This window comes from Ruegeria intermedia, from assembly GCF_900129345.1.
Lineage (GTDB): Bacteria > Pseudomonadota > Alphaproteobacteria > Rhodobacterales > Rhodobacteraceae > Ruegeria > Ruegeria intermedia.
This window is the reverse complement of the sequence record NZ_FQVK01000024.1, coordinates 1-56,445: the sequence shown is the minus strand read 5'-3', so window position 1 is coordinate 56,445 and position 56,445 is coordinate 1. Positions and strand designations below refer to the sequence as shown.

The following is a 56,445-nucleotide window of genomic DNA, read 5'->3' as shown; positions in this document are numbered from 1 at the left end:
GCGCACGACCTGGGCGATCAACGCCTTCAGTTCTTCGACTTCCATCGTCGCGGTGGCCTGTGCATCGGTCGCGACGGGCTCGTCCGCTCCGCGATCCCGCACGAATTGCGCGGCTCCCTGCGGCTGCTGCACTTGCAAAGACTCGTCACGTCCGGCCTCGGCCGCCGTTGTGGCGCCTCCGCCGGCTTCGACATCCCAGTGGATGCGCCGCGTGCGGGTTCCCGCATATTCGTCGCCGCTGTCTCCGTCGGGTTCCCATTGATCTTCTGTCCGAGCGATCGCCGCCTCGAGGGCTTCGATCTTGGCACTCAGACTGCCGGCCAGATCCCGCGGACGGGCCTGGTTTTCTTTGGGTAGAGGGCCACCCGTTTCGGTCGTCGTATCGGAGGAATTCGGATAGACCCGGTCGGACGACCTGAGAACCATCGGCTCGGGCTTCCGGTTTGCGGGTTGAATGCTTGGGAATTCGGCGTCCTTCATCAGAAAAGCGTCAACCGAGAAGTCCCGAGCGAGGCTCGACAACCCGGACCCACTCGGCGCGGGCGGTTCGGTCGCGTCCGAGACCCGCAACGACTGGGACAAAACCAGCCGCCCCGGTTTCGGCCGGGAACCGGCGCCTGGCTCGGCCTTGCGCCCCTGATCGCCGACAAGTCGCTTGATCGACGCCAAAACGTCCTCGACACCTGTTGTGACACTGCTATCCGACATGGCTCTCTACCGATCTGGCCGTTTGAGCGAGTGTAACCAATCAATCGGCGCGGAACAACAGATAGTGCGCGCGATCACTCGCGACGCAACGCCTTGAGCACCCGATCCAGATCGCGGCTTTGCTTGCTGATCTGCGCCGGCGCCTTCTTGACCAGGTTGTAATACAGCGTCGGATCATAGATCTGGACGGCCAGACCCAGACGTTCGGCAGTCAACAGCCCCTGCGCCTGAAGCAACTGGTAGGCCGCCAGCGACCGTTCGGTCCGCGAAGCGATCTCGGCCAGTTGCGCATCCAGCAGGTCTTGCTGTGCGGTCAGAACGTCCAGCGTGGTGCGTGCGCCCAATGTGGCTTCTTCGCGGATGCCGTCAAAGGCGACCTGCGAGGCCCGGACGCGCTCTTCGGACGCGCGCAGGCTGGTCGTCGCGGTCTGGAAGCGGACATAGGCGTTGGTCACGCCCTGCGTGACGTCTTTCTGCACGTTGAGCAGATTGGCCCGCGCGGCATCCCGCTGCGCCATGGCGCGGCGAACGTTTGCGGCCAGCCGGCCGCCCGCATAGATGGGCTGGTTCAGGCTCAGCGAGATCGACGCGTCGTTGGTATAGTCGTCGTTGTCGTAGCTCTCGGTAATCCCGACATCGGCATTTAGGCTGACATTCGGTCCGAGACCCGCGCGTTGCTGCTGCACCACCAGATCGCGGGCGCGCACCTGATGCTGGGCGGACAGGATGGCCGGGTGATTCCGCATGGCCAAGCTGATCGCCTCTTCGACGGATCGCGGCAGAGCGGGCAGACTGGGCTGCCCCGCTGTGCGCCCCGGAGTCTTGCCCACCGCGTTGACATATTCAGCCTGCGCCGTGCTGAGGTTGCCGCGCGCATCGGCAAGATCGGCCTGCGCGCTGGCCAGTTGCGATTCGGACAGGGCCACGTCCGTGCGGGTCACTTCGCCCACCTCGAAACGGTCCTGGGTCGCGCGAAGCTCCTCGCCCGACAGGTTCACGTTGTTTTCGCGAATCCGGACCCGCTCCTCCTCCAGCAAAACACCCAGATAGGCCGTCGCGGCCCGGAACAGCACCTGCTGCTCGACATCGATCAGCGCCTGCCGGGTCGCCAGAACGGTTTCCTGCGCCGACTGCTTGCCCAGCAGGGATGCGCCGCCGTCGTACAACAGTTGGCTGAGCGTTATCCCCGAAAAGAACCGCGAGGGTTCGACCGATGTCACGGTCGTTCCGCTCCGGTTCTTGGTGAAGTCCTGACTGACCCGAACGGTCCAGTTGATGATCGGGCGCAGGGCCGAAAGCGCGATCGCAACGTCTTCATCAGCGGCCCGCAACAGCGCGCGGTTCTGTTCCAGCAGGCCGCTGGAGTTGTAGGCCCCGATGAACGCATCCGTCAGGTTGTCGGCCCAGGCCGTCCGCTCGGACACTACATTCAGTGCAAGGCAGGCTGAAAACACCAACCCCTTGATCAGTTTCGCTCCTGCTGTCCTACGCATGTACCAACCCCGTGAACCAAGATTTGTTCTGATTTCCGAACAGTTTGCGGCCAGATTCTCAACTAATCAAGAGGGAACGGAAAACTGTTTCCGGACTATAGCGAAAATGCCCGTTGTTTCGCGAATCCCGGCAAGACCGGCGCCGCGGCATTGAACGCGTGGCGCCAAGTCACGCGCCCGCCGGCCTTGCGACCGATCCGGACAGTACCAAGATTGCCGTCGACGAACAGGCAGGCAATGCGGCCATGTTCCTTGAGCTGGTCCAGCAACGCGTCCGGAACCCGTTCAACCCCGCCCTGAACCATGATCACGTCATAGGGGCCATGCTCGGCGGCCCCGTGCGCCAACGGGCCAACATGGATGATCGCATTGTCGATATCGGCCCGGCTGAGATTGGCCTGCGCCTCGGCGGCCATTGCCTCGTCTTCCTCGACCCCAACCACCAGCTGCGCCATGCGCGCGGCGACGGCTGTCGAATAGCCATAGGCCGGACCGATATCCAGCACGACCTCGTCATTGGAAATATTCAGCGCGTCCAACATCTTGGCCAAGGTCCGCGGCTCCAACAGGCACCGGCCGCCGCCCAGATCGATCAGATCGCCGATATAGGCCACTTCACGCTGGGAATCCGGTACGAAATTTTCCCGTCGAACCTTCAGCATGGCATCGATAATCGGAAACTTGGTGACATCGGACGGTCGAATCTGGGTATCAACCATCGTTTGGCGTCGGGCTGCGAAATCCGTCATGTGACCGCTCGTTCATTTCCCTGGTTCGGTTGGCTTTTGCCACAACGCGCGCGCCCCGGCAACGGCCCTTGCGCGCAAATTCCGCCCCGCGACAATTGGCGTTGCATATCAGTGACCGGCAACGGCCTTTTCCCGTGCAGATTCTTCGCGCGCCCTCTGGACGCCGCGCGGGAAAGCTGCTAGAACCGCTTCCGCACCACGGCAAGTAATTGATATTGCTTGAAAAGGCGAGTTGGCGGAGTGGTGACGCAGCGGATTGCAAATCCGTGTACACCGGTTCGATTCCGGTACTCGCCTCCAATCTTCCGATTTGGCGCCGCGTCGCTGCCTTCCGATTGGTCGAAATGCGACTCGAACCGTTCCTGGCCGGGCGAGGGAACACCGCCATCTTGGGTTTCACGCAAGGCGCCCCGGAAAGGGCGCCTTTTCCTGACCGTCGGTTCAGACCTTGCTTCGGCCTTGAGGAATCACCTCATACCCCGGCTCTTCCGGTTCAGCGTCCTGCATCTCGGCCGGAAATCCGGGCGCGGTGACACTCAGCCCGGTTGCATCCTCGAGCCGTCGAATGACGTTGGGCGACAGCTCGCGCGCGCCATAGCGGGCGATGGCGTCGTCGAAGATCTTGATCATCAACGGGTTCATCTCCAACGGCACGCCGGCGCGGTCGGCGACCTCCTGGAACAGGCCGATATCCTTTTTCACCAGGTCCATGGTGAAGGAAATGTCGCGCGAGCCGTTCAGGATCACCTGGCTTTCGGTCTCATGCACGAAGGATGTGCCGGACGAGATCTTGATCGCCTCGTAGGTGGTGTTCAGGTCCATCCCGGCGGCCTTGGCGGTCACCAGCGCCTCGGCGCAGGTGATCAGGTTGGCGGTGGCCAGATAGTTGGTCAGCACCTTCAAAACCGAGGCAGTGCCCAGATCGCCGGTATGCAGGATGCGCCGGCCCATCGTCGTCAGGAACGGAAGGATCCGCTCGAACGTGGCCCGGTCGCAACCCGCGAAGATCGAGATATTGCCCGTGGCCGCCCGGTGGCACCCGCCCGAAACCGGGCAGTCCACCGCCGCCCCGCCGCGTTCGATCACCATGGCCCCCAGGCGTTTGACCTCGGCCTCGTCGGTGGTGGACATCTCCATCCAGATCTTGCCTTGGGTCACCTCGGGCAGCATCTGCTGCATCACCGCGTCCGAGGCGGCGGGCGATGGCAGGCAGGTGATGACCGCATCGCAGTCGCGCATCATCTGGGCCGGGCTTTCGCCGGCCTTGGCCCCCTTGGCGGCGAACTCCGCCACAAGATCGGGGTTCAGATCGTATACCGTCAGGTCGATACCGTTGCGCAGCAGCGACCCCGACAGCTTGCCCCCCACATTGCCCAAACCGATGAACCCGACCTTCATGTTCTGCCCTCCTGCAGGCGCGTTTTCGTTGGCCCGAGTATTTCCGTTGCCCACCGACAAAAGAAACGAATAAAAAGTCGATCTAAATGCAAAATATTTTGGTGATGAATGGACCACCTGCCCAATCCGGCCTGGCTGCGCAGCTTCGAGGCCGCCGCGCGCCACCTGAATTTCACAACCGCCGCGCAGGAATTGGGCCTGACCCAGACGGCGGTGTCGCTGCATATCCGCTCGCTCGAGGCGGATCTCGGGCAGCCGCTTTTCGCCCGCAACGCCCGGCACCTGTCGCTGACCGAGCCGGGCCAGTCCTATGCACTGACCGTGCGCCGGGCGCTATCGGATATCGCGCTGTCCACCAACAGCCTGTTCGGCCCCGCCTCTCGGCAGGCGCTGACCATCCGGGCGGCGATATCGACGATGACCTACTGGATCGCGGCCGAGCTGCCCGCGTTCAGCGCGCAGCACCCCGAAATTCCGGTGCGACTGGTGTCGCATATCTGGAACGACTCGGCCGCGCCCGCGGATGTGGACGTGGAAATCCGGCTGGGCCATGGCGACTGGCCCGGTGTCGCGGCCGAGCGGCTGTGCTCGGAGCGGCTGGTGCCCGTATGCCGGGCGCAGGACCCGGCGCCAGACCTGCGCAACGGCCCGTTGATCCACATTCTGGGGTACGAGGACAACTGGGCGCGGTACTTCGAGGCCACGGGCACCGACCTGCCCGACCGCCCCGCGCGCCATTCGGCCGATACCACCGTCACGGCGCTGCAACTGGTGATGGCCGGCGCGGGCTATGCCACCGTTCTGGAGCGGTTCGCGCGCAACGCCATCGCCCAAGGCGCGCCGATCCGGGTTGCCGGGCCGGCGATTCCCTTTGCCCAGTCGCACTACCTGATCCGTAGCGTCAGCGCGGCGCCTCCCTCCATCCCCGCCCAGTTGTTCCTGGCCTGGCTGCGCGACCGGTTGGCCGGTGATGCCGCGGACTGACCCCGGCAAGTCGCTTTTTCGATCCGACGCAAGGCACGTGACCCCGCGCGCTTGACAACCCCCCTGCCCGTGCCGCATGTCGCTTGCGTTGGTGTCTGTGCAAGCAGATGAAAAGGGAATGCGTCAGCGGTTTTCCGTCAAACGCAGCCGCCCCCGCGACCGTGACCGGAGAGGGTGCCCAAATGCCACTGGCCGCAGGCCGGGAAGGCGGGACATCCGACAGAGCGCCGCTCTGACATCCGCAAGCCGGGAGACCTGCCAACGCCCGAAGACGAACCGGACGGGGTGTTCCGGTGTCGGGCCCATGTCCGCAACGTGGCCCGCGCATACCCCGTCCCCCGACAACCGAGTGAGGGGGGATGAGAGACGTGACCGAGACCACACCAGTCGAGCTGCTGGTCTGCACCACCTGCCGCCGCGGGCTGCCCATCGAGGATGACGCCCAGCGCCCCGGCACGCTGCTGCACAAGGCGCTTGAGCAGGCCGACCTGCCCGACGGCATCACCCTGAAGCCGGTCGAATGCCTGTCGAACTGCGATCAGGGCTGCTCGATCGTTCTGCGCGGTGGGCCGTCGCGCTGGACCTTCGTCTATGAAAACCTGAACGAAACGGACGATGTCGAGATCATCGTCGAAGGCGCCACCAAGTACTTGGCCACCGACGATGGCCTTGTGAAATGGCGCGACCGCCCCGAACATTTCCGCAAGAACTGCGCCGCCCGCATTCCCCCGATTGGAGCCTGAGCATGAGCACCCTCGAAAAACTTCCCGTCACCGTCATCACCGGCTTTCTCGGCTCGGGCAAGACCACGCTGATCCGCCACCTGATGTCCGAGCCGCAGGGCAAGCGGCTGGCCGTGGTGGTCAACGAATTCGGCGATGTGGGCGTCGATGGCGAAATCCTGAAAAGCTGCGCCATCCCCGACTGCCCGGCAGAAAACATCATGGAGCTGGCCAATGGCTGCATCTGCTGCACAGTGGCCGATGACTTCATCCCCACGATCGAGGCGCTGATGGCACTGGACCCGCGCCCCGATCACATCCTGATCGAAACCAGCGGGCTGGCCCTGCCGAAACCGCTGCTCAAGGCGTTCGACTGGCCCGACATCCGTTCCAAGATCACCGTGGACGGCGTGATCGCCCTGGCCGATGCCGAGGCCGTGGCCGCAGGCCGCTTCGCCCCCAACGTCGCCGCCGTGGACGCGCAGCGCATGGCCGATGACTCGATCGACCACGAAACGCCCCTGTCCGAGGTGTTCGAGGATCAGATCTCGTGCGCCGACATCATCCTGCTGACCAAGCCCGACCTGGCCGGCCCCGAAGGTGTGGCCAAGGCGCGCGAGATCATCGCCGCCGAGGCGCCGCGCCCCCTGCCCGTGGTAGAAGTGGCCGAAGGTGCAGTTGACGTGCGCGTGGTGCTGGGGCTCGAGGCTGCGGCCGAGGACGACATGGACGCCCGCCCCTCGCATCACGACGGCCATGACGACCATGAACATGACGACTTCGAAAGCATCGTGGTCGAGCTGCCCGAACAGACCAACCCGGCGCAGCTGGTCGCCAATATCGAACGTCTCGCGAACGAGCTGAACATCCTGCGGGTCAAGGGCTATGCCGCCGTTCAGGGCAAGCCGATGCGCCTGCTGGTCCAGGCGGTCGGCGCGCGGGTGCGGCACCAGTATGACCGCCCGTGGAAACCGGAGGAAGAGCGCCGCTCGCGCCTTGTGGTCATCGCCGAGCATGACGACATCGACGCGGCCGCGATCCGTGGCATCCTGACGGGCGTCACCGAGGCCGCCGAGTAAGCACCGATGCATGTCGTCTTCCGCGAAAGCCACGGGCTCGAAGAAACCGAGACCCCGACCGACCTGGGCCAGAGCCCGGCGGATCTGGTGGTGCTGTCCTTCTCGGACAGCGACCTGGGTGCCTTCGCGGCCGGCTGGCATCGCGGCGGCGGGCCCGAGGGGCGGATGCCCTCGTTGCGGCTGGCCAACCTGGCGGCGCTGAAACACCCGCTCTCGGTCGATACCTATGTCGAACGGACGCTGGAGGGCGCCAAGGGCATCCTGATCCGGCTGATCGGCGGGGTGCCCTACTGGTCTTACGGGTTGCAGCAGGTTCTGGCGCTGGCGCAGGCCAAGGGCATCGCGCTGGCGGTGCTGCCCGCCGACGGGCGCGAGGATACGCGGCTGGACGATTATTCGACCCTGCCGGTCTCGACCCTGCGGCGGCTGGCGCATCTGTGCGACACCGGCGGCGAAGTGGCAGCCCAGGCCGCACTGGCGCAGATGGCGCTGGCGGCGGGGCTGTATGCCGGGCCGGTGATGGGGGCCAAGACTCTGCCCGATTGCGGCGCATGGTGCCCGGATCGCGGCGTGATTGCGCCCGAGGAAGCATTCGCGGGCGAAGGCCGACGCATCATCGTGACCTTCTACCGCGCCTACCTGACCTCGGCCGATACCGCACCGGTCGCGGCCCTGATCCGGGAAATCCGCGCGCGGGGTCATCAGGCGGTGGGGCTGTTTGCGCCCTCGCTCAAGGCGCCTGCGGCGGCTGAGTGGCTGGCCGAGAACATCCCAGCGATGGCGCCCTCGGCGATCATTAACGCCACCTCGTTTTCGGGCAAAGGCGCGTCGGGCACATCGCCCTTGGACGTGGCGGGCGTGCCGGTGTTCCAGGTCGCGCTGGCGACCTCGCGCCGCAAGGCCTGGGCCGAGGCCGAACGCGGCCTGTCGCCTGCCGATCTGGCCATGCATGTGGTTCTGCCCGAAGTGGACGGGCGCATCTCGGCCGGTGTCGCCTCGTTCAAGGAACCGGGCAAGCGCGACCCGCATCTGGAATATTCCCGCTTTGCCCACCGCCCCGAGCCCGACCGGATCGCCGCCATCATCGACCGGGCGATGGCCTGGGTGGACCTGGCCGAAAAACCAAAGGCACAACAGGTGCCCGCGTTGGTTTTGTCCACCTATCCCGGCAAGGACTGGCAGATGGCCCATGCGGTGGGGCTGGACGCGCTTGCCTCGGCCGAGGCGATCCTGCCCGACCTGCAGGGCGCGGGGTATGACACCGCCCCCGCCGAGCCGATTGCCGACACGCTGCCGGACGCCCGGATTTCGTGGCCGGTCGATGCTTACCGCGCGGCGCTGGCGCACCTGCCCGAGACGTTGCGCGCCGATCTGGAAACCGTCTGGGGCACGCCCGAGGATGACCCGGCCTGCGCCGATGGGGCATTTCATTTCACCGCCCTGCGGCGCGGCAAGGCGCTGGTGGCGCTGCAGCCCGAACGCGGCACGCCCGAGTTGCGGGACGACGAGTATCACGACCTGTCGCGCACGCCCCGGCACGGCTATGTGGCCTTCTACCTATGGCTGAGGCACGGGTTAGGTGCGGATGCGCTGATCCATATCGGCGCCCACGGAACGCTGGAATGGCTGCCGGGCAAATCGGTGGCGCTCTCGGCGGAATGCTGGCCCGAGGCGCTGATCGGCGATCTGCCGGTGATCTATCCGTTCATCGTGAACGACCCGGGCGAGGCCGCGCAGGCCAAGCGCCGGATCGGGGCGGTGACGCTGGGCCACATTCCTCCGCCGATGAAACAGAGCAGCACACCCGACCGTATGGTGCGGCTGGAATCGCTGCTGGACGAGTTCTCGAACGCCGACGGGCTGGACCCCAAGCGGCGCGACCGGCTGCAGGCCGATATCCGCGACGAGGCGCAGGCCATCGGGCTCGAGGCCGATCTGGGGCTGGATCAGGCCACCAGCACCGCCGAGGCGATCACCCGCATCGACCGCTTCGTCTGCGACATCAAGGAAAGCCAGTTCGGCGACGGGCTGCACATCTTCGGCCGCGCGCCGCAGGTCGCGGGCAATTTCGACGCCGCCGCGTCGGCACAGGCCGAACGGCAGGCCCTGCTGGATGCGCTGGCCGGCAAACGGATCGAGGCCGGGCCTTCCGGCTCGCCCTATCGCGGGCGCACCGACGTGCTGCCCACGGGGCGCAACCTGTTCACCACAGATCCGCGCTCGGTCCCCACCCGCGCGGCCTATGCGCAGGGCGTGAAACTGGCCGAGGAACTGGTGCGCCGCCACCTGCAGGAGGAAGGCGACTACCCCAGGGGCCTGATCGTCGATCTGTGGGGCTCGGCCACGATGCGCACGGCGGGCGAGGAATTCGCCATGGCGCTGCACCTGCTGGGCGTCAAACCGGTCTGGGATCCGGGCTCCGAGCGCGTATCGGGCATCGAGGTTCTGCCGATCACCGACCTGGAGCGCCCGCGGCTGGACGTGACCCTGCGCGTCTCGGGCTTGTTCCGCGACGTGTTCCCGACCCTGTCGGCCCTGTTCGGACAGGCGGTCCGGGCGCTGTCGGAACGCGACGAGGCGCCCGACTGGAACCCCTATGCCGGCCAGGCGCCCGCCGCCCGTGTCTATGGCCCGGCGCCGGGCAGCTATGGTCTGAACATGACCCACCTGTCGGAAACCTATACCGACGAGGCCCGCGCGCAGGCCGGTCAGGCCTGGCTGGACGCCAGCGCCTTCGCCTTCGAGGGCGAGCACATTGCCCACGACCCCGACGGGATCACCCAGCGCGTGGCGCAGGCCGACAGTTTCGTGCACCTGCAGGACCTGACCGAGACCGACCTGCTGCTGGCCAATGACTATGCCACGCACGAGGCCGGCTTTGCCGCCGCCAAGAAGACGACCGGCGGGCAGGCGCAGCTGTATCACCTCGACAACACCAACCCGGGCACCCCGCGCGCCCGCACCCTGCCCGAGGAAATCAGCCGCGTGGTCCACGCCCGCGCCGCCAATCCCGACTGGATCGCCGGGATGCAGCGCCACGGCTTCCGCGGTGCGGCCGAGATCGCGGCGACTCTGGAACACATGGCGTCCTTCGCACATCTGTCAGGAACGGTCGGCCCGCACCTGTTCGACCTGTTCCATGACGCGACCCTTGGGGACCCAGAGGTGGACGCGTTTTTGCAGGATGCCAACCCGCTGGCCCATCAGGCCATGCAGGACCGGTTCCGCGCGCTGTACGAGGCCGGGCTGTGGAACACCCGCCGCAACTCGATCCGCGCCGATCTGGAGGGGTTGGGATGAGCGCCCCGGTCGTTCAGGGCTGGTGCCCCGGCGCGCATCGCCCGATGATGTCCGGCGACGGGCTGGTGGTACGGGTGCGCCCGCGTCTGGCCCGGCTGAGCGCCGCGCAGACGTTGGGGCTGTGCGATCTGGCCCTGCGCTTCGGCAATGGCACCATCGACCTGACCAACCGCGCCAACCTGCAACTGCGCGGCGTGGCCGAGGCCGACCACCAGGCGCTGCTGGTCGAGTTGTCGGCGCTGAACCTGCTGGACGCCGAGCCGGGCATCGAGACCCGGCGCAACATTCTGGTTAGCCCTCTCTACGAAGAAGGTGACCTGACCGCGCGGCTGACTCGTGCATTGATCGACCGGCTGGGTGATCTGCCCGCCCTGCCCGCCAAGTTCGGCTTTGCGGTGGATACCGGCGCGGCGCGGCTGCTGGCCGGGGACTCGGCCGACATCCGACTGGAACGGGGAGCTTCGGGCCTGATCCTGCGCGCCGACGGGGCCGAGACCGGCCGCTTGGTGACCGAAGATGAGGCGATCGACCGCGTGATCGATCTGGCCCGGTGGTTCGCCGAGCGCTTCACTTCCGACACCCGCCGCATGGCCCGCCTGATCGCGGCGCATGACCTACCCGACGAATGGCAGGGCCACGCCCTCGGCCCCACGGCACCGGCGCTGCAACCCGGCAACTGCGAAATCGGCCCAATCCACGGCGCGGCCTTCGGGCAACTGCCCGCCGCCGAGCTGCGCGCGCTGGTCAAGGCCTCGGGCGCCGCCGCCCTGCGCGTCACGCCCTGGCGGCTGTTCCTGCTGGAAGGCGGGGCGGCGATCCCCGCCCCGGCCTTCGTGACGGACGGCGCCGACCCGCTGCTATCCACCGACGCCTGCCCCGGCGCGCCATTCTGCCCGCAGGCACAAGCCGAGACCCGCGCCATCGCCCGCGCGCTGGCCCCGCGCGTGTCCGGCAGCCTGCATGTCTCGGGCTGCGCCAAGGGCTGCGCGCGCATGGGCGCGGCCGATCTGACGCTGGTGGGCCGCGACGGGCGATTTGATCTTGTAAAACACGGCCGCGCGGGGGATGAGCCCCTTCAGCGCGGGCTGGACCCCGAAACACTGAAGACCATGGACCTGACCTGATGCCCTATGAATACGAAACCGACGGCGCGGCGATCTACAAGCAATCCTTCGCCACGATCCGGTCCGAGGCCGATCTGGCCCGCTTTGATCCGGATGAAGAGCAGGTCGCCGTCCGCATGATCCATGCCGCCGGAATGGTCGGGCTGGAAGAATTCATCCACTTCTCGCCCGGCTTCGTGCGCACCGCCCGCACCGCGCTGGAAAACGGCGCGCCGATCCTGTGCGACGCGCGGATGGTGTCCGAAGGCGTCACCCGCTTTCGCCTGCCCGCCGACAATCAGGTCATCTGCACCCTGCACGACGAGCGCGTGCGCCCGCTGGCCGAGAAGATGGGCAACACCCGATCCGCCGCCGCGCTGGAACTGTGGCGCACCCATCTGGAGGGCGCGCTGGTGGCCATCGGCAACGCGCCCACGGCGCTGTTTCACCTGCTGAACATGCTCGAGGACCCCGACTGCCCCCGCCCTGCCGCAATCATCGGCTGCCCCGTGGGCTTTGTCGGCGCGGTCGAATCCAAGGACGCCCTGTGGGAGGCCCAGCCCGTCCCCAGCTGTATCGTCAAGGGCCGCCTGGGCGGCAGCGCCATCACCGTTGCCGCGATCAACGCCATCGCAAGCCGGGCGGAATGACCATGGGCACGATCTATGGCGTGGGCCTCGGCCCCGGCGATCCCGATTTGATGAGCGTCCGGGCCGACCGCCTGTTGCGCGGCGCGAAACACGTGGCCTATTTCCGCAAACCCGGCCGCACCGGGCAGGCGCGCAAGATCGTGAACGGGATGATCCGCGACGATGCGGTCGAGTTTCCCATGGAATACCCGGTCACGACCGAAATCCCGGTCTCTGATCCGCGCTACAACGCACTGCTGGCCGAGTTCTACGAAGGCTGCACCGCGCGCTTGAAAGAGCTGGCCGATCAGGGCGAAGACGTGGTGGTGCTGTGCGAGGGAGACCCGTTCTTCTATGGCTCGTTCATGCATCTCTACAGCCGCCTGCGCGACGCAGTGCCCATCGAGGTGGTGCCGGCGATCACCGGCATGTCGGGGGCATGGACGGCCTCGGGCGATCCGATCACCTGGGGCGACGACATCCTCACGGTGCTGATGGGCACCCTGCCCGAAGAGGTTCTGGCCGACCGCATGGCGCGCACCGACGCGCTGGTGGTGATGAAGATCGGCCGCAACATCGACAAGGTGAAACGCGCGCTGAAAACGGCGGGCCTGTTCGACCGGGCCTGGATCGTGGAATACGCGCAGATGCCCAACCAGACCGTCCGCAAGCTGAGCGACGCCTGCACCGAGGTCACGCCCTATTTCTCGATCATCATCGTGCATGGACAGGGGCGGCGGCCATGAGCGGCTGGGTCAAGATCGCCGGGCTTGGCCCCGGAAACGAGGCGCTGGTGACCCCCGAGGTGACCGCCGCCCTGGCCGAGGCGACCGATGTGGTGGGCTATATTCCCTACGTCGCGCGGGTGGCCGAACGGCCGGGCCTGACCCTTCACGCCAGCGACAACCGGGTCGAGATCGACCGGTCGCAGCACGCGCTTCAGATGGCGGCCGAAGGCAAGCGGGTGGTCGTGGTCTCGTCGGGCGATCCGGGCGTGTTCGCCATGGCTGCCGCCGTGTTCGAGGCGCTGGAGAACGGCCCCGACGCCTGGCGCGAGATCCCTGTCGAGGTTCTGCCCGGCATCACCGCCATGCTGGCCGCCGGGGCCCGGGCGGGCGCACCGCTGGGCCATGATTTCTGCGCCATCAACCTCAGCGACAACCTCAAGCCCTGGGCGGTGATCGAGAAACGCCTGCGGCTGGCCGCGCAGGCCGATTTCGCGATGGCCTTCTACAATCCGCGCTCGAAGTCTCGGCCCGAAGGTTTTGTAAAGACACTGGAAATCCTGCGACAGGAATGCGAACCCGAGCGCCTGATCCTGTTCGCCCGCGCCGTATCGCGCCCAGACGAGTCGATCCGCATCGCGACCCTGGCCGAGGCAACGCCCGACATGGCCGACATGCAGACGGTGGTGATCGTCGGCTCATCGCTGACCCGCGTCATCGACCGGCCCATCGGCCCCATCGTCTATACGCCAAGGTCCACGCCGGAATGAGCCAACCAGTCCAGAACCTGCGGCACGCTTGTCAACTCGACCCGGCGGGGCAGCCTGGGCCGGTCGATCATCAGCACGGGGATGCCCAACGCTCGCGCGGCATCCAGCTTGGCGCGCGCGCCGGTGCCGCCGGCGTTCTTGGACACCACCAGTTCGGTCCGGTGCCGGCGCATCAGTGCCGTGTCGTCTTCAACCGAAAACGGCCCGCGCGACACGACCAACTCGCAATCGGCGAAGGGCAGCGGGCCGGGTTCATCGACCAGCCGCAGAAGATAGTGGTGCTGGGGCTGTGCCGCGAAATCCTCAAGATGCATGCGCCCCACCGCAAGGAACACCCGACGCGGCGGCCCAGCCAGCGCGGCGACGGTGCCGGCGATGTCGGGCACGTGTTGCCACCGGTCGCCGGGCCCGGCCGTCCATTCCCGGCGGGTCAACGCGGCCAGCGGCGTCTGCGTCTGCTGACAGGCGGCGATGGCATTGCGGCTCATCTGCGCGGCAAAGGGGTGGGTGGCGTCGATCACATGGGTCACGCCGGCATCGCGGATGTGACGCGCCAGACCCTCGGGCCCGCCAAAGCCACCCACGCGCGTGGGCAGCGGTTGCGGCCGCGGGTTGTCGACCCGGCCCGCATAGGAATAAGTTGCCGCGACACCCAAATCCGCCACGGCGCGGGCCAATGCGTTGGCCTCGGTCGTGCCGCCAAGGATCAGGAGGTTGGGCATGTCTGAAACTCCGTGGCTGACCATTCTGGGCCTGGGCGAGGATGGACTGGATGGCCTGTCGGCCGCAAGCCGTCAAGAGCTGGAGCGCGCCGAGGTCATCATGGGCCCGCCGCGGCACCTGTCGCTGGTTCCCGAAACCGGAGCCGAACGCATCGAATGGCCGGTGCCGTTCGCCGATGGGCTGCCCATCCTGCAGGGGTTGAAGGGCCGGCGCACGGTGGTTCTGGCCTCGGGTGATCCGTTCTGGTTTGGCGCCGGGTCGGTGATCGCGCGCAATTTCGCCCCTGAAGACTGGGTGGCACGGCCGGGGCAGTCGACCTTCTCGCTGGCGGCCGCGCGATTGGGCTGGCCGTTGGAAGGCACTGCCACCTACGGCCTGCACGCCGCCCCCCTGACCCGCCTGCGTCCGCATCTGTCGCGCGGCCTGCGCGCCATCGTCCTGCTGCGCGACGGAGCCGCTGTGGTCGAGCTGGCCCGCTATCTGACCGAGACCGGGTTCGGCGATACGACCCTGCACGTGATGGAGGCCCTCGGCGGCCCTCGGGAACGCGCGCGCAGCATGTCCCTGACCGAAGCCCTGCTGGGCGCTTTCGAGCATCCGGTCTGCGTGGCGCTCGAGGTTGCGGGCGACGGGCCTGCGCTGCCGTTGGCCTCGGGCAAACCCGACGAGATTTTCGAAACCGATGGGCAGATCACCAAACGGCCGGTGCGTGCGCTGACCCTTTCGGCGCTGGCGCCCGCGCGGGGCGAGCATCTGTGGGACGTCGGCGGCGGCAGCGGCTCGATCGGCATCGAGTGGCTGATGTGCGACCCGACCCTGACCGCCACCGCGATCGAGCCGCGCGCCGACCGCGCCGCGCGCATCCGCGCCAATGCCGACGCGCTGGGACAGGATCGGTTGCAGGTCATCCATGGCCGGGCGCCCGACGCTCTGGACGGCCTGCCCCTGCCCGACGTGGTGTTCATCGGCGGCGGGCTGAGCGACGCGCTGCTGGACTGGCTTGCGGCCAACCTGCCCACGGGCACCCGGCTGGTGGCCAACGCCGTGACGCTGGAAAGCGAAGCGATGCTAAGCCAATGGCACGCCAAGCTGGGCGGCGACCTGCTGCGGATCGAGCTGGCGCAGGCCGGCGACCTCGGCCCCCGGCGCGGCTGGAAATCGGCCTATCCGGTCGTGCAGTGGAGCGTGACATTATGATCGTGGCCGGGCTTGGGTTTTCGTCCACCGCGACCTGCGCCAGCCTGCGGGCCGCGTTTGATCGCGCCACTGCCGGGCAGGCGGTGGACGCGCTGGCCACCGCCGCCGACAAGGCCGGCCACCCGGCGCTGGCCGAATTTGCCGCCGCCTGCGCCCTGCCCCTGCATTTCGCGGACCCCGCCGATCTGGCCGGGCAACGCACCCTCACCTGCTCGGCCCGCAGCCGCGCCAGTCATGGCACCGGCAGCGTGGCCGAAGCTTCCGCCCTTGCCGCCGCCGGACCTGGCGCGCGGCTGATTTCACCCCGACAGATTTCGGACGACCGGCTTGCCACCTGCGCGGTCGCCATCGGAGGACAGACATGACCGTTCATTTCATCGGCGCCGGACCGGGCGCCGCCGACCTTCTGACCCTGCGCGGACGCGACATCATCGCCGCTTGCCCGGTGTGCCTGTATGCCGGATCGCTGGTGCCCGAGGAGATCCTGGCCCACTGCCCCGAAGGCGCGCGCATCGTGAACACCGCGCCAATGGATCTGGATCAGATCATGGCCGAAATCAAAACCGCCCATGACGCTGGGCAGGACGTGGCCCGCCTGCATTCGGGCGACCTGTCGGTCTGGTCGGCGATGGGCGAACAGATCCGGCGCCTGAAACAGATGGGCATTCCCGTCAGCGTGACCCCCGGCGTTCCGTCCTTTGCTGCCGCCGCGGCCGCTTTGGGCACCGAACTGACCCTGCCCGGGCTGGCGCAATCGGTGGTGCTGACGCGGACTCCGGGGCGCGCCTCGTCCATGCCCGAGGGCGAAACGCTCGAAAACTTCGCCCGCACCGGCGCCACACTGGCCATCCACCTGTCGATCGGCAATCTGGACAAGGTGGTGGCCGACCTGACCCCCGCCTATGGCGCCGACTGCCCCGTGGCCGTGGTGTACCGCGCAAGCTGGCCGGACGAGCGGATCATCCGCGCCACGCTGGGCACGTTGAAGGACTCGCTGGACGAGAGCATCTCGCGCACCGCGCTGATCCTGGTCGGGCCGGCGCTGGCCGGTGAAGGCTTCGATGAAAGCTGTCTGTATTCAAAGACCTATGACCGTCGCTATCGCCCGCAAAGCGCCGACAGCCCGTGGTCAAGCTGGAGTCACGGCGATGACTAACCCGCCCGGACTGCTGATCTCGGCCCCGTCCTCAGGCACGGGCAAGACCACGGTGATGCTGGGCTTGCTGCGCGCGCTGGCCGAGGACGGGCTGACGGTGCAGCCCTTCAAGAGCGGTCCCGACTACATCGACCCGGCCTTTCACCGGGCGGCGGCGGGGCGGGCCTCGTTCAACCTGGACAGCTGGGCGATGGGCGCGCCGTTGCTGGGCGCGATTGCGGCGCAGGCCAAAGGGGCCGACATCGTGGTGGCCGAAGGGTCGATGGGCCTGTTCGACGGTGTCGCCAAGCCGGGCGAGCAGGGCCATGGGTCCAGCGCCGAGACCGCGCTGCGCATGGGTTGGCCGGTGGTTCTGGTGCTGGACGTGGGCGGGCAGGCGCAATCGGCTGCGGCCACGGCGCTGGGGTTCCGGATGTACAACCCCGACCTGCCCTTTGCCGGCGTGATTCTGAACCGCTGCGCCAGCCCGCGCCACGAACGCCTGACCCGTCTGGGGATGGAGCGCGCGGGCCTGCCGGTTCTGGGCGTCCTGCCCCGGCGCGGCGACCTGACCCTGCCGGAACGGCATCTGGGTCTGATCCAGGCGGTCGAGCACCCCGATCTGGAAAGCGCAATTGCCGGCTACGCGGCCTTTCTGCGCGCGCATGTCGATCTGGAAGCGATCAAGCGGGCGGCCTCCTCGGGCCCTGCAGGGCCGTCGTCGGCCGCGCTGCCGCGCCCTCCGGCGCACCGGATCGCGCTCGCCCGGGACGCGGCGTTTTCCTTTACCTATCCGCATCTTCTGGAAGGCTGGCGGGCGGCCGGCGCCGAGATCCTGCCGTTTTCTCCGCTGGCGGACGAGGCGCCGGCCCCGGATGCCGATCTGGTCTGGTTGCCCGGCGGGTACCCCGAACTGCACGCCGGAACCCTGGCTGCGGCAGAGCGGTTCCTGACCGGCTTGCGCAGACATGCCGAAACGCGGCCCGTGCATGGTGAATGCGGCGGCTACATGGCCCTGGGCGAAGGGCTGATCGACAAGGACGGCAACCGCCACCGGATGGCCGGGCTGCTGGGTCTGGTCACTTCGTACGAGAAGCGCAAGTTCAACCTGGGCTATCGCCGGGCCGAGTTGCTGGCCGACATGCCCGGGTTCTCGGCCGGAACCGCGCTGCGGGGGCACGAGTTCCACTATTCCTCGATCGTCGAGCAGCCCGACGCGCCCCTGGCGCGGGTTTTTGACGCCGAAGGCGCCGAAGGCCCACAAACCGGATCGCGGCGCGGGCATGTCACCGGTACGTTCTTCCATCTGATCGCAGAGGCCAGCGCATGAGCGGTTTCGTTTCCTTCATTGGGTCCGGCCCCGGCGACCCGGAATTGTTGACCCTCAAGGCCGTGGACCGGCTGCAAAAGGCTGACGCGGTTCTGTTCGACGATCTGAGCAGCGGGCCGATCCTGAGCCATGCGCGCAAGGAGGCCGACCTTGTGGGTGTGGGCAAGCGCGCCGGCCGGCCCTCGCCCAAGCAGGGCCATGTCAGCCGCCTGCTGGTCGAGTACGCCCAGACCGGCCAACGGATCGTGCGGTTGAAATCGGGCGATGGCGGCCTGTTCGGGCGGCTCGAAGAGGAACTGGTGGCCCTGCGCGCTGCCGGGATCGCGTACGAGATCATTCCGGGTATCCCCTCTGCCATTGCGGCGGCTGCGGCGGCGGGCATCCCGCTGACCCGGCGCCTGACCGCGCGGCGGGTGCAATTCGTCACCGGCCACGATGTCAGCGGCAAGCTGCCCGAGGACCTGAACCTGCCCGCGCTGGCCGACCCGGGTGCGACGACCGTGGTGTTCATGGGCAAGCGCACCTTTCCCCTACTTGCGGACGCGCTGCACGCGCATGGGCTGCCGCTGGACACGCCAGCGCTGATGGCCGAGTCGGTTTCGACGCCTGAGCAATCGCTGCACCGGTCCACCGTCGGTGCCCTGGCCGAGCGTCTGGGCTCCGAGATCGGCACCGCGCCGGCTCTGATCCTCTATGGTCCGCTGGCGGAGTTCGACGATGACTGATCTGGTCTTGATCGGGATCGGCACCGGCAACCCGGACCACGTGACCTTTCAGGGCGCGCAGGCGATCCGCGCGGCCGATCTGATCCTGATCCCGCGCAAGGGCGCCAACAAGGCCGATCTGGCCGGCGTGCGCGAGGAAATCATCCGCAACGTCACCGACACGCTGCCCCAAATCGCCTATTTCGACATCCCCGAGCGCCGATCGCAGGACGGCTACCTGCGCGGCGTGGATGAATGGCACGACGCAATCGCCCTGCGCTGGCAGGAGGCGATGGCCCGGCACCCTGAGGCGCGCACCGTCGCCTTGCTGATCTGGGGCGACCCGTCGCTCTATGACAGCTCGCTGCGAATCGCCGCGCGGCTGAACCCGCAGCCGAACACCACGGTGATCCCCGGTATCACGGCGCTGCAGGCGCTGACGGCGGCCCATGCCATGCCGATCAACGACATCGGCGCGCCCTATCTGGTCACCACCGGCCGGCGCATCCGCGACGAGGGCTGGCCCAGCGACGCCGACACGGTTGCGGTGATGCTGGATGGCGAATGTTCGTTCCAGACGCTGGACATGGCCGATTTTGACATCTGGTGGGGGGCTTACGTGGGTATGCCCGAGCAGATCCTGATCAAGGGTCCACTGGCCGATGTGGCCCCCGAGATTCTGCGCATCCGCGCCGAGGCCCGCGCCCGGCACGGGTGGATCATGGATATCTATGTTCTGAAAAAGCGCGGGAATTGACGCGAAAGGTCGCAAATGGCGATTGCGCCAACGCGGCATTCGCGGCTAAATGGGAGTGTCTGGTCCTGCCGGAGACATCCGGATGCTAAGAGGGAATTTGGTGCGACCTGCGCGCAGGTCAAATCCAAAGCCGCCCCCGCGACTGTAAGCGGTGAGCCCTGTTCAACCAGCCACTCCCGACCCGTTCGGGGGGAAGGCGAACAGAGGCGCTGACCCGCAAGCCAGGAGACCTGCCAGGCGAACAATGAAACACCGGCCGTCGGGTGCGGCGGCACAGGAGGACAGAAAATGACGACACAAACGCAAACCGCATCAACGGCGCGCGCTGGCATTCTTTCGGCAGTGTTCGCGGCAGCCCTGGGCCTGGGGATCATTACCCTGGCCGGTCACGTTCAGGCATCGGCGCTGCATGACGCCGCGCATGACGTGCGCCACGCAACCGGCTTCCCCTGCCACTAAACCAATGTTCAGTCGCATTCTGACCAGCGCGTTGTTCGCTGGTGCTGCAGCCGGGTTGATCGTCGCCCTGCTGCAGTTGGTATTCGTGCAGCCCGTGTTGCTGCATGCTGAACTCTATGAATCCGGAGAGCTGGTGCATTTCGGAGCCGAAGCCGTCTCGGCGCATCCCGAACTGCCGGGCATGTTCTCGGACCTGACCCGCGACGGGCTGAGCGTGGTGTTTACCATGCTGACCTATACCGGCTATGCGCTGGTTCTGGTGGCCCTGATGTCGCTGGCCGAAGCGCAGGGCCACCCGGTTGACGGGCGCACGGGCGTGCTGTGGGGCCTGGCCGGTTTCATCGCCTTTCACCTGGCGCCGGGCTTCACCCTGGCCCCCGAGGTTCCGGGCGTTGCCGCAGCCGATGTGTTTGCGCGGCAGATCTGGTGGTGGGCCACCGTCGCGGCTGCCGGTGTGGCCATGTGGCTGATCGCTTTCGGTGGCAACATCGTCAGCTATCTGGTTGCAGCTGTGCTGTTGATGGCCCCGCACCTGATCGGCGCGCCGGAACCCGACGTGTTCACCGGGCCGGTTCCGACCGAGATCGGGGCCCTGTTCGCCGCACGCGCCTTTGGCGTGGGCCTGGTGGCTTGGGTGCTGCTGGGTTCGTTTGCCGGGTATTTCTGGCAAAGCGAGGGCAAGCGCGTCGAAGTCGCGGCCTGATCCCCGAAATCCCACGACCCGCCGGCGCCCAACCGGCGGGTCATTTGCTTTTCAAGGAAACAATATGACACGCTCGCTTGCTCTTTTCGCGATCGGTCTGGTCTTTGGCGGGGGCGCCGGGTTCGTGCTGGCCGCGGCCAACGGCGTCACCTTCGACGGCCACGACCATGCCGACCCCGCCCAACATGGCGGCCATCACGCCGAGGCCATGGCCCATGACCATAGCGCCGCCATCAACCTGCCCGCCGGACCGGACGCGCCGGGGCTGGAGATCGCCGTCACCCCCGACCCGATGGCGGGTTGGAACCTGCATGTGATGCCAAAAAACTTCCGCTTCTCGCCGGAGAACGCCTCGCTGGACGACAAGCCCGGCGAAGGCCATGCGCATGTCTACGTGAACGGCGTGAAGCTGGCGCGGCTTTATGGCAACTGGATGCACATCCCGGACCTGCCCAAGGGCAAAGCCACCATCGAGGTCTCGCTGAACGCCAACAGCCACAGCCCGCTGGCCGTGGATGGGGTGCCGGTCAGCGCCTCGGTCACGGTTCAGGTGGACTGAAACGCGGGGATCCGCGCCCGCAGACACAAGCGAAGCCGCCCGCACGGCCGGGCGTCTTCGATCCAGCCATTCGGGCTGTTCAGAATGGTCCGGCAGGTCGCCGCAATATCATCGGCGTCGGCGACCGGATCGATCCCCGAAAACACGTAGGACGCAAGGCTCTTCCCCTGCATCGCCACCACGGTCGGCTCGTCGCAGCCGCTGAAACAGGCGTGCTCGGCGATCTCGACGTGCCCGTCCAGTCCCGCGGCGCGCAGGGCGCCCGATACGGCCTGGCGCTCGGCCGGCAAGTCGCGCTCGCGCGCGCAACTACTGCAGATCAAAACACGCATGCCCCTTGCCTGCCTTTTCCGTTTCACACTGTCGCTTGTGCGGGTTTCGCACCCCCGGCGCAAGCCCGCCACCCACGATATTGTGACTGTACGCAGCCGGGATTCCGAGAAGACTCGGGTCACCCACGACTTGGAGAGCCCGTGATGAAACGTCTTATGTTTTTCCTCGGCCTGCTGGCGCTGCCCGCGCTGGCGGCCGATATCGAACCCCGGCCGGGCTGGGCCGTCTACCCGACGGCCAAGACCCATGATGCGCTGGTGGCCGACACGATCGCAGCGGTCAAGGCCAACGGTCTGATCGTGGTCACGCAGGCCGGGCCGACCAAGGCCGCCGCCGCGCGCGGCATCACCATTCCGGGCAACCGGGTGATCGGCGTCTTCAACAACGACTATGCGGTGCGGGTTCTGGAACAATCGGTGCCCGCGATGATCGAGGCGCCGATCCGCCTGTACGTCACGGAAAACGGCGACGGGACCGCGACGCTGTCCTACAAGACGCCCAGCCTGGTCTTTGCCCCCTACACCGATGGCTCCGACGCCTTGCCCGTGATCGCCGCAGAGTTGGACGCCAAATTCGCCGCCATCGCCGAGATGGCTGTCAAATAGTCACACTGACGTGATGCGGCTTGCGCCGACCCGGAACCTCCGCAATCTGCTGCGCAACGGAACTTACGGAGCTTGTTCGATGCAGGACCTGTCCCCCCGCGCTGCGGACCTTCTGGCGCAACGGCTGTACGAGGCCGGGTGCCGCCACGCCTTCGGCATGCCCGGGGGCGAGGTGTTGACATTGGTCGACGCGCTGGAACAGGCCGGGATCACCTTTCACCTGACCAAGCACGAAAACTCGGCCGGTTTCATGGCCGAGGCGGTGCACCACCGCGATGGCGCGCCGGCGATTCTGGTGGCGACCCTGGGTCCGGGGGCCATGAACGGCATCAATGTCGTGGCCAACGCGCTGCAGGACCGGGTGCCGATGATCGTGCTGACCGGCTGCGTCGATGCCGACGAGGCGCTGACCTATACCCATCAGGTCATGGATCACGCGCAGATTTATCGCTCGATCACCAAGGGCACGTTCACCCTGACGGCCATGGGCGCCGACATCATCGCCGACAAGGCCGTGTCGCTGGCCACGCAGCCGCGCCCCGGGCCGGTGCATATCGACGTGCCGATTTCCGTCGCCGATACCCGGGTGTCGGTCGCCAAGCGCCGCCGGCTGACCCGGGCCGCCCGGGTCGCGCCCGAGGGCACATGCCTGGAGAAAGCCCGCCGCTGGGTGGCCGAGGCCGAGCGTCCGCTGGCGATCATCGGGCTGGACGTTCTGTATGACGACTCGCGCAGCGTGGTGCGGGCGTTTCTGGAACATTTTGGCATCCCGTTCGTCACGACCTACAAGGCCAAGGGCGTGGTGCCCGAGGATCACCCGCTGTGCCTGGGGGGCGCGGGCCTGTCGCCCCTGGCCGACACGCAGCTTGTGCCGCTGGTTGAACAGGCCGACCTGATCCTGTGCCTGGGATACGACCCGATCGAAATGCGCCCCGGCTGGCGCGAGATCTGGGACCCGGACGAAAAACGCGTGATCGACATCTCGGCCGTGGTGAATGACCACTACATGCACCAGGCGGGGCTGAACCTGGTGGCCGATACCGGCGCCACGCTCGAGGCGATCGCCAAGGGCAACCCCGCGCGACCAACCTGGCCCCAAGGCCAACCGGCGCAGGTCAAGGCCGCCTTGGCCGCGGCCTTTCCGACCGATGACGACTGGGGCCCCGCCGCCGTGATCGCCGAGGCCCGCGACACCCTGCCCCCCGAAACACTGGCCACCGCCGACAGCGGCGCGCACCGCATCCTTCTCAGCCAGATGTGGCAGTGCCCTGAGCCGCGCGGCCTGATCCAGTCTTCGGCGCTGTGCACGATGGGTTGCGCCGTTCCGATGGCGATCGGCCTGAAACTGGCCGAACCCGACCGCCCGGTCATCAGCTTTTCCGGCGATGCCGGTTTCCTGATGGTGGCCGGTGAGCTTTCGACCGCCGCAGAAATGGGCGGAAACCCGATCTTTCTGGTCTTTGTCGATGCCAGCCTGGCCCTGATCGAGCTGAAACAGCGTCAGCGCCAGATGGGCAACCGGGGCGTCGATTTCGACCGGCATGATTTTGCCGCGATGGGCCGGGCGTTCGGCGGCAACGGCCACACCGTGCGCAACCGCGCCGAACTGCGTGCGGCGCTGAAGGCCGCGATGGCCGCCGACACGTTCACCGTAATCGCCGCCGAGATCGACCGCGGAGGCTATGATGGCCGCATCTGAAGGGCCGCTGAAGGGCGTCAAGGTTCTGGATCTGTCACGCATTCTGGCCGGGCCGACCTGCACGCAGCTGCTGGGCGATCTGGGCGCCAGCGTGATCAAGGTGGAAAACCCGGCCACCGGGGGCGATGACACCCGCCAGTGGGGGCCGCCCCATGTCACCGGTGCGGATGGCAACCCGACCGATCTGAGCGCCTATTTCATGGCCGCGAACCGCAACAAGAAATCCGTCGCCATCGACATCGCAACGCCTCAGGGGCAGGAACAGATCCGCCGGCTGGCTTCCCACGCCGACATCCTCATCGAGAATTTCAAACCCGGCGGGCTGGCCAAATACGGGCTGGACCATGAAACCCTCTCGCGGGACTTTCCGGGGCTGATCTACTGCTCGATCTCGGGCTACGGCCAGACCGGCCCGAACGCGGCCAAGCCGGGCTATGACCTGATGGCGCAGGGCTATGGCGGGATTATGTCGCTGACGGGCGAACCGGACGGAGCCCCGATGAAAGTGGGCGTGGGCATCGCCGACGTGATGTGCGGCATGTACGCGACCGTCGGCATACTGGCCGCGCTGCGCCACCGGGATCAGACCGGCGAAGGCCAGCAAATCGACATCGCACTGGTCGACAGCCAGATCGCATGGCTGATCAACGAGGGCGTGAACTATCTGACCTCGGGCCAGGTTCCACAGCGGCGCGGCAATGGGCACCCCAACATCGTGCCCTACGATGTTTATGAAACCGCCGATGGGCACGTCATTCTGGCCGTGGGAAATGACAGCCAGTTCCGGCGCTTCTGCGGCTTTCTGAAGCTGGGTCACCTGCCCGACGATGCACGGTTCGCCACCAACCCGTCCCGGCTGGAACACCGCGACGCCCTGAATGCCGTTCTGCGGCCCGCGCTGCAGCGGCTGGAGACCAAGGCCGTCATCGATGGCCTCGAGGCTCTGAAAGTGCCGGTCGGCCCGGTTCAGACGCTGGATCAGGTCTTTGCCTCGGATCAGGTGGCCGCGCGGGGGATGCAGATCGACATGCAAGCCGGCCCCGCCCCCGTCAAACTGATCGGAAACCCGCTGAAGCTGTCCCGCACGCCCGTGACCTATCGCGTGGCACCTCCGACCTTCGGGGCGGATACCCAGGCCGTTCTGAACGCGGACGACCCGTTCGAGGCGTGACCGCGCAATGCCTTGAACGGGCACAAAGTAGGGACAACGTAAGATTGGCGCGGCTCTGTACGGCCCTCCTTGGACCAGAGCGTGCCGGCTTCAGCCAAAGTCCGCCAACACGATTTCCACGCCTGCAGCATCGAGCTCCGCGCGCAACGGCCCCGTCGGCGCGGTATCGACCACGACGCTGTCCAAATCGGCCAGCGCGCCGGCGCGGACCAAACCCTTGCAGCCGAATTTCTGCGCATCGATCAGCAGGTGCCTGTTGGCCGCGCGCTGCAGCATCATCCTCTTGATCGCCGCAAAGCCGCTGATCGCCTCCGATACCCCCTCGTCGGTCAGGCCCGTCGCGCCGATCAGGCAGCGATCGACATTGAACCGCGAAAGATACTCGAGCGTATCGGCGCCGACCACGGCCGATTCAGCCGGCAGGAATTCACCCGGACACAGGATCACGTCGGCCGCGCTGTCCCCCAGCGCCGCGGCGACGGGAATCGAGTTCGTGATCACCGTACAAGACCGCCCCTGCAACGCCAGAGCGCGGGCCAGTTGAATCGTCGTCGACCCTGAATCGATCATGACCGTGTCGCCCTCCTGCACCAGCGCGGCCGCCGTCTCTCCGATGCGCGCACGCTCGGCGGCACGGGCGGCCGTACGCTCGTCGAGGCTGGGGTAATGGCCCTGCGAGGCGGTCGAGGCGCCGCCATGCGCGCGCGCCAGAAGGCCATCCTTGGCAAGCGCGTCAAAGTCCCGCCGGACGGTCTCGGTCGAGACGTTGAAGCTGCGGGCCAGATCGCTGATGCGGACATGCGGCCGCAATTTCAGCTCGAGCAGGATCTGGCGCCGCCGGTCCGATTTCTTCAGCCGGTCCCGTCCTTTTCTGGCGTCTTTCTGTTTTGCCTTGGTCTTTGACATCTTGAACTCCGGCCCGGTCAACATGGCAAACCTGTGGGGTTTCCGGCATTTTTGCAAATATTTTGTTGCAAACCCCTCGACTTGGTGGTGACACTTGCCGAACTTCGAGAAAACAAATGCGGGTTGGTCAACAATGCGCCATCCAAGACTCAGACGGGCGGCTTCCACATGATCGTACTTGCCACACATCTGGCGGCGGCGGTCGCGCTGTTGTTGTGGTCAGTCCGGCTGATCCGAACGGGCATCGAACGCGCCTTTCTGCCCGAGCTGAAACGCGGACTGAAAACCCTGTCCGAACGCAAGCTGTCGGCTGCACTAGGCGGCAGCCTGACGGCCATGCTGATGCAAAGCGCGACCGCGGTGGCCCTGATCGGCGCGGGATTCGCCGTATCGGGGATGTTGGCGGCACAATCGGCGCTGGCGCTGATTCTGGGGGCCGAGTTGGGCTCGGCCGTGATGACCCAGGTTCTGTTCCTGCCGGTCGAGGCGGTGATACCCTTTGCCTTGCTTGCGGGCGTGGTCACCTTTTTGAAGGCGCAGCGCCGCAAGACCAAACAGGTCGGCCGCATCGTGATCGGATTTGCCCTGGTGCTGCTGTCGCTCGGCATGATCCGCGAGGCCACCGCGTCGATCGGGGCCAACGCGATCGTCCAGAGCATCGCCGCCTATTTCGAAAACGATCTGCTCAGCGCCTATGTGATCGGCGCATTGCTGGCCTGGGTGATGCATTCCAGCCTGGCCTCGGTACTGACATTCGCGACCTTCACCGCATCGGGGCTGATCGCCGCCCCGGTCGCGGCGGCACTGGTGATCGGGGCCAATCTGGGCGGCGCGGTGATTCCCGTGGCCCTGCTGTGGGGGCATGAGCGCCCGGCCAGGCTGGTGGTTCTGTCGAACCTCGTGGCACGTGCGGGTCTGACCCTTGTTGCGCTGACCCTGCTGCTGACCGGGGTATTGAACGTGGACATGTTGGCTGCGGCACCCGGCCAGCAGGTGGTTTTGCTGCATATCCTGCTGAACGCCGCACTTCTGGTGATCGCGCTGCCGCTGACCGGACCTCTGGTTGCCTTGGTCGACGGGTTCGTGCCGCGCCACACGGCGTCAACCACCGAGAGCGTTTCGGCGCTGGATCCCGCTGCCCTCGACCACCCGCCCCTGGCGTTGGCCTGCGCTCAGCGCGAACTGCTGCGGATGGCGGAAACGGTGCAGGCCATGCTGGTTCCGGTGGTTCAACTGTTTCGGAACTGGGATCCGGAACTGGCCCGGGTGATCCAGCTGCGCGAGGACGAGGTCGACCGGATGCACTTTGCCATCAAGATATACATCTCGCGCATGCGCGAGAATGACCTGACGCCGGAACAGGAAAAGAAGTCGCTGGGCATCGTGGCCATGGCCAACAATCTGGAAGAGGCCGCCGACCGGATCGCGGTCAACCTGGTGGCGCTGGCACGGAAGCTGGCCGACGAGGCGTTGACCTTTTCCAAGGAAGGGATGGCCGACATCGAACATTTCCACGATCAGGTCGTCACGAACGGCCAGTTGGCACTAAGCGTTCTGACAACCGGCGACGCCGAGGCCGCCCGGCAGTTGGTGGCCGAGAAAGACCGTATCCGCATCGAGGAACAGAACCTTCAGGAACGCCACCTGAAACGCCTGCAGAACGGCGCGGCGGCCAGCATCGAAACCACGAATATCCATCAGGAAACGCTGCGCCTGCTCAAGCAGGTGAACGCGGCGCTGGCCTTCGTGGCCTATCCGATCGCCGAGGAAACCGGCGATCTGCTGGGCAGCCGGCTGGCCCGCCCCCGCAAGATCGGAGGCGCATCCTGAAGGAAGCGGACTGAAACAAAGCGGCGCAAGACCGTGTGAGGACGAGTACGAGGCGGCCGACCCGGCCACCGACATGCAACTGGGAGGAAACACATGAAACGACTCACACTGACATTCGCAGGTTCACTCGTGGCCCTGACCGCCTCGGTCTCGGCCTCCTACGCGGACAAGCTGACCCTGTACTGCTCGGCGCAGGAGGACTGGTGCCAGCTGATGGCGCGCAGCTTCGAGGACGCCACCGGCATCGATGTCAACATGACCCGCAAATCCTCGGGCGAGACCTTTGCCCAGATCCGCGCCGAGGCGTCCAACCCCAAAGGCGACGTGTGGTGGGGCGGTACGGGTGATCCGCACTTGCAGGCGGCCGAGGAAGGCCTGACGATGGAATATCTCTCGCCCATGCGTAACCAGCTGCATGACTGGGCGATCGCACAGGCCTAAAGCGCCGGGAACCGGACGATCGGGATCTATTCGGGCGCGCTCGGCTATGGCTACAACACCGAGTTGCTGGCAGCCAACAACCTGCCCGAGCCGTCCTGCTGGAAGGATCTGCTGAAGCCCGAATACAAGGGCCATATCCAGATGGCGAACCCGAACTCGTCGGGGACCGCCTACACGACGCTGGCCTCGATGGTGCAGATCTTCGGCGAGGACGAAGGGTTCGAGTTCATGAAGGGCCTGCACAAGAACATCAACCAATACACCAAGTCGGGCTCGGCCCCGATCAAAGCGGCGGCCCGTGGCGAGACGACCATCGGCATCGTGTTCATGCATGACGCGGTGAAACAGGCCGTGGCGGGTTTTCCCATTCAAGTGGTCGCCCCGTGCGAGGGCACTGGATACGAGATCGGGTCGATGTCGATCATCGACGGTGCCCGCAATGTCGAAGAGGCCAAGAAATTCTATGACTGGGCCCTGAGCGCCGAGGCGCAGAACCTGGCGCTTGAGGTCAACGCCTTCCAGGTTCCGTCGAACAAGGCGGCCAAGACCTCGGACAGCGCGCCGGACATGAGCCAGATCAAGCTGATCGACTATGACTTCAAGAAATACGGCTCGTCCGACGAACGCAAACGCCTGCTGCAGAAATGGGACGAAGAGGTTTCGGTTCTGCCGCAGTAAATGAAACGTTCCACCACAAAAACGACCCATTCGGTGCTGATCTTCTGGATCGCCGCCGGGTGGGTCGGATATTGCCTGCTGCCCTGGTACATGGTCGAGGACGGCTTCTGGTCGCTCCACTGGCTGGTCGATGGCTATCCGTTTGACGACGACTATGCGCCCGCGGCCTTTCTGGTTGCGCAGGGCAAGAAGCTTTGGCTGGCGCCGATGCTCCTTGCGCTGGCCTTGCCGCTGCTGGCGCTGGGCCGGCCGAAATCCGACCCGCTGCACGCCCGCATTTTGATCCTGTCGGGAGCGTCCGGCTTTGCCTGGCTGATCGCGCAGGGGTTCGGCATCGGCATCCGCGGCTTCAACTTCGACTGGCTGACCGCCCTGTTCGGAGAGCTGGGCGACCGGCAGTTCGGCATGGGCTATGGCGCGATGATCTGCGCCTCGAGCTTTCTGTTTCTGCTGACCCAGGGGATCGCCGCGCGCGGTGCCGTGAACGGAGACGTGTTCGTCGTCAGCGCCATTGGCGGCGTCATCACCATCGTCACCGCCTTTGTCTTTTTCCCGATCGCCAGAATGCTGTTTGCCGCCTTCGTGACCGAGGACGGGGCCTATTCGGTGGCGGTTTTCTTTTCGAAATTCTTCGACGACCGGCTGTGGGGGCTGGGGTGCCTGTGGGGCGCGAAATGCGGTGCGGCCTGGAACTCGCTGGTGCTGGCGGTTCTGGTCGGGCTGCTCACAACCGCGTTGGGCCTGTGTTTCGCGCTGGTCGTCACCCGATCGGGCTTTCGCTACAAGCGGGCGCTGCGCGCCCTGACGGTGCTGCCCATCATCACCCCGCCCTTTGTGATCGGCCTGGCGCTGATCCTGCTGTTCGGCCTGTCCGGATCGGTGACGCGCTTCGTCGCCGATCTGCTTGGCACCCAGCCCACGCGCTGGCTGTACGGGATGCCCGGCATCCTGATCGCCCAGACCCTTGCCTTCACGCCCATCGCCTTCCTGGTGCTGATCGGCGTGGTCGAGGGTGTCTCGCCCTCGATGGAGGAAGCCGCACAGACCTTGCGGGCCAACCGGTGGCAGACCTTCCGAACCGTCTCGCTGCCCTTGATGCGACCGGGTCTGGCCAACGCCTTCCTGCTGGGCTTCATCGAGAGCATGGCCGATTTCGGCAACCCGCTGGTTCTGGGCGGCAATTTCGACGTGCTGTCGACCGAGATCTTCTTTGCCATCGTCGGCGCCCAGTACGATCAGGGTCGCGCTGCGGTGCTGGCGATGGTGCTTTTGTTCTTCACCCTGTCGGCCTTCTACGCCCAGCGTGTCTGGCTGGGCAAGAAAAGCTATACCACCGTGACCGGCAAGGGCGATTCCGGGGTGCATCCACTGATGCCCACGGGCCTGTCGATCCCGGTGGCGGTGATCGCGCTGGGCTGGGCGCTGTTCACGGTGGTCGTCTATGCGATGATCGTCTATGGCAGCGTGGTCGAGCTGTGGGGGGGTCAACAACACGCTGACCCTCAAGCACTACGTCACCGCCTTTTCGGTGCGGCTGGATGCGGAAGGCATCCGCTGGACCGGCGCCGCCTGGGACAGTTTCTGGACCACCATCACCATCGCCGCCATCGCCGCCCCGCTGACCGCCGCCGTGGGTCTGGTGACGGCCTATCTTCTGACCCGGCAGAATTTCGCGGGCAAGAACGCCTTCGAATTCGGCACCATGCTGTCCTTTGCCATTCCCGGCACGGTGATCGGCGTCAGCTATATTCTGGCGTTCAACGTACCCCCGATCGAGATCACGGGAACCGGCGTCATCCTGGTGGTCAGCTTCATCTTTCGCAACATGCCCGTGGGTGTGCGCGCCGGCATCGCCAGCATGTCACAGCTGGACCGCAGCCTGGACGAATCCTCGCTGACGCTGGGGGCGAATTCCTGGCAGACCTTCCGGCGGGTCATCCTGCCGCTGCTGCGGCCGGCGATCCTGGCCGCGCTGGTCTACAGCTTCGTCCGCGCGATGACCGCCATCTCGGCCGTGATCTTCCTGGTCAGCGCCGAATATGACATGGCGACCAGCTATATCATCGGGCGGGTCGAGAACAATGATTACGGCCTGGCCATCGCCTATTCCACGACCCTGATCTTCGTGATGCTGGCGGCGGTCGGTCTGCTGCAACTTCTGGTGGGCCGGGTCCGCATCGGGCGGCGCACGGTGCATGAAACGGAGACATCGCCATGACCGACACTCATATCGGCTCGAAGGCCGCCCCGGTTCGCTTTGAACGCGTGTCCAAGGTTTTCGGAAAGGATGTCGTCGCCGTCGACGCCATCGACCTGCATGTCGAGGCGGGCAAGCTGGTCACGTTGCTGGGTCCGTCGGGCTGCGGCAAGACCACGACCCTGCGCATGATCGCGGGGCTCGAGATGGCCAGTTCCGGCCGCATCCTGATCGGCGACCGCGACGTGACCAAGCTGCCGGCGACCGACCGCGACGTGTCGATGGTGTTCCAGTCCTATGCCCTGTTCCCGCATATGAGCGTGCTGGAAAACGTGATGTACGGCCTGACCTTTTCGGGCTTCGGCAAGGACGAGGCCCGCAGCCGCGCGTTGCAGGGGCTGGATCTGGTGGGCCTCAAGGGGTTTGACGCGCGGTTGCCGTCGGAACTGTCGGGCGGTCAGCAGCAGCGGGTCGCCGTGGCGCGTGCGCTGGTGCTGGAACCGCAGGTACTGTTGTTCGACGAGCCGCTGTCGAACCTGGATGCCAAGCTGCGCCGCCAGGTCCGCGAGGACATCCGCGCCATCCAGCAGGACCTTGGCCTGACGGTCGTCTATGTCACCCATGACCAGGAAGAGGCGCTGGCCGTATCGGACGAGATCGTGGTGATGCGCAACGCCGCGATTGCCCAGATCGGAACGCCCCGGCAGTTGTATGACGCCCCCAATGACCGTTTCGTGGCCGATTTCATCGGCGAGGCCAACCTGCTGGCCTGTCAGATCGTCGCCATCGACGGCGAAACCGCGACGATCGAAATCGAGGGCTATCGCCACTCTCTGCCATCGCGCGGGCTGCCCCTGGGGCCGGCCACCGTCGCCGTCCGCCCGTCGCGGCTGGTGATCGGGGCCGAGCGGGGAATTCCGGCCACGGTGGCCAAGGCCACCTATGTCGGCGTGCGGATGGAATACACCCTGACCGACAATTTCGGGCAGGTTTTCGCGGTGCACGAGGACGTGGACACCCCGTTGTCCCCGGGCGCGCAGGTGCGGATGGCCTTTGCCGACAAGGGGCCGGTCCTGCTGCCCGAGGCATAGACGCCGACCCGCCCGGGACCGCTCAGCCGGACGCCGCCCGCGATCCCGCACGTCTGGCAGGTCGCAGGCCCCCTTGCGGCCTCGGACCGGGTGGCGCTCGATCGGCTAGCGGTCAGTCCGCCCAGGCCCGCTCGGCGATCTCGCGCAGCGTGTCGAACACGTCGGGCGTTCCGGCGATCACGCGGCCGCCCTGGCGGATAATGGCATCTGCATCCTGATCTTCGACACAGCCACCGGCCTCGGCGATCATCAGTTGCCCGGCCAGGCAATCCCAGGCGTTCATGTGCTCTTCGACATACCCCAGCAACCGCCCCGCGGCGACATAGGCCAAGGACAGGGCACCGCTGGCATTGCGATGGACCATCGCTCCGCGCGCGATCAGGTCTGCCACGATCGATACGACATGGCGCGCCTCGATCCGGTTCGAATAGCCCACCGCCACCGTGCCCGAATTCAACGCGACGCCGGACGCGACCCGCATCGGCGCGCCGTTCAGCGTGGCGCCGCCACCGCGCGCGGCCGCAAAGGTTTCGTGCACATTCGGATCATGGATCACACCGATCTGGGTCCGGCCCTCCGCAACCCCGGCCAGGACGACCGTCCAGACGGGAATTCCATTGACGAAATTCGTGGTGCCGTCGATCGGGTCGATCACCCAGTCAAAACCGCTGGTCCCCGGCGTGCGGCCGTGTTCCTCGCCCACCACGCCATCCTCGGGCCATGTTTCTGCGATCTTCTGGCGGATGAAGGTCTCGACATTCCGGTCGGCCTCGCTGACCCAGTCCTACGCGCCCTTCCGGTCGACGACAAGCGCACCGCGATCCGCATAATAGCGCATGGCGAGGTCACCGGCCTGTTTGCAGATAGCAACGGCAAAATCCTTGCGGGTCAGGTCGATTGTCACGGGGCACCTCCATGTTGTGTGCCGAACTGTGGCAACTGTCGCCCCGAAAGGCAATCCGACCGTCCCATGCGCGCTGCCGTTCGGCAAGCGCGCGGCAAACACAGCCTGCAACTGAAACACTTGCGCCCGGTTCGGCGGCAAGTTGCTGAAACATCTGCTTGAACAGGCGAATTTTTTCGCGTTTGCCGCACACGGACTTTCACCAATTCGAGAGCAGGCCCGATACTGGTACGTCGCACCCGAACACTCTGCTAAGCCCAAAGGTGTCACTTTACGCAACCGGATTGGACCCAAGCATGAAACAAGACCTTTTTGGACAGATGAACACCCTCACCGACCCGGCTGCGGTCGAGGCGTGGAACGGTGTGCTGCTTGGTTTCCTGGCCCATGCAGCCGTGACACCCCAGCATCTGGGCAGAGTGCTGGAACTGGAACCAGGATTTGCGCTGGGCCATGCGGTCAAGGGGTTGTTCATGGTGCTGCTGGGCCGGCGCGAGATGACGGCCGTCGCGCACGAGGCCGCCGCAACCGCCCGCGCCGCCGCCGATCACCAGCCGATCACCCCGCGCGAGGCGTTGTATCTGGACGCGCTGGATCAGTGGCTGGCGGGTCATCCGACGCGCGCGGTCCACACGTTCGAGACCATCCTGCGCGCCCATCCCGAAGACTCGCTGGCCATGAAGCTCAGCCACGCCACCCGGTTCGTTCTGGGTGACGCGGCCGGCATGCGCCGCTCGGTCGAGCGGGTGCTGCCCGCCTATGCGCCCGATCATCCGGGACGCGGCTACCTGCTGGGCTGCCATTCCTTCGCGCTCGAGGAAACCGGCGACTACGACAAGGCCGAGATCGCGGGCCGGCAGGCGCTGTGGATGGTGTCGGACGATGCCTGGGGCCTGCACGCGGTGGCGCATGTGCACGAGATGACCGGCAACGCCAAGGCCGGTCTGGACTGGTTCGCGGGGCGCGAGGCAGCCTGGGCGCATTGCAACAATTTCCGCTATCACGTCTGGTGGCACAAGGCGCTGATGCATCTGGATCTGGGTCAGGTCGATCAGGTGATCGCGCTCTACGACCACGAGATCCGCAAGGACAAGACGGATGACTACCGCGACATCTCGAACGCGACGTCGCTGCTGTCGCGGCTTGAATTGGAAGGCGTCGATGTCGGATCCCGTTGGGAAGAACTGGCCGATCTGAGCGCCGCGCGCACCGAGGACGGGTGCCTGATCTTTGCCGATCTGCACTATCTGCTGGCGCTCACCGGAGACAGCCGCGCCGATGCCACGGCCAAGCTGCTGGGGCGCATTCACAAGGATGCCCAGACCCCTATGACCGACACGGCAAGGCGCATGGCCGATCCCGGCCTGGCGGCGGCCAAGGGGCTCGAGGCGTTCGGAGAGGGCGACCATGCCCGCGCCTTCGACCACCTGCTGGCCGCGCGCGACAGCATGCAGCTGGCAGGCGGCAGCCATGCGCAACGCGACGTCTTCGAACGCATCACCATCGATTCCGGCCTGCGCGCGGGGCGGTTCGACGCGGTCGAGCGCATTCTGGACGACAGGCGGGCCAAGCGCGGAGGCGCCGAAGACAATTATGCCCTGACCCGGCGTGCGCTGATCGACGCCGCGCGCGACCAGTCGGATGCGCAAAGCGTACCGGCAGAATAACGACAAAACCAAGAAGGACCCGAGACCGCATGGCGACCGCATCGCCCGTTTCTGATTTCGCCCCGGTGGAAACCCCCGCCGCAGCCCGCCCCACGACGCGGGACCCGCGGCTGGATTTCTATCGCGGCATCGCGATGTTCATCATCCTGATCGCACATATTCCCAACAACCCGTGGTCGCGCTGGATTCCGGCGCGGTTCGGTTTTTCCGACGCCACCGAGATCTTCGTCTTCTGCTCGGGCATGGCCTCGGCCATTGCCTTTGGCGGCGCGTTCCTGCGCAAGGGCTGGTGGATGGGCACCGCGCGGGTCGGCTTCCGGATCTGGCAGGTCTACTGGGCGCATGTCTGCCTGTTCTTCTTCGTCGCCATGTCCATGGCGGCCCTGGACCTGTCGGGCGGCTTCGACAAAAGCTATGTCAACGCACTGAACCTGCAGCATTTCTTCAACGATCCGATGCCGCAGATGGTGGGGCTTTTCACGCTGACATATGTTCCGAACTATTTCGACATCCTGCCCATGTACCTGGTGGTTCTGGCGATGATGCCGCTATTCATGGGGCTGTCTCGGGTCGGGGTCTGGGCCGTCGGGCTGGTTTCGGTCGCGATCTGGCTGGTCGCGCAGACCGGCGCGCTGGCCCTGCCGGCCGAGCCGTGGTCGAACCGGCAGTGGTTCTTCAACCCGTTCGGCTGGCAGCTTCTGTTCTTCACCGGCTTTGCCTTCATGCGCGGCTGGCTGCCGGCGCCCCCGGTGTCCAAAACCCTGATCTGGGCGGCGGCGGCGTTTCTGGTCCTGTCGGCGCCCTTCGGGTCATGGAAGGTATTCCTGTGGATCCAGGCCGCAGCCCCCGATCTGGCCGCCGAAATCCGCAAGGTCTGGCCGCTGACGGCCGAACTGCGCGAGAAAACGGATTTCGGCCTGTTCCGCTATGTGCATTTTCTGTCGCTGGCCTATCTGGGCTGGGTTGCGGCGGGCACCCACGGACACCGGCTGATCGCAACCGGGCACGGCGCCGGCGCGCGGGTCTGGCAGGTGGTCCTGAAGCTGATCACCAAGGTCGGCCAGCAATCGCTTGCCGTGTTCGTGTTTTCCATGGCAGCGGCACGACTTATCGGCGTTTTCCTGGACGAATTCGGGCGGGATTTCGCCACTGTCCTGATCGCCAATCTTTTTGGATTTGCAATGCTGATCGGCGTTGCCTATCTGGCCGCCTGGTTCAAATCGCACCCGTGGAAGTCAAAGACATGAAGCTGACGCGTCGTTCCTTTCTGGCGTCGACAACGGCGCTCGCCTTCGCCCGGGCCGCATGGGCCACGGGCGGCGACGTTGCGTTTGACCGGGCCGATGTCATCGCCATGGCCCGAGACCTGGCCAGCCGCCCCTATCAGGCGCGCGCCCAGGTCCCGCAAGAGTGGCTGGACCTGACCTATGAACAGTACCGGTCGATCCGGTTCCGGCTGGATCACGGGCTTTGGTTCGGGTCCGACACCCCGTTCAACGCGGATTTCTTTGCGCCCGGCCTGTATTTTCCGCGTCCGGTCCAGATCTCGACCGTCGAGGGCGGCCGGGTCGAGGCCGTGCCCTTCGATCTCGAGATGTTCGACCGGGCCAAGGACGTCCCGCCCCTGCCCGTAAGCGACACGCTTGGCTTCTCGGGGTTCCGTCTGCGCACCGAGATGCACCGCCCCGGCAAGACCGACGAGTTCTGCGTGTTCCAGGGCGCCAGCTATTTCCGCGCCATCGGCCTGCACGAGGTCTATGGCCTGTCGGCGCGCGGCCTGGCGCTGAAGACCGGCGACCCCGAGGGCGAGGAATTCCCCGAATTCATCCGGTTCTGGCTGGAACGGCCCAAGCCCGGCCAACCCAACATGATCGTGCATGCGCTGATGGACAGCCCCAGCGTGGCCGGGGCCTATCGGTTTGACATCACCGCCGGCGAAGACTGCCAGATGCAGGTCGAGGCGACCCTGTTCCCGCGCACCGACCTGACCCATGTGGGCATCGCGCCGGGCACCTCGATGTTCCTGTTCGACCAGACCAACCACAACCGGTTCGACGATTTCCGCCCCGCCGTGCATGACAGCGACGGGCTGATGATCCGCAACGGCGCCGGCGAGGTGATCTGGCGACCGCTGGCCAACCCCACGCGGCTGCAGATTTCATCCTTCGTCGACATGAACCCGCGCGGCTTTGGCCTGATGCAGCGCAAGCGCGCCTTTTCCGACTATGCCGATCTCGAGGCGCAATACCACAGACGCCCGGGCCTGTGGGTCGAACCGATCGGCGACTGGGGCAAGGGCACTGTGACGCTGGTGGAAATCCCGGCGGACCAGGAGATCTATGACAACATCGTCGCCTATTGGCGCCCGGCCGAGCCGATGGCGGCGGGCACTCAGGTCGATCTGGCCTATCGCCTGACCTGGGGCGAGGCGCCGCAGCGCACGGCCATGCCGCGGGTGATCCGCACGGCCATGGGTGAAAACACCTTTGGCGAGGGACGGCTGGCCGTGATCGATTTCGAACCCAGCGAATTGTTCGAAGACCCCGACGCGCTGAGCGTCTTCGTGCAGTCGCCGCATGCGGAGACCTCGGATGGCGTGCTGCAGCGCAACCCCGACACCGGCGGGTTGCGGCTGGCGTTTTCCTTCCAGCCGGGCGACCGCGACCATGTCGAATTGCGGGCGCAGCTGCGTCTGGGCGAGGCCCCGGCCTCCGAGGTCTGGCTCTATCGGTGGACCGCATGAGCCGCGACCTGCATATCATGCCGCCTCAGGCGCCCCTGCCGATGCCCACGCAGGACTTCCGCGCCGGGTTTCACGACGCGAAAGTGCCCGCGCGGCCGGGCGACCGATCGGCCGGGCTGTGGCGTGCAATGGCGTTTTCTCCGGCCATGGGCGCGACGCTGGCCCTGTTGTGGTTTCTGGTGGACTGGTTCGGCACCGAGGGCATCAACCTGGTCGAGGCCATCCTGCTGACGCTTATTTCGTTCAACTTCTTCTGGATCGCCTTCACCGTCAGCACGGTTCTGCTGGGCATGGTTTCCCTGTCCCGCCAGGACCGCCCCCGGCGCACGACCCGGCCGCAGCCGTTGCGCGTGGCCCTGCTGATGCCGGTCTACAACGAGGTGCCGTGGAACGTTCTGGGCAATGCGCGCACGATGCTGGAAGACCTGCGCGCGCGGGGCGGTCAGCATCACTATGCGATGTTCATCCTGTCTGACACGCGCGAACCGGATATCGCCGCCCAGGAGCAGGCCAGCGTCGAGGCGTTGCGCACCACGCTGGCCCCAGGGCTCGAACTCTATTACCGCCGCCGCGCCGAAAACACCGACCGCAAGGTGGGCAACATCGCCGATTGGGTCAGCCGCTGGGGCGGCGCCTGGGACGCGATGCTGGTTCTGGATGCCGACAGCCTGATGACCGGGCGCGCCATCGCGCGGCTGACCGACGCATTGGCCCGCGACCCCGGCGCCGGCCTGATCCAAAGCTATCCGCAACTGATCGGTGCCCAGTCCGTCTTTGCCCGGATGCAACAATTCGCCAATGGTGTGTACGGCATCGCCTTTGCCGAGGGGCTGGCCCGCTGGTGCGAGCAGGAAGGCAATTACTGGGGGCACAACGCGATCATCCGCACCAAGGCCTTTGCCGCCTGCGCGGGCCTGCCCAAGCTGCGCGCTCTCAACGGACGCGAGCAGTTGATCATGAGCCACGATTTCGTCGAGGCGGGCCTGCTGCGCCGGGCCGGATGGGGGGTGCGGTTCCTGCCCCGTATTCGTGGATCCTACGAGGAAACACCCCCGACCTTGATCGACCACGCCCTGCGCGACCGTCGCTGGTGTCAGGGCAACCTGCAGCACCTGTGGCTGCTGGGGTCGGCGGGCTTCAAGGCGGTATCGCGTTTTCACCTGTTTCACGGGGCCGTCGGGTACCTGATGTCGCCGCTGTGGTTCGCGCTGCTTCTCACGTGGGCGCTGATCGGCCAGGGCAAGGATGCCTCGGTCCTGCATTACTTCAGCCCCGAAAATCCTCTGTTCCCGCAATGGCCGGAAATGACCGAGACGCGCCACGTTCTGATCATCCTGGTGATGTACGCGATGCTGCTGGCGCCCAAGATCCTTGGTGCGTTGGCCCTGCCGCTGAGCGGTGTGCGCTACTCCGATTTCGGCGGCGCCGGGCGGTTCTTTGCGTCCTTCCTGTTCGAGGTCATCCTGTCCATCCTGTTTTCGCCCATCCTGATGGTCCAGCAGATGATCGCGGTGTTCCGAACGATGTTCGGTGTGCAAAAGGGCTGGGCACCCCAAGCGCGCGCGGGCGGCCGGTACGGGCTGCGCACGCTGATCCTGTTTCATGCGCTGGAAACGCTCAGCGGTCTGGCGCTGAGTGTCGGCATCCTGTCCGGGCTGGTCTCGGTCTGGCTGGCCCCGATCGCGCTCAGCCTTACCTTCGCGGTGCCGCTCTCGGCGCTCAGCGGGGTCTCGGCGGCCGGGGCACGGCGCCTGCTGCGGATGCCCGAGGATGTCAAGGAACCGGCGATCAGCCGTGCCGCCCGCACACACCGCAACGAGTTGAAGCGCCTGATCGAGGGCAATGGCACCCTGACCCCGGCGGAATGATCAGCCGCCGGGCAGGCCTTCGTACCAATCCAGCATCATGTCGGCCCAGCCTGCGGGCACGGTGTGGCCACCGGGGAACAGGGCGAATTCAAGCGCGCTGCCGTCAGCGCAGCGGGTCCAGTGGCGACGCAGGAACGGCCCCGTAGCGGCAAACCCGTCCGGGCGGTTGTCGGCGCAACCATTGGCCTGTCTCCAGATTTCCAGACCGGCAAAGATATCACCCTGCAGGAACCGGCCGCCGCCCAGCGCCCGCCCCTCGAGCGGCACGACGTTGTCGGTCCAGCCATGAGTGTGGAACAGGCGGACGGGCCCGGCACAGCCATCGGGATGCGGGCGCCAGAACCCGCCCGATACCGGGACATAGGCCGAAAACGCGTCGGGCGTGGCGCAGGCCAGGTAGTTCACCATGAACCCGCCGGCCGAGAACCCGCCGAGGATCACGCGGTCGGGGTCGATGTCAAACCGGCGGACGGCATCTTGGACCGCTTCAGCCAGGAATGCGGCTTCGTCCCGGCCTTCCCAACCGGGATAGAAATTCCAGCTTTTGCGTCCGTTGCGCAGCGCGCCGTCGGGCGCCATCACCGCGTATCCGCGCGCCAGCAGCGGTTCGACCATTCTTCGGTTCCTGAGAGTCCCCGACGCGCTGCCGCCGTAACCGTGCAGGAACACCACCATGGGCGGAAGGTCCTGATCGGGGAACTCGATCAGGTAAGTGCCCTGCGCGGTTTCACACGCCCCGCCGAACCCGCCACATTCCGCCAGCACCGGGCCGGCAAGCAACGCGGCCCAAACCAACATCCACCGGGCAACGGCGCTCACGATTGCACCTCGTAGGGGTTGACCGGCAATCCGGCGCGGATCCAGCCCGGCCCGGCCGCCGAGCCCAACATGCCCTCGGGGACGTCAATGATGTTGGAGAACCCGGCGCGGGTCAGGGCGTTGCTCAACCGGGCCGACCGGACACCGCGCGCGCAGATCAGGGCAATCGGGCGGCTGCGGTCGCCGCCGGTCAGCCGGTCGAGTGCGGGCAGGAAATCGTCGCGCCGCATGTCCAAGGGGATCGCGCCCCGTCCGATACCCGTCGCCCGCCATTCGCGCGGCGTGCGGATATCGATCAGAAGAATGTCGCCGGACGCGGCCCCGGCCTGCGCCTGCGCGACGCTCAGCTTGCCGCCGGAAAAATCCTCGGGGATCAGGCGGTATTCACGGATCGCAAACCCCGCAGCCAGAGCAGTCACTCCACCCAAAAGCACCCATCTGCGCCGTTTCAACCTTGTTTCCGTCAACTCAAACCCTCCGGTCGGGATGGCCGTTTTGTAGCACAAAGGCCGTGTCACCGCCGCGCCCAATTTGGCGCGCGGAAATCAAGTTTGCGTCATTTGACCGCATTCGAGCCGACGGAATCCATGGGCGCTAGGGCAAGGTGAAAAACTTGCAATAGCTGGACAGCCAATAAATTATCCTTACAAATTCAAGCCCACCCTGACCGCTCAGCCCGGAGTATCGCACTTGTCCCTATTCCTCATCGCGGCCCTTCCGTTTCTTGGCGCTGTCTTCCCGGCCCTGCTGATCCGAGCCGGTCGCAATGCGGCGGCCTCGGCCGCCGGGCTGACCACGTTTCTTGCGCTCATGGGGCTGTTGATCCACATCCCGGACGTCATGAGCGGCACGGTGGTGACCGCCCGGTTCGACTGGATTCCCGGGCTCGGGCTGAACGCCAATTTCATGCTGGACGGGCTGGGATTCATGTTTGCCCTGCTGATCCTTGGCATCGGCCTGCTGATCATTCTGTACGCGCGGTTCTACTTGTCGCGCGAGGATCCGATGGGGCAGTTCTATACCTATCTGCTGCTGTTCCAGGGCGCGATGGTTGGGATCGTTCTGTCTGACAACATCTTGCTTTTGCTGATTTTCTGGGAACTGACCTCGCTCAGTTCGTTCCTGCTGATCGGGTATTGGAAACACCTGCCCGAAGGGCGCCAGGGCGCGCGGATGGCGCTGGCGGTCACGGGGTCCGGCGGGCTGGCGATGATCGCGGGGATGCTGATCCTGGGCAATATCGTGGGGTCCTATGACCTGAGCGTCATCCTGCAAAACCGCGAGTTGATCCAGGCCTCGCCCTACTATCTGCCGGCGTTGATACTGATCCTGCTGGGGTGTTTCACCAAGTCGGCCCAGTTCCCGTTCCATTTCTGGCTGCCGCATGCCATGGCCGCGCCAACGCCGGTGTCGGCGTACCTGCACTCGGCGACAATGGTGAAGGCTGGTCTGTTCCTGATGGCGCGCATGTGGCCGGTTCTGGCCGGGACCGAGGCGTGGTTCTACATCGTCGCCACCACTGGCCTTGTCACCATGCTGATCGGCGCGGTGATCGCGCTGTTCAAGGATGACCTCAAGGCGCTGCTGGCCTTTTCGACGGTGTCGCATCTGGGGCTGGTCACGATGCTGCTGGGGTTCGGCACCAAGATCGCGGTCGTGGCCGCCATCTTCCACATCATCAACCACGCCACCTTCAAGGCCGCCCTGTTCATGACCGCCGGGATCGTCGACCACGAAACCGGCACCCGCGACATCAAGCGGCTGGGCGGGCTGCGGCACCTGATGCCGCTTACCTTCACCATTGGCACCATCGCCGCGCTGTCGATGGCGGGCATTCCGCCGCTGAACGGCTTCCTGTCGAAAGAGATGATGCTGGAAGAGACGGTCCACACCGTCTGGCGCAATTCCCACTATCTGGTGCCGGGGCTGGCGCTGCTGGCCGCGATCTTTTCTGCGGCCTATTCCTTCCGCTTCATCAGCCATGTGTTTCTGGGCCCCGCGCGGGACGACTATCCCGCCCATCCGCACGACCCGCCCGCCGGCCTGTGGCTGGCCCCCGCGTTCCTGGTGGTTCTGGTCGTGCTGATCGGCCTGAACTCAGCCACCATCGTCGGCCCCCTGGTTGCGGTTGTGTCTTCCGCGGTCATCGGCGGCGAGAAGCTGCCCTATTATTCCCTGAAACTGTGGCACGGATTCACGCCGGCGCTTTACATGTCGATCGTCGCCACGCTGGGCGGTCTGTTCCTGTTGGCTTTGCACCGTCGCGGCGAAACCGTCTGGAACGCCCTGCCCCGCCCGGAGGCCAAGACCATCTTCGACGCCGTCATCGGCGCGTTGACCGCCGTCAGTCGCTGGATCACGGACGAGCTGCACAACGGTGTCATCAGCCGCTACGCGATCATCCTGATCGCCTTTACGGTCGGCCTTGGATACTATGCCTATTCGACCGGCACGATTGGCGTGGAAACGCGGGTTCCGCTGCCGGCCCCCATCATCCCGATCATCGGTTGGCTGTGCCTGATCGTGGCGACGATGGGCATCATGTGGTTCCACCGGAACCGGCTGCTGTCGCTGGTTCTGATCGGTGTCGTCGGCCTGATCGTGTCGATGGCATTCAACTATCTGTCCGCGCCCGATCTGGCCCTGACGCAGATCTCGGTCGAAGTCGTGACCATGATCCTGCTGTTGCTGTCGCTGAACTTCCTGCCGACCGAGACCCCATGGGACAGCAGCGCGGCACGGCGTTGGCGTGATGCCGCCATTTCGGTGGTGGCCGGTATCGGCGCCGGGGGCTTGATCTATGCGCTCATGCTGCGCGATTTCGCCTTCCCGACGATTTCGCAGTTTCACCTTGCCAATTCCTACAAGGGCGGCGGCGGCACCAACGTGGTCAACGTGATCCTGGTGGATTTCCGCGGTTTCGATACCTTCGGCGAGATCATCGTGCTGGGGATCGCGGCGCTGATCATCTATGCCCTGACCGACGCCGTGCTGGGCACCAGCGTGCGCGCCTACCTGCTGAACCGCAAACCTCACTGGCCGCAATCGGGTGACTCGCACCCGCTGATGATGGTTGTTGCAACGCGCGTGTTGATGCCGATCGCCCTGATGGTGGGGGCCTACATCTTCTTCCGCGGCCACAACCAGCCCGGAGGCGGGTTCATCGCCGGTCTGGTGGTCGCGATCGCCTTCCTGATGCAGTACATGGCCAGCGGCTATACCTGGGCCATCGAGCGGCAGCGGTTCTACTATCACGGCACCATCGGCTGGGGCGTTCTGATCGCCGCGGCCACGGGTCTGGGCGCCTGGTTCAACGAACGGCCCTTCCTGACCAGCGATTTCGGCTATCTGCACTGGCGGCCTCTGGAAGAGTTCGAATGGGCCACGGCCATGCTGTTCGACACCGGCGTGTTTCTGGCGGTTCTTGGCGCCGTGATGCTGGCGCTGGACAGCCTGTCGCGCCTGGCCTGGCGGCCCGGCATGGCACAGGAATTCCCGATGGACATCAACCCGTTGCGCGATGCCCTGATCGAAGAAGAACAAGAAAAGAAGGAGCAGGGCTGATGGAAGCTCTCGTCGCATCGGCCGTCGGCGTGCTGACCGCCGCAGGTATCTTTCTGATCCTGCGCCGCCGGACCTTTCCGGTGATCCTGGGCCTGTCCCTGCTGACCTATGCGGTCAACGTGTTCCTGTTCGCCACGGGACGGCTGGCGGTGAACGCGCCGGCGGTGCTGAACAAATACGAGGACGTTCCCTACACCGACCCGCTGCCGCAGGCGCTGGTGCTGACGGCCATCGTGATCTCGTTCGGGATGACGGCGGTGATCGTGATGATCGCGTTGGGCGCCTATCTCTCGGCCAAGGATGACCACATAGACATGTCCGCGCGCGACAGCGTGGACGACGCAGGAGAAGACGCATGAACCACTGGATCGTTGCGCCGATCGTCCTGCCCGCGATCCTGGCCCCGTTCATCATCATGGTCCTGCGTTATCATCTGGACCTGCAGCGCATCTTTTCGGTGGCGGGCGTAGTGGGCCTGCTGGGCATCGCGCTGACCATCACAGCGCAGGCGGCGGGTGGCGACATTCATGTTTACGAGCTTGGCAACTGGCCCGCGCCGTTCGGCATCGTGCTGGTGCTTGACCGGCTGTCGGCGATGATGGTGCTGCTGACGGCCCTGCTGGCCTTGCCCATCGTGCTGTACGCCATCGCCTCGGGCTGGGACGAGCGCGGCAATCATTTCCACCCGCTGTTCCAATTTCAGCTGATGGGGGTTTGCGGCGCCTTCCTGACTGGGGATGCCTTCAACCTGTTCGTGTTCTTCGAGGTGCTGCTGATCGCCTCCTACGGCCTGATGACCCATGGCGGAGGTGCCGTGCGTCTGAAGGCGGGGGTGCAATACGTCACCTACAACCTGCTGGGGTCGACCTTGTTCCTGTTTGCACTGGGCACGATCTATTCGGTGACCGGAACGCTGAACATGGCCGACCTGGCCCTGCGCGTGGCCGAGATCCCGCCCGAAGACACCGCCCTGTTGCGCGTGGGTGCGGTTCTGCTGCTGCTGGTCTTCTGCATCAAGGCCGCCGTCCTGCCGCTGCATTTCTGGCTGCCGGCCAGCTATGCCAATGCGCCGCTGCCGGTGGCCGCCTTGTTCGCGATCATGACCAAGGTGGGGGCCTACTCGATCCTACGGGTCTATACGCTGGTCTTCGGCCCGGACGTGCCGGTTTCGCACGGACTGGTCGGCGACTGGCTGCAACCGGCCGCGTTGGTGACGCTGGCCATCGGATCCATCGGCATATTGGGAACTCAGCATATCGCCCGAATGGTGGCTTTCTGCGCCATTGCCTCGATGGGAACGCTGCTGGTCGCCATTTCGCTGTTCACCGAGGTCGCGACCGCCGCGGCCCTGTATTATGTCTACCACTCGACTCTGGCGACTGCGCTTCTGTTCCTGGTGGCCGATCTGGTCATGCAACGCCGCAGCGGGGTGATCGGGCCGCGGCCGCCGATGCCGCAAAACGGGCTGATTGCCACACTGTTTTTCGTCGGCGCAATCGCCATGGCCGGCATGCCGCCCCTGTCGGGCTTCATCGGAAAACTGCTGGTGCTGGATGCCGCGCGGAACGCGCCCGATGCCACCGCCATCTGGGCCGTGGTCCTGATCGGCTCGTTCGTCACCATCGTGGGGCTTGCGCGTGCCGGCTCGTTGATCTTTTGGAAAAGTCACGACGCCAGCACGCAGGATGATCCGACCCCCGAAGCGGAAACCGCCCCCGAAGACGCAGACCCCGCGCCACCGCCGCCGCCCGAGCCGCAGCCCGGCCTTGCGTTCACTTCGGTCTTCGGCCTCGTCGCGGGGCTGGTCCTGCTGACCCTGTTCGCCGGGCCTGCGCTGGACTACACTCGCGCAACGGCGGCGCAACTGTTCGCGCCGGAACAGTACATCTCGGCCGTATTGGGAGGTGACGACTGATGAAACTGCTGCGCCGGATATTTCCCCACCCGCATCTGAGCTTTCTGCTGACGATCGTCTGGGTGCTGCTGGCCAACGCGCCGTCGCTGAATTCGCTGGTCTTCGGGCTGCTTCTGGGTATCGTCATCCCCTTCATCACACAGCCCTACTGGCCCGACCGTCCGGTGCTGCGCAACTGGCCGATGGTGGTGGAATACATCCTGGTGGTGCTGTGGGACATCGTGATGGCCAACATCACCGTCGCCCGGATCATCCTGTTCAAGCCGGATGCCGAGCGCCAGCCCAACTGGGTCTCGATCCCGCTTGACCTGCGCACCCCCGAGGCGATCACCGTTCTGGCCGGCACCATCACGATGACGCCCGGAACCGTCAGCTGCGACCTGTCCGCCCAAGGCCACTGCCTGCTGGTGCATTGTCTGGACGCCCCCGATCCGGCCGCCGTCCGCGACCAGATCAAACAGCGGTACGAGCGCCGCCTGAAGGAGATCTTCGAATGATCGACTATGCCATATACTTTGCCTTTGCCTGTTTCGGCGCCGCGATCATGATGTGTCTTTGGCGGATTATCACCGCCGACGGCGTCGGGACCCGCGTGCTGGCGCTGGATACCATGGTCATCAACACCATCGCCCTGATGATCCTGTATGGCCTTGCCGTCGGAACCGAGATCTTCTTCGAATCCGCGATGATCATCGCCATGCTGGGCTTTGTCTCGACCGTGGCCTACGCGCGCTTCATGCTGCGCGGAAACATCATCGAGTGAGGCCGGCATGGAGTTTCTGTTTGAACTGCTGATCGCGTTTTTCCTGATCGTGTCGGGCATCTTCGGCTTTGTCGGCTCGTTTGGTATGATCAAGCTGAAAGACCCGATGTCGCGCCTGCATGCGCCCACCAAGGCAACCACGCTGGGCGTGGGCGGCGTTCTGCTGGCCTCGATCTGCCATTCGGTTTTGGTCGAGGGGCGCCTGTCGATGCACGAACTGCTGATTACCCTGTTTCTGTTCCTGACCGCGCCGATCACGGCCCTGTTCATTGCCAAATGGCACATTCACCGCCATGAAAAGCCCGAGAACCTGCCCGATGCCGGCGAGGATGGCCTGTGGGCCACCCACGCGGTCGAGCAGATGGAAGACGTCCCGGACCACAGCAAGAACTGAGCCGCATGCAAACGCCCCCCCTGCCCCTGACCCGCGATCTGGTTCTGATCGGCGGAGGCCACACCCATGCTCTGGTGCTGCGCAAATGGGGCATGAACCCGCTGCCGGGCGTGCGTGTGACCGTGATAAACCCGGGGCCGACGCCCCCCTATTCCGGCATGTTGCCCGGCTTTGTCGCGGGGCACTATGCGCGGGAAGATCTCGATATCGACCTGGTGCGCCTGGCGCGGTTCGCCGGCGCCCGGCTCATCCTTGGCCCCGCCACCGGGCTTGATCCCGAACGTCGCGTCGTTCAGGTGCCCGGCCACCCCGAGATCGGCTTCGACGTGGCCTCGGTCAATGTGGGGATCACGTCCGACATGCCCGACCTGCCCGGTTTTGCCGACCATGCGGTACCGGCCAAGCCGCTGGGTCCGTTTGCCGCGCGCTGGGCCGCCTATCTGCAAGGCTCGGGTCCGGCCTCGGTTGCGGTCATCGGCGGCGGGGTCGCCGGGGTCGAACTGGTCATGGCCATGGCCCATGCCCTGCGCGTGCGCAACCGCAAGGCGCAAGTGACGCTGATCGACCGCGACCGGGCCTTGTCGGCGGTTGGTTCCAAGGCGGCGGCGACCCTTCGTCGGACCATGCACGGCCTTGGCATCGACTGCATCGAACAAACCGGCATTCTTCGCGTCGGACCGGATCACGTGGAACTGGCAGATGGTCGCCACATCGCCGCAGATTTCGTGACCGGAGCCGCAGGCGCGCGCCCCTATGACTGGATCGCGCAGACCGGTCTGGCCCTGCACGAGGGGTTCATCCGCGTGAGCAGCCACCTGCAGTCCAGCGACCCGTCGGTCTTTGCGGCCGGCGACTGCGCGCACCTGTCCGAAGATCCCCGGCCCAAGGCGGGCGTCTTTGCGGTCCGCGAGGCACCGGTGCTGTTCGACAACCTGCGCGCCGCGTTGGGGGCGGGGCGGATGCGGCGGTACCGGCCGCAGAAGGACTACCTCAAACTGATTTCACTGGGCGAAAAATCGGCGCTGGCCGAGCGGCTGGGCACATCTTTCAGCGGCCCGCTGATGTGGAGATGGAAGGACCGCATCGACCGGAAATTCATGGACCGGTTTCGCGACCTGCCACGCATGGCGGCCCCACCCCTGCCGCGCCACCACGCCGCCGGCCTGCGCGAGGCGTTGGGAGACAAGCCCATGTGCGGCGGCTGCGGGGCCAAGGTCGGGCGCGGCGCGCTGCGCGCGGCGCTGTCGGCCCTGCCCGGCAGCGACCGCCCGGATATCACGCCTCTGCCCGGGGATGACGCCGCGCTGCTGACCGTCGGCACGGCCCGGATGGTGATGACCACCGACCACCTCAGAGCCTTCGTCGCCGACCCGGTACTGATGACCCGGATTGCCGCCGTGCATGCGTTGGGGGACATATGGGCGATGGGCGCCGCGCCCAACGCCGCCACGGCAACCCTGATCCTGCCGCGCATGTCCGCGCAACTGCAGAACCGGACGATGGCGGAAATCATGGAGACCGCGACCCGGGCCATGCGGCAGGCCGGGGCCGAGATCGTCGGCGGCCACAGCTCGATGGGCGACGAGATGACCATCGGCTTCACGGTGACCGGCCTGTGCGACACCGCCCCGATCACCCTGTCCGGCGGACGGCCGGGCGACGCGCTGTTGCTGACCAAGCCCTTGGGCAGCGGGGTCCTCATGGCCGCCGAAATGTCCGGTGATGCGCGCGGCGACTGGGTGCAGGCGGCATATGATCTGATGACGCAGCCCCAGGGCGAGGCGGCGCGCATTCTGAGCGCGGCGCATGCGATGACCGACGTCACCGGCTTTGGGCTGGCCGGGCATCTGGCCGGGCTGTGCGAGGCCTCGGGCTGCGGCGCAATTCTGGACCTGAACGCGATGCCGGTCATGGACGGCGCGCTGGAGCTGAGCCACGACGGAATCCGCTCGACCCTGTTTGCGGACAACCGTGCGATCGTTCCCGAGTTGCCCGAAGGCGGAAAGGCCGATCTGCTGTTCGACCCCCAAACCGCCGGAGGTCTGCTGGCTGCCGTCCAACCCGACGCGGCCATGGCCCTGCGCGATCGGCTGCGGGCTGCGGGTTATCCGGCCGAAATCGTGGGTGAACTGGTCGAGGCTCCGGGGCTGAAGCTGCGGGGCTGAGCCAACAGCCCTTCGATTTGCGACGCCAGAGTGTCCAGCGCTGCTGCGGTAAGCGACTCCGCCTGCAGTTGCGCCATCACATCCACCTTGTGGACGCGGCGCGATTTTTCATAGGCCGGATCATAATGCTGCTCCATCAGGGCACGGGTCAGCCCGGCCTTGTCACCTTGGGCGATCAGATCGAACCAGCCATCCACGACATCGTGGCCGCGATGGTGGCGCAGTGGTGCCAGACGTTCCTTCAACCGCTCGGGGTCGGACAGGATGTCGTCATAGGCCGACACCAGATAGGCGGTACGGGCCGCGATCGGCGCCGTGATCCGAATGCGCGGCGCAACCCGCAGCGCCTTCCAGACCGAGGGCGGCAGGATCAGCGTCCCGATCTTCGAAGATTCGGCCTCGACCACCACGGGGCGCGAAGGGTCCAGCGCAATCAGCGCCGCGGCGAGCGCGGATTCGAAAGCCTTCTGGCTGGGTTGGCCGCCCGGTTGCTCGCCCAGAAGCGAGCCCCGGTGATTGGCCAGCGCCTCGAGGTCCAGAATCTGCACGCCCCTCTGGCGCAAGCGCGCCAGAAGCTCGGTCTTGGCGGAGCCGGTATATCCGTCCAACGCCACCAGCCGGTGCGGCAGCGGGTCGTCATACAGAAACCGGTTCACAAGCCGCCGATAGGTGCGGTACCCGCCCGAGACGACCTCGGCGCGCCAGCCGATCTGCTGCAGCATCCAGGTGAACGACCCCGATCGCTGCCCCCCGCGCCAGCAATAGACCAGGGGGCGCCAGCCGCCGTCGTGATGGCTCAGGCGGTTTTCGATGTGGTCAGCGGCATTGCGGAACACCAGCGCCGCGCCCAGCTTGCGGGCCAGAAACGGGCTTTGCTGCACATAGATGGTGCCGACGCGGGCGCGCTCTTCGTTGTTCAGAACCGGCCGGTTGATGGCGCCGGGGGCGTGGTCTTCGGCATATTCCGCCGGGCTGCGTACGTCGATCACCGTGTCGAACCCGTGGGTGTAGAACGCGGTCAGGTCTGGGAATTCGATTGCCATGGACAAGGTCTAGCGCCGCCGGGGCTCAATGGAAACCCGCGACCGAGCGATCAGCCCTCGGCGATTGGCGCGATCAGCTGCGGACCGCTGGCCCGGTTCGAGTTGACCGCAGTACTGACCCGATAGAACTCCAGCAGGTCCTCGGGGCCGGGGCGCATAAGGCGTGCAGCCCCTTTGCCGGCTTCGCCCAGCCACAGCGCCCAGTCTTGCGGCTCGAGGATCAGAGGCATGCGGTGGTGGATGGCCTTGACCCGCGAGTTTGCGGCGGTGGTCACGATGGCGCAGGTGCCGCGGCGGGCTTCGGGCGGCCCCCAGTCCTGCCAGATCCCGGCAAAGGCGATGGGGGCGCCGTCGCGGCGGTGGAAATACCACGGCAGGCGCGCGCCATCCGCGTCCTTGGTCCATTCATAGAAGCCCGTGGCCACGACAATGCAGCGCCGATCCCGGCAGGCGGCGCGAAAGGCCGGCTTGTCCGCCAGGGTCTCGGCCCGCGCATTGATCAGAAGCGGGCCGTCATTTTCCGACTTGTACCAATGCGGCAGAAACCCCCAACGCAACGGATCCAGCCTGCGCCCCGTTTCCCCGGCGCGGACGACATGCACCGGGTTTGTCGGACAGACATTGTAGTTGGGCACTGGCGGCAGATCATTCGCCGGGCGTGCGGCAAACAGCTGCGCCATGGCATCATTGGGAAGAGTTATTGCAAACCGTCCACACATGGGCAATGAACCTAGCAGCGGAAAAACAGGATCGAGCGGCGCATAGTTTCATGGCAACTCAAGCACCAAATTCTCTCAAGGCCAAGGCATTGGCCGATCTCGAGGCGGGCAAATTTCCTCAGGCCCTGAAAAAGGCAACGCTGGGCACCAAGAAATTCCCGAAGGATGCGGATTTTCACGCCATCGCCGGCTTCGTGCTGACCGAGATGAAGCAGTACAAGAAATCCATCCCCCATTTTCAGGAGGCGTCACGCCTGAAGCCGGATGACCCGCAATTCGTGGAAAACCTCGCCAATGCGCTGATGCAGACCGGGCAGATCGCTCAGGCCCTGGCCTATTCCGAACGGATGTTGGACAAATTTCCGGGCAACCCGGAAATCATCCGCGTCATCGATGAAATCAAGCTCAAGGGCCAGAACTGGCGCAGCATCGTCGAAAACGCCACCGAAAAGCTGAAGAACGATCCCGACAACCCCAAGCTTCTGGCCTCGCGCGGCCGGGCCTACGGCAAACTGGGCTTTGTCGAGGCCAGCTCGCGCGACATCGCGCGGGCCTATGAACTGGCGCCCGACGACATGGGGATCGCGTTCCGAAAGGCGGTCGATCTGCATCAGGCGGGAGACAAGGCGGGGTGCGCCGAGATTCTGTGGCGCATTCTGGAACAGGAGCCACACCACATTTCGGCCTTGTATCAGCTGTCGTCGATGGTCGACAGCGAGCAGGCCAAGTCGCTGCTGCCGCAGGTCGAGGCGGCGATGGCCGAAATCGACCACAGGGATTCGACGCTGGAATTCGCCAAGGCCCAGCTTGAGTCGAAGATCGAGGGCCTGGAGGCCGCGCTGCCGCAGTTCGCCCGCGCCAATGCCGCCCAACACGCGGAAAATCCATACGATTTCGGCGCCGAGGAGAAGAAATTCGAGCGGATCAAATCCCTGTTCCCCTCGCCGGAGGCCGTTCCCAGTTCGGGCGTCGAGGACGTCCCTCTGCCCATTTTCGTGCTCGGGCAGCCGCGCTCGGGCACGACGCTGATGGAGATGATGCTGAGCTCGGTCCCCGATGTCGCCGGTTGCGGAGAGCTGACCCTTGCCGCCGATCTGTCGGCGGTCTACTCGGATGAAAACCAGCCGTTCGACGACGTCGAGGCCCGCAGATTCGCCGAAGAGTTCCGCGAGCTGATGCCTCCGATCCCCGACGGGTCGATCGCCTTCGTGGACAAGATGCCTCACAACTATCAGCGCGTGGGCTTCATCCTCTCGGCCTTCCCCAATGCCAAGATCGTGCACATGCTGCGCGACCCGCGCGATGTCGGGCTGTCGAAATGGATTCGCCGTTTTCCCGCGGGCGGAATGCGATACGCGTCGAACCTGAACTCCATCGCGCATTCGGCCAACCTGTATCGGCGCTACATGCAGCATTGGGATGCCATCTTCGGTGACCGGATTCTGACGGTTCAATACGAAAACCTGGTGGCCGACCCGGAAACCTACAGCAAGCAGGTGGCCGCGTTCTGCGGGATCGACTGGCAGGAAAGCATGATGCACCCGGAGGAAAACAAGAAACAGGTGCGCACCGCCAGTATCGATCAGGTGCGCAAAAAGATCTCGACCAAGTCGATCGGGGGCTGGCGCAAGGTCGCCGATCACATCCGCCCCATGCTGGACGGGTTCGACCCGGATCTGTGGCCGGAATACGAGTTCGGCTGAGACCCGCCAACGAAAAAGGCCGCATCCCCGGATGCGGCCTTTGTTCTTTTGTCTGCGATCACTTCCTCTGAATGCGACCGTCCAGGTAAGGCGTGTAGGGTGCATTCGCCGCCAGGTATTCAGCGGTCACATCCGCCAGATCGGGGCCGAAATCATAGGCGTTCTTGTCGTCGCCCGTGAACATCTTGTACCCGTCCCCGCCATTGCGGACATAGTTGTTGGTGACCACCAGATAGGTCTTGTTCGGATCGATCGGCACATAGCTGTCGCCCTCGGCCACCAGCACCTCGACGATACGGCCTTCGTTGGGGGCAACCGACGGATCCCAGGTGAATTTCAGCCCGGCAACCTGCGGAAAGCGGCCCTTGACCTCTTCTACCTGGCTGACCCCGTTCTCCAGCGCATCGATGATGCCCTGGCCGCTGATCTCGAAGGTCGAAAGCGTGTTCTGGAAGGGCAGAACGGTCAGCACCTCGCCCATGGTCACGTCGCCCGCGTCGATCGAGGCGCGCAGGCCGCCCGAGTTGGCGATGGCGATCTGAACGCCCTGATCGGCGACCCGCGCCAGCATGGCGTCGGCCACCAGATTGCCCATCTCGCATTCCTGCACGCGGCAGATGTCGCGCGATCCTTCGATCGCATCGGAGGCCGAGGCGACGACGCGTTTCTTCATTTCCTCGATCGGGGCACCCATCTCGGCCACACGTGCGGCAATATCGGGATCGGGCGTTATGGACGCGTCCAGAAGAATCGGTTCGCCCTGAGCCGAAACCAGGTTTCCATCGTCGTCAAAAGTCAGTTCGATCTCGCCAAGGTACTTGGAATAGGCATAGGCTTGTACGACCGGCACATCGCCGACCATCATCGGGTAGGGTCCTGCCGCACCATCATCGGTGTTGGACAACAGTGTGTGCGAATGCCCACCGACGACAAGGTCAATGCCCGGAACCTTTTCGGCAATCTCAATATCCTTCGCCAGACCCACGTGGTTCAGCGCGATGATGATGTTTACACCTTCCGCCTCGAGTGCGGCCACGTCGGCGGCCAAGCTGTCAATCTCGTCTTGGAACACGACATCCTTGCCCGGGCTCGACGTTTCGACAGTGTCCGTAGCCAGCGCCGAAATGATCCCGATCTTTTGCCCTCCGACCTCCAGAACGACGTGGTTCTGGACTTTGCCTTTCAGCTCTGCGGACGAAGACAGGTCGAGATTTCCAGAAATCACCGGAAAGCTGACGGCATCGATGAAAGCGGCAAGCCCCGCCGGGCCGTCATCGAACTCGTGATTGCCGACAGCCATTACATCATATCCGATCGCCTCCATGAACTCGGCTTCCGCCGCACCCTTGTAGGTCGTGTAGAACAAGGACCCCTGGAATGGGTCACCTGCATCCAACAGCAACAGGTTGGCGTCAGGCATTTCAGCACGTTTGGCATCGACTACGGTTTTGAGCCGCGCAACCCCGCCAAAGCACTTGCCTTCGGCCTCGCCTTCCGCATCGCACGTCGAGTCATACTTGTTGATGGACTCTATGCGGCTGTGCAGGTCGTTGGTGTGCAGAATGGTCAGCTTGTAGTCGGCCGCCGCCATGCCTGCGGTCAGGCCAAGGGCCGCGACGGATGTCAGGAAACGGGTAATCATTTGAAACTCCCTGTTATTGATTGTCAGGATCGTGCGCCGAGGGCGGCAAAGAGTCAAAGGGGGAAATGCGGCTTGATTCTACCCCGCGCGCGGGGCATCACGGCGCCATGCTGATCTACAAGATATTCCGGGCCGAGGAATGGGCGGCCCTGCAGGCACAGGGCGAAACCCGGGGCGCACCCATCGACGTGACCGATGGGTTTGTGCATTTTTCCACGGCAGAACAGGCGGCGGAAACCGCGGCCAAGCACTTTGCCGGGGCCGAAAACCTGACCCTCGTGGCCTGCGATGCCCAGAAAATGGGCGATGATCTGAAATGGGAGGTCTCGCGCGGCGGGGCCCTGTTCCCGCATCTCTATCGCAACATGCGCATGGCCGATGTGGTCTGGGCCAAGCCGCTGCCGCTGGAAAACGGCGCGCACCGCTTCCCCGAGGAGATGCAATGACCAGCCATATCGACCCCGACCGCGCCCAGTTCGAGGCGTTCAAGGCGCTGGACCGCGACCACCCGATCGAGATGCTGAACCTTGTGCGGCTCCGCGCCAAGGCCGCCTATCCCGCAGGCCACGATCTGGCCGGCGCGGGGCTGAGCGGCGCCGAAGCCTATCGCCGGTACGGGGCCGAAACCGCGCCGATCATCGCGCGGCTGGGGGCCGCGATCATCTGGCGCGGCACGTTCCAGACAACGCTGATCGGCCCGCAGGACGAGGTATGGGACGAGATGTTCATCGCCCGCTACCCCTCGGCCCATGCGTTTCTGGAGATGGTGACCGAACCGGCCTACCGCGCGGCGGTCATTCACCGGCAGGCGGCTGTGGCCGACTCGCGCCTGATCCGCACCGCCCCCGCCCCAACCGGAGCGTCCTTCGGATGAAACTGACCGAGAAACTTGCGCTGGCGGCCCTGCATCGCCTGGACCCTGAAACCGCGCACGGCCTGTCGATCAAGGCGCTGAAATCGGGTCTGACCCCGGCACCCGGTCCCGTCACCTCGCCGCGCTTGCGCACGCAGCTGGCCGGGCTGGATCTGCCCAACCCGGTGGGGCTGGCCGCCGGGTTCGACAAAAACGGCGAGGTTCTGGGCCCGCTGTCCCGCGCGGGCTTTGGGTTTATCGAGGTGGGTGCCGTCACACCGCGCCCGCAGCCGGGCAACCCCAAGCCGCGCCTGTTCCGCCTTTCCGAGGACCGCGCCGCCGTCAACCGGTTCGGCTTCAACAACGCAGGGATGGAGGCGATGGCCCGGCGTCTGGCGCACCGCCCCAAGGACGCGGTGATCGGCCTGAACCTGGGCGCCAACAAAGACAGCAGCGACCGGGCGCGGGATTTTGCGCAGGTGCTGGCCCATTGCGGGCAATGGCTGGATTTCGCCACGGTGAATGTCTCGTCGCCCAACACCGAAAAGCTGCGCGACCTGCAGGGCAAAGAGGCGCTGAGCGCCCTGCTGGCAGGTGTGCTGGACACCCGCGATGCCTTGGCGCGGCCGATCCCGGTGTTTCTGAAAATCGCCCCCGACCTTGCGGATGACGAACTGCGGGACATCGCCGACGTCGCCCGTGACACGGGTATCGACGGTGTCATCGCCACCAACACGACCTTGTCGCGCGAAGGGCTGCGCAGCCCGCACAAGGATCAGGCCGGCGGACTGTCGGGCGCGCCCCTGTTCGAGAAATCGACCCGCGTTCTGGCCCGGCTGAGCCAGTTGACCGGCGGGCAGATTCCGTTGATCGGCGTGGGCGGCATCAGCACCGCCGAACAGGCCTATGCCAAGATCTGCGCCGGGGCCTCGGCCGTGCAGCTCTATACCGCGATGGTCTATGGCGGCCTGTCGCTGGCGGCCGAGATCGCGCGAGGGCTGGACGCCCTGCTGGCGCGGGACGGGTTCAAATCGGTGGCCGACGCCGTCGGCAGCAAACGAGAGGATTGGCTGTGATCGAATACTGGCACAACCCACGCTGTTCAAAATCGCGCGCCGGGCTGGCCCTGCTGCAGGACCGCGGCGCCGAGGTTACCGTTCGCAGATACCTCGAGGACGCGCCCAGCGCGGATGAGCTGCGCGCGGTGCTGTCCCGGTTGGGCATCCCGGCGATCGAGATGATGCGCCGGGGCGAGGCGCGGTTCAAGGAACTGGGGCTGAGCAGGGAAACACCAGAAGAGGCCTTGGTTCAGGCCATGGCCGAGAACCCGATCCTCATCGAACGCCCCATCGGGATCACCGCCGACAAGGCCGCCATCGGTCGCCCGCCCGAGAACCTGCTGACCCTGCTCTAGGTCACACACTCATAAATCGCTATCGGCGTTTGAGGGTTTCTGATTCACTTCTGTGAAAGAGGAGAGCAGCATGTCTCAACGTCGCTATGAA

Annotated in this window: 50 protein-coding genes, 1 tRNA gene, 3 pseudogenes and 2 riboswitches (1 of these 56 only partly in view); of the genes and pseudogenes, 41 read left to right on the top strand and 13 right to left on the bottom strand. The window is 65.7% G+C overall.

The annotated features are described in order from the left end of the window. The 3 genes from F3H26_RS15570 to F3H26_RS15560 all read right to left on the bottom strand — a co-directional run. Positions 1-708, bottom strand: the 5' portion of a protein-coding gene (locus F3H26_RS15570; protein WP_149776927.1) for a hypothetical protein. The gene continues 102 nt to the left of window position 1, outside the view; 708 of the gene's 810 nt are visible here — the first part of the coding sequence; the start codon lies at positions 706-708; the stop codon falls past the left edge of the window. A 74-nt stretch (positions 709-782) separates the two neighbouring features. Further along, positions 783-2,201, bottom strand: coding sequence for a TolC family outer membrane protein (locus F3H26_RS15565; RefSeq protein WP_149776926.1), 1,419 nt, complete (start codon positions 2,199-2,201; stop codon positions 783-785). 95 nt (positions 2,202-2,296) lie between these two features. Continuing rightward, positions 2,297-2,950 (bottom strand): protein-L-isoaspartate O-methyltransferase family protein, encoded by a 654-nt coding sequence (locus F3H26_RS15560; RefSeq protein ID WP_149776925.1) that lies wholly within the window; start codon positions 2,948-2,950, stop codon positions 2,297-2,299. Between the two features lie 226 nt (positions 2,951-3,176). Here F3H26_RS15560 and F3H26_RS15555 point away from each other — a divergent pair. Then, positions 3,177-3,250: transfer RNA gene (locus F3H26_RS15555), tRNA-Cys, on the top strand. A gap of 141 nt (positions 3,251-3,391) precedes the next feature. On the opposite strand, the gene F3H26_RS15550 is transcribed toward F3H26_RS15555, so the two are convergent. Next, a complete protein-coding gene (locus tag F3H26_RS15550) occupies positions 3,392-4,573 on the bottom strand; it encodes an NAD(P)-dependent oxidoreductase (RefSeq protein ID WP_394349781.1) in 1,182 nt (393 codons plus the stop codon). Between F3H26_RS15550 and F3H26_RS15545 the strand changes: the two genes are divergently transcribed. The 8 genes from F3H26_RS15545 (at position 4,457) to cobJ (ending at position 13,660) form a co-directional block, all read left to right on the top strand. Next, entirely contained in the window at positions 4,457-5,332 is an 876-nt protein-coding gene (locus F3H26_RS15545) for a LysR substrate-binding domain-containing protein (protein WP_149776923.1), read from the top strand. The two genes, F3H26_RS15550 and F3H26_RS15545, sit on opposite strands and share 117 nt — an antisense overlap. A 72-nt stretch (positions 5,333-5,404) precedes the next feature. Beyond that, a riboswitch (cobalamin riboswitch) is annotated at positions 5,405-5,609 on the top strand. Between the two features lie 82 nt (positions 5,610-5,691). Next, a complete protein-coding gene (locus F3H26_RS15540) occupies positions 5,692-6,075 on the top strand; it encodes a DUF1636 family protein (RefSeq protein ID WP_149776922.1) in 384 nt (127 codons plus the stop codon). Between the two features lie 2 nt (positions 6,076-6,077). Next, positions 6,078-7,133, top strand: coding sequence for a cobalamin biosynthesis protein CobW (cobW, locus tag F3H26_RS15535; RefSeq protein ID WP_149776921.1), 1,056 nt, complete (start codon positions 6,078-6,080; stop codon positions 7,131-7,133). Between the two features lie 6 nt (positions 7,134-7,139). Next, positions 7,140-10,433, top strand: a complete 3,294-nt coding sequence (gene cobN / locus F3H26_RS15530) for a cobaltochelatase subunit CobN (protein WP_149776920.1) — start codon at positions 7,140-7,142, stop codon at positions 10,431-10,433. After that, the gene (gene cobG / locus F3H26_RS15525) at positions 10,430-11,557 is read left to right on the top strand and encodes a precorrin-3B synthase (RefSeq protein WP_149776919.1); all 1,128 of its coding nucleotides are present in this window, start codon (positions 10,430-10,432) and stop codon (positions 11,555-11,557) included. The genes cobN and cobG overlap by 4 nt, the downstream gene beginning before the upstream one ends. Further along, a complete protein-coding gene (locus F3H26_RS15520; protein WP_149776918.1) occupies positions 11,557-12,186 on the top strand; it encodes a precorrin-8X methylmutase in 630 nt (209 codons plus the stop codon). The genes cobG and F3H26_RS15520 overlap by 1 nt, the downstream gene beginning before the upstream one ends. Beyond that, entirely contained in the window at positions 12,183-12,911 is a 729-nt protein-coding gene (locus F3H26_RS15515) for a precorrin-2 C(20)-methyltransferase (protein WP_149776917.1), read from the top strand. Before F3H26_RS15520 ends, F3H26_RS15515 begins: the two co-directional genes overlap by 4 nt. Next, positions 12,908-13,660, top strand: a complete 753-nt coding sequence (cobJ, locus tag F3H26_RS15510) for a precorrin-3B C(17)-methyltransferase (protein WP_149776916.1) — start codon at positions 12,908-12,910, stop codon at positions 13,658-13,660. Before F3H26_RS15515 ends, cobJ begins: the two co-directional genes overlap by 4 nt. On the opposite strand, the gene F3H26_RS15505 is transcribed toward cobJ, so the two are convergent. After that, positions 13,633-14,382: a cobalt-precorrin-6A reductase gene (locus tag F3H26_RS15505; RefSeq protein WP_149776915.1), complete on the bottom strand. Its 750-nt coding sequence runs from the start codon at positions 14,380-14,382 to the stop codon at positions 13,633-13,635. The genes cobJ and F3H26_RS15505 overlap by 28 nt on opposite strands. Here F3H26_RS15505 and cbiE point away from each other — a divergent pair. The 9 genes from cbiE to F3H26_RS15460 all read left to right on the top strand — a co-directional run bounded on the left by cbiE (position 14,381) and on the right by F3H26_RS15460 (position 21,227). Beyond that, positions 14,381-15,580 (top strand): precorrin-6y C5,15-methyltransferase (decarboxylating) subunit CbiE, encoded by a 1,200-nt coding sequence (gene cbiE / locus F3H26_RS15500; RefSeq protein WP_149776914.1) that lies wholly within the window; start codon positions 14,381-14,383, stop codon positions 15,578-15,580. The two genes, F3H26_RS15505 and cbiE, sit on opposite strands and share 2 nt — an antisense overlap. Further along, on the top strand, positions 15,577-15,945 hold the full coding sequence (locus F3H26_RS15495; protein ID WP_149776934.1) for a cobalamin biosynthesis protein: 369 nt from the start codon (positions 15,577-15,579) through the stop codon (positions 15,943-15,945). The genes cbiE and F3H26_RS15495 overlap by 4 nt, the downstream gene beginning before the upstream one ends. Further along, on the top strand, positions 15,942-16,736 hold the full coding sequence (gene cobM / locus F3H26_RS15490) for a precorrin-4 C(11)-methyltransferase (protein ID WP_149776913.1): 795 nt from the start codon (positions 15,942-15,944) through the stop codon (positions 16,734-16,736). Before F3H26_RS15495 ends, cobM begins: the two co-directional genes overlap by 4 nt. Next, entirely contained in the window at positions 16,729-18,045 is a 1,317-nt protein-coding gene (locus F3H26_RS15485; protein WP_149776912.1) for a cobyrinate a,c-diamide synthase, read from the top strand. The genes cobM and F3H26_RS15485 overlap by 8 nt, the downstream gene beginning before the upstream one ends. Further along, positions 18,042-18,770, top strand: coding sequence for a uroporphyrinogen-III C-methyltransferase (gene cobA, locus F3H26_RS15480; RefSeq protein ID WP_149776911.1), 729 nt, complete (start codon positions 18,042-18,044; stop codon positions 18,768-18,770). The genes F3H26_RS15485 and cobA overlap by 4 nt, the downstream gene beginning before the upstream one ends. Continuing rightward, positions 18,763-19,506, top strand: coding sequence for a precorrin-6A synthase (deacetylating) (gene cobF, locus F3H26_RS15475; protein ID WP_149776910.1), 744 nt, complete (start codon positions 18,763-18,765; stop codon positions 19,504-19,506). The genes cobA and cobF overlap by 8 nt, the downstream gene beginning before the upstream one ends. Before the next feature lie 43 nt (positions 19,507-19,549). Then, positions 19,550-19,758: riboswitch (cobalamin riboswitch) on the top strand. Between the two features lie 36 nt (positions 19,759-19,794). After that, positions 19,795-19,965, top strand: coding sequence for a CbtB domain-containing protein (locus F3H26_RS15470; RefSeq protein ID WP_005981986.1), 171 nt, complete (start codon positions 19,795-19,797; stop codon positions 19,963-19,965). Between the two features lie 4 nt (positions 19,966-19,969). Next, a complete protein-coding gene (locus tag F3H26_RS15465; RefSeq protein ID WP_149776909.1) occupies positions 19,970-20,668 on the top strand; it encodes a CbtA family protein in 699 nt (232 codons plus the stop codon). A 64-nt stretch (positions 20,669-20,732) separates the two neighbouring features. Further along, positions 20,733-21,227 (top strand): hypothetical protein, encoded by a 495-nt coding sequence (locus F3H26_RS15460; protein ID WP_149776908.1) that lies wholly within the window; start codon positions 20,733-20,735, stop codon positions 21,225-21,227. Here the strand turns inward: F3H26_RS15460 and F3H26_RS15455 are convergent. After that, complete coding sequence (locus F3H26_RS15455; protein ID WP_149776907.1) at positions 21,215-21,559, bottom strand: DUF1636 family protein; 345 nt, start codon at positions 21,557-21,559, stop codon at positions 21,215-21,217. The two genes, F3H26_RS15460 and F3H26_RS15455, sit on opposite strands and share 13 nt — an antisense overlap. Before the next feature lie 144 nt (positions 21,560-21,703). On the opposite strand from F3H26_RS15455, the gene F3H26_RS15450 reads away from it, so the two are divergent. The 3 genes from F3H26_RS15450 (at position 21,704) to F3H26_RS15440 (ending at position 25,035) form a co-directional block, all read left to right on the top strand. Continuing rightward, positions 21,704-22,165, top strand: a complete 462-nt coding sequence (locus F3H26_RS15450; RefSeq protein WP_149776906.1) for a DUF302 domain-containing protein — start codon at positions 21,704-21,706, stop codon at positions 22,163-22,165. Positions 22,166-22,244: 79 nt separating this feature from the next. Next, complete coding sequence (locus F3H26_RS15445; protein ID WP_149776905.1) at positions 22,245-23,864, top strand: thiamine pyrophosphate-binding protein; 1,620 nt, start codon at positions 22,245-22,247, stop codon at positions 23,862-23,864. Beyond that, positions 23,851-25,035: a CaiB/BaiF CoA transferase family protein gene (locus F3H26_RS15440; RefSeq protein WP_149776904.1), complete on the top strand. Its 1,185-nt coding sequence runs from the start codon at positions 23,851-23,853 to the stop codon at positions 25,033-25,035. Before F3H26_RS15445 ends, F3H26_RS15440 begins: the two co-directional genes overlap by 14 nt. A gap of 90 nt (positions 25,036-25,125) precedes the next feature. Here F3H26_RS15440 and F3H26_RS15435 read toward each other — a convergent pair whose 3' ends face one another. Then, a complete protein-coding gene (locus F3H26_RS15435; protein ID WP_223162530.1) occupies positions 25,126-25,941 on the bottom strand; it encodes a DeoR/GlpR family DNA-binding transcription regulator in 816 nt (271 codons plus the stop codon). 168 nt (positions 25,942-26,109) lie between these two features. Here F3H26_RS15435 and F3H26_RS15430 point away from each other — a divergent pair, with 168 nt between their 5' ends. The 4 genes and pseudogenes from F3H26_RS15430 (at position 26,110) to F3H26_RS15415 (ending at position 32,178) form a co-directional block, all read left to right on the top strand. After that, a complete protein-coding gene (locus F3H26_RS15430; RefSeq protein WP_149776902.1) occupies positions 26,110-27,771 on the top strand; it encodes a Na/Pi cotransporter family protein in 1,662 nt (553 codons plus the stop codon). Positions 27,772-27,864: 93 nt separating this feature from the next. Beyond that, positions 27,865-28,890: pseudogene (locus F3H26_RS15425) on the top strand (ABC transporter substrate-binding protein). Then, positions 28,891-31,108: pseudogene (locus tag F3H26_RS20025) on the top strand (ABC transporter permease). Then, positions 31,105-32,178 (top strand): ABC transporter ATP-binding protein, encoded by a 1,074-nt coding sequence (locus F3H26_RS15415; protein WP_149776901.1) that lies wholly within the window; start codon positions 31,105-31,107, stop codon positions 32,176-32,178. The pseudogene F3H26_RS20025 and the gene F3H26_RS15415 overlap by 4 nt, the downstream one beginning before the upstream one ends. 112 nt (positions 32,179-32,290) lie before the next feature. On the opposite strand, the pseudogene F3H26_RS15410 reads toward F3H26_RS15415, so the two are convergent. Continuing rightward, a pseudogene (locus F3H26_RS15410) lies at positions 32,291-32,950 on the bottom strand (inositol monophosphatase family protein); the annotation flags it as partial. A 428-nt stretch (positions 32,951-33,378) separates the two neighbouring features. On the opposite strand from F3H26_RS15410, the gene F3H26_RS15405 reads away from it, so the two are divergent. Genes F3H26_RS15405 through mdoH form a run of 4 tightly spaced genes read left to right on the top strand, consistent with a single transcriptional unit; the run spans position 33,379 to position 39,360 of the window. Further along, positions 33,379-34,749 carry a tetratricopeptide repeat protein gene (locus F3H26_RS15405; protein WP_149776900.1) on the top strand — a complete coding sequence of 457 codons (1,371 nt, stop codon included), beginning with the start codon at positions 33,379-33,381 and terminating at the stop codon, positions 34,747-34,749. Positions 34,750-34,778: 29 nt separating this feature from the next. After that, complete coding sequence (locus F3H26_RS15400; RefSeq protein WP_149776899.1) at positions 34,779-35,996, top strand: OpgC family protein; 1,218 nt, start codon at positions 34,779-34,781, stop codon at positions 35,994-35,996. Next, positions 35,993-37,492: a glucan biosynthesis protein gene (locus F3H26_RS15395; protein WP_149776898.1), complete on the top strand. Its 1,500-nt coding sequence runs from the start codon at positions 35,993-35,995 to the stop codon at positions 37,490-37,492. Before F3H26_RS15400 ends, F3H26_RS15395 begins: the two co-directional genes overlap by 4 nt. Further along, positions 37,489-39,360, top strand: coding sequence for a glucans biosynthesis glucosyltransferase MdoH (gene mdoH, locus F3H26_RS15390; RefSeq protein WP_149776897.1), 1,872 nt, complete (start codon positions 37,489-37,491; stop codon positions 39,358-39,360). Before F3H26_RS15395 ends, mdoH begins: the two co-directional genes overlap by 4 nt. Here the strand turns inward: mdoH and F3H26_RS15385 are convergent, their stop codons facing one another. Further along, positions 39,361-40,179 carry an alpha/beta hydrolase family esterase gene (locus tag F3H26_RS15385; RefSeq protein WP_223162529.1) on the bottom strand — a complete coding sequence of 273 codons (819 nt, stop codon included), beginning with the start codon at positions 40,177-40,179 and terminating at the stop codon, positions 39,361-39,363. Next, positions 40,176-40,598, bottom strand: a complete 423-nt coding sequence (locus F3H26_RS15380; RefSeq protein ID WP_316635786.1) for a rhodanese-like domain-containing protein — start codon at positions 40,596-40,598, stop codon at positions 40,176-40,178. Before F3H26_RS15380 ends, F3H26_RS15385 begins: the two co-directional genes overlap by 4 nt. A gap of 271 nt (positions 40,599-40,869) precedes the next feature. On the opposite strand from F3H26_RS15380, the gene F3H26_RS15375 reads away from it, so the two are divergent. From F3H26_RS15375 to selD, 7 genes are read left to right on the top strand one after another with little or no spacing between them, the layout of a single operon-like run. Then, positions 40,870-43,743 (top strand): monovalent cation/H+ antiporter subunit A, encoded by a 2,874-nt coding sequence (locus F3H26_RS15375; protein WP_149776894.1) that lies wholly within the window; start codon positions 40,870-40,872, stop codon positions 43,741-43,743. Continuing rightward, entirely contained in the window at positions 43,743-44,102 is a 360-nt protein-coding gene (locus F3H26_RS15370; RefSeq protein WP_149776893.1) for a Na+/H+ antiporter subunit C, read from the top strand. The genes F3H26_RS15375 and F3H26_RS15370 overlap by 1 nt, the downstream gene beginning before the upstream one ends. Further along, positions 44,099-45,658 (top strand): monovalent cation/H+ antiporter subunit D, encoded by a 1,560-nt coding sequence (locus F3H26_RS15365; RefSeq protein ID WP_149776892.1) that lies wholly within the window; start codon positions 44,099-44,101, stop codon positions 45,656-45,658. The genes F3H26_RS15370 and F3H26_RS15365 overlap by 4 nt, the downstream gene beginning before the upstream one ends. Next, positions 45,658-46,155, top strand: coding sequence for a Na+/H+ antiporter subunit E (locus tag F3H26_RS15360; RefSeq protein WP_149776891.1), 498 nt, complete (start codon positions 45,658-45,660; stop codon positions 46,153-46,155). The genes F3H26_RS15365 and F3H26_RS15360 overlap by 1 nt, the downstream gene beginning before the upstream one ends. After that, positions 46,152-46,421, top strand: coding sequence for a K+/H+ antiporter subunit F (locus F3H26_RS15355; protein WP_149776890.1), 270 nt, complete (start codon positions 46,152-46,154; stop codon positions 46,419-46,421). Before F3H26_RS15360 ends, F3H26_RS15355 begins: the two co-directional genes overlap by 4 nt. 7 nt (positions 46,422-46,428) lie before the next feature. Then, positions 46,429-46,815: a Na+/H+ antiporter subunit G gene (locus F3H26_RS15350; protein ID WP_149776889.1), complete on the top strand. Its 387-nt coding sequence runs from the start codon at positions 46,429-46,431 to the stop codon at positions 46,813-46,815. A gap of 5 nt (positions 46,816-46,820) precedes the next feature. Next, positions 46,821-48,980, top strand: coding sequence for a selenide, water dikinase SelD (selD, locus tag F3H26_RS15345; protein ID WP_149776888.1), 2,160 nt, complete (start codon positions 46,821-46,823; stop codon positions 48,978-48,980). Here the strand turns inward: selD and mnmH are convergent. Together mnmH and F3H26_RS15335 are read right to left on the bottom strand one after the other, a co-directional pair. Further along, on the bottom strand, positions 48,920-50,023 hold the full coding sequence (mnmH, locus tag F3H26_RS15340; protein WP_149776887.1) for a tRNA 2-selenouridine(34) synthase MnmH: 1,104 nt from the start codon (positions 50,021-50,023) through the stop codon (positions 48,920-48,922). The two genes, selD and mnmH, sit on opposite strands and share 61 nt — an antisense overlap. A 50-nt stretch (positions 50,024-50,073) precedes the next feature. After that, the gene (locus F3H26_RS15335) at positions 50,074-50,742 is read right to left on the bottom strand and encodes an SOS response-associated peptidase (RefSeq protein WP_149776886.1); all 669 of its coding nucleotides are present in this window, start codon (positions 50,740-50,742) and stop codon (positions 50,074-50,076) included. 50 nt (positions 50,743-50,792) lie between these two features. On the opposite strand from F3H26_RS15335, the gene F3H26_RS15330 reads away from it, so the two are divergent. Continuing rightward, positions 50,793-52,445: a tetratricopeptide repeat-containing sulfotransferase family protein gene (locus tag F3H26_RS15330; protein WP_223162528.1), complete on the top strand. Its 1,653-nt coding sequence runs from the start codon at positions 50,793-50,795 to the stop codon at positions 52,443-52,445. Positions 52,446-52,503: 58 nt separating this feature from the next. On the opposite strand, the gene F3H26_RS15325 is transcribed toward F3H26_RS15330, so the two are convergent. Continuing rightward, positions 52,504-54,087 carry a bifunctional metallophosphatase/5'-nucleotidase gene (locus tag F3H26_RS15325; RefSeq protein WP_149776884.1) on the bottom strand — a complete coding sequence of 528 codons (1,584 nt, stop codon included), beginning with the start codon at positions 54,085-54,087 and terminating at the stop codon, positions 52,504-52,506. A gap of 107 nt (positions 54,088-54,194) precedes the next feature. Here F3H26_RS15325 and F3H26_RS15320 point away from each other — a divergent pair, with 107 nt between their 5' ends. Genes F3H26_RS15320 through arsC form a run of 4 tightly spaced genes read left to right on the top strand, consistent with a single transcriptional unit; the run spans position 54,195 to position 56,354 of the window. Beyond that, positions 54,195-54,533 carry a DUF952 domain-containing protein gene (locus tag F3H26_RS15320; RefSeq protein ID WP_149776933.1) on the top strand — a complete coding sequence of 113 codons (339 nt, stop codon included), beginning with the start codon at positions 54,195-54,197 and terminating at the stop codon, positions 54,531-54,533. Continuing rightward, positions 54,530-54,961: a DUF1330 domain-containing protein gene (locus tag F3H26_RS15315; protein WP_149776883.1), complete on the top strand. Its 432-nt coding sequence runs from the start codon at positions 54,530-54,532 to the stop codon at positions 54,959-54,961. The genes F3H26_RS15320 and F3H26_RS15315 overlap by 4 nt, the downstream gene beginning before the upstream one ends. After that, positions 54,958-56,016 carry a quinone-dependent dihydroorotate dehydrogenase gene (locus tag F3H26_RS15310; RefSeq protein WP_149776882.1) on the top strand — a complete coding sequence of 353 codons (1,059 nt, stop codon included), beginning with the start codon at positions 54,958-54,960 and terminating at the stop codon, positions 56,014-56,016. Before F3H26_RS15315 ends, F3H26_RS15310 begins: the two co-directional genes overlap by 4 nt. Beyond that, complete coding sequence (gene arsC / locus F3H26_RS15305; protein ID WP_149776881.1) at positions 56,013-56,354, top strand: arsenate reductase (glutaredoxin); 342 nt, start codon at positions 56,013-56,015, stop codon at positions 56,352-56,354. The genes F3H26_RS15310 and arsC overlap by 4 nt, the downstream gene beginning before the upstream one ends. Positions 56,355-56,445: the final 91 nt, after the last annotated feature.

Coding starts and splice junctions, on each gene's coding strand:
- F3H26_RS15330 (WP_223162528.1), top strand. CDS start 50,793: ATGGCAACTCAAGCACCAAATTCTCTCAAGGCCAAGGCATTGGCCGAT.
- F3H26_RS15495 (WP_149776934.1), top strand. CDS start 15,577: ATGATCGTGGCCGGGCTTGGGTTTTCGTCCACCGCGACCTGCGCCAGC.
- F3H26_RS15515 (WP_149776917.1), top strand. CDS start 12,183: ATGACCATGGGCACGATCTATGGCGTGGGCCTCGGCCCCGGCGATCCC.
- F3H26_RS15560 (WP_149776925.1), bottom strand. CDS start 2,950: ATGACGGATTTCGCAGCCCGACGCCAAACGATGGTTGATACCCAGATT.
- cbiE (WP_149776914.1), top strand. CDS start 14,381: ATGTCTGAAACTCCGTGGCTGACCATTCTGGGCCTGGGCGAGGATGGA.
- F3H26_RS15550 (WP_394349781.1), bottom strand. CDS start 4,573: ATGCAGCGACACCGCCGTCTGGGTCAGGCCCAATTCCTGCGCGGCGGT.
- F3H26_RS15545 (WP_149776923.1), top strand. CDS start 4,457: ATGGACCACCTGCCCAATCCGGCCTGGCTGCGCAGCTTCGAGGCCGCC.
- F3H26_RS15335 (WP_149776886.1), bottom strand. CDS start 50,742: ATGTGTGGACGGTTTGCAATAACTCTTCCCAATGATGCCATGGCGCAG.
- F3H26_RS15405 (WP_149776900.1), top strand. CDS start 33,379: ATGAAACAAGACCTTTTTGGACAGATGAACACCCTCACCGACCCGGCT.
- F3H26_RS15455 (WP_149776907.1), bottom strand. CDS start 21,559: ATGCGTGTTTTGATCTGCAGTAGTTGCGCGCGCGAGCGCGACTTGCCG.
- cobJ (WP_149776916.1), top strand. CDS start 12,908: ATGAGCGGCTGGGTCAAGATCGCCGGGCTTGGCCCCGGAAACGAGGCG.
- F3H26_RS15415 (WP_149776901.1), top strand. CDS start 31,105: ATGACCGACACTCATATCGGCTCGAAGGCCGCCCCGGTTCGCTTTGAA.
- F3H26_RS15470 (WP_005981986.1), top strand. CDS start 19,795: ATGACGACACAAACGCAAACCGCATCAACGGCGCGCGCTGGCATTCTT.
- F3H26_RS15355 (WP_149776890.1), top strand. CDS start 46,152: ATGATCGACTATGCCATATACTTTGCCTTTGCCTGTTTCGGCGCCGCG.
- F3H26_RS15485 (WP_149776912.1), top strand. CDS start 16,729: ATGACTAACCCGCCCGGACTGCTGATCTCGGCCCCGTCCTCAGGCACG.
- F3H26_RS15540 (WP_149776922.1), top strand. CDS start 5,692: ATGAGAGACGTGACCGAGACCACACCAGTCGAGCTGCTGGTCTGCACC.
- F3H26_RS15370 (WP_149776893.1), top strand. CDS start 43,743: ATGGAAGCTCTCGTCGCATCGGCCGTCGGCGTGCTGACCGCCGCAGGT.
- cobF (WP_149776910.1), top strand. CDS start 18,763: ATGACTGATCTGGTCTTGATCGGGATCGGCACCGGCAACCCGGACCAC.
- F3H26_RS15320 (WP_149776933.1), top strand. CDS start 54,195: ATGCTGATCTACAAGATATTCCGGGCCGAGGAATGGGCGGCCCTGCAG.
- F3H26_RS15325 (WP_149776884.1), bottom strand. CDS start 54,087: ATGATTACCCGTTTCCTGACATCCGTCGCGGCCCTTGGCCTGACCGCA.
- F3H26_RS15465 (WP_149776909.1), top strand. CDS start 19,970: ATGTTCAGTCGCATTCTGACCAGCGCGTTGTTCGCTGGTGCTGCAGCC.
- F3H26_RS15400 (WP_149776899.1), top strand. CDS start 34,779: ATGGCGACCGCATCGCCCGTTTCTGATTTCGCCCCGGTGGAAACCCCC.
- F3H26_RS15565 (WP_149776926.1), bottom strand. CDS start 2,201: ATGCGTAGGACAGCAGGAGCGAAACTGATCAAGGGGTTGGTGTTTTCA.
- F3H26_RS15350 (WP_149776889.1), top strand. CDS start 46,429: ATGGAGTTTCTGTTTGAACTGCTGATCGCGTTTTTCCTGATCGTGTCG.
- F3H26_RS15430 (WP_149776902.1), top strand. CDS start 26,110: ATGATCGTACTTGCCACACATCTGGCGGCGGCGGTCGCGCTGTTGTTG.
- cobG (WP_149776919.1), top strand. CDS start 10,430: ATGAGCGCCCCGGTCGTTCAGGGCTGGTGCCCCGGCGCGCATCGCCCG.
- cobM (WP_149776913.1), top strand. CDS start 15,942: ATGACCGTTCATTTCATCGGCGCCGGACCGGGCGCCGCCGACCTTCTG.
- F3H26_RS15310 (WP_149776882.1), top strand. CDS start 54,958: ATGAAACTGACCGAGAAACTTGCGCTGGCGGCCCTGCATCGCCTGGAC.
- cobN (WP_149776920.1), top strand. CDS start 7,140: ATGCATGTCGTCTTCCGCGAAAGCCACGGGCTCGAAGAAACCGAGACC.
- F3H26_RS15445 (WP_149776905.1), top strand. CDS start 22,245: ATGCAGGACCTGTCCCCCCGCGCTGCGGACCTTCTGGCGCAACGGCTG.
- F3H26_RS15440 (WP_149776904.1), top strand. CDS start 23,851: ATGGCCGCATCTGAAGGGCCGCTGAAGGGCGTCAAGGTTCTGGATCTG.
- mdoH (WP_149776897.1), top strand. CDS start 37,489: ATGAGCCGCGACCTGCATATCATGCCGCCTCAGGCGCCCCTGCCGATG.
- F3H26_RS15505 (WP_149776915.1), bottom strand. CDS start 14,382: ATGCCCAACCTCCTGATCCTTGGCGGCACGACCGAGGCCAACGCATTG.
- F3H26_RS15450 (WP_149776906.1), top strand. CDS start 21,704: ATGAAACGTCTTATGTTTTTCCTCGGCCTGCTGGCGCTGCCCGCGCTG.
- F3H26_RS15520 (WP_149776918.1), top strand. CDS start 11,557: ATGCCCTATGAATACGAAACCGACGGCGCGGCGATCTACAAGCAATCC.
- F3H26_RS15315 (WP_149776883.1), top strand. CDS start 54,530: ATGACCAGCCATATCGACCCCGACCGCGCCCAGTTCGAGGCGTTCAAG.
- selD (WP_149776888.1), top strand. CDS start 46,821: ATGCAAACGCCCCCCCTGCCCCTGACCCGCGATCTGGTTCTGATCGGC.
- cobW (WP_149776921.1), top strand. CDS start 6,078: ATGAGCACCCTCGAAAAACTTCCCGTCACCGTCATCACCGGCTTTCTC.
- F3H26_RS15360 (WP_149776891.1), top strand. CDS start 45,658: ATGAAACTGCTGCGCCGGATATTTCCCCACCCGCATCTGAGCTTTCTG.
- F3H26_RS15395 (WP_149776898.1), top strand. CDS start 35,993: ATGAAGCTGACGCGTCGTTCCTTTCTGGCGTCGACAACGGCGCTCGCC.
- mnmH (WP_149776887.1), bottom strand. CDS start 50,023: ATGGCAATCGAATTCCCAGACCTGACCGCGTTCTACACCCACGGGTTC.
- F3H26_RS15365 (WP_149776892.1), top strand. CDS start 44,099: ATGAACCACTGGATCGTTGCGCCGATCGTCCTGCCCGCGATCCTGGCC.
- cobA (WP_149776911.1), top strand. CDS start 18,042: ATGAGCGGTTTCGTTTCCTTCATTGGGTCCGGCCCCGGCGACCCGGAA.
- F3H26_RS15435 (WP_223162530.1), bottom strand. CDS start 25,941: ATGTCAAAGACCAAGGCAAAACAGAAAGACGCCAGAAAAGGACGGGAC.
- F3H26_RS15460 (WP_149776908.1), top strand. CDS start 20,733: ATGACACGCTCGCTTGCTCTTTTCGCGATCGGTCTGGTCTTTGGCGGG.